Source organism: Nocardioides marmorisolisilvae (assembly GCF_031656915.1).
Taxonomy (GTDB): domain Bacteria; phylum Actinomycetota; class Actinomycetes; order Propionibacteriales; family Nocardioidaceae; genus Marmoricola; species Marmoricola terrisoli.
Window position 1 is genome coordinate 1,708,567 of the sequence record NZ_CP134227.1, and the last position, 57,299, is coordinate 1,765,865.

Annotated in this window: 51 protein-coding genes (2 of these 51 only partly in view); 20 read left to right on the forward strand and 31 right to left on the reverse strand. The window is 71.6% G+C overall.

Annotation, left to right across the window (positions count from 1 at the left end):
• Positions 1-38, forward strand: partial view of a hypothetical protein gene (locus Q9R13_RS08150; RefSeq protein ID WP_310964593.1) — the end only. The gene continues 193 nt to the left of window position 1, outside the view; only the last 38 of its 231 coding nucleotides appear in the window; its start codon lies off the left edge, out of view; its stop codon occupies positions 36-38.
• 8 nt (positions 39-46) lie between these two features.
• On the opposite strand, the gene miaB is transcribed toward Q9R13_RS08150, so the two are convergent.
• On the reverse strand, positions 47-1,546 hold the full coding sequence (miaB, locus tag Q9R13_RS08155) for a tRNA (N6-isopentenyl adenosine(37)-C2)-methylthiotransferase MiaB (RefSeq protein ID WP_310964595.1): 1,500 nt from the start codon (positions 1,544-1,546) through the stop codon (positions 47-49).
• Positions 1,547-1,763: 217 nt separating this feature from the next.
• On the opposite strand from miaB, the gene Q9R13_RS08160 reads away from it, so the two are divergent.
• Positions 1,764-1,985: a hypothetical protein gene (locus tag Q9R13_RS08160; protein ID WP_310964596.1), complete on the forward strand. Its 222-nt coding sequence runs from the start codon at positions 1,764-1,766 to the stop codon at positions 1,983-1,985.
• Positions 1,986-2,285: 300 nt separating this feature from the next.
• On the opposite strand, the gene Q9R13_RS08165 is transcribed toward Q9R13_RS08160, so the two are convergent.
• The 5 genes from Q9R13_RS08165 to Q9R13_RS08185 form a co-directional block, all read right to left on the reverse strand.
• Positions 2,286-3,365 (reverse strand): IS110 family RNA-guided transposase, encoded by a 1,080-nt coding sequence (locus Q9R13_RS08165; protein ID WP_310962367.1) that lies wholly within the window; start codon positions 3,363-3,365, stop codon positions 2,286-2,288.
• 141 nt (positions 3,366-3,506) lie between these two features.
• Positions 3,507-4,952 carry a polyprenol phosphomannose-dependent alpha 1,6 mannosyltransferase MptB gene (gene mptB, locus Q9R13_RS08170; RefSeq protein ID WP_310964597.1) on the reverse strand — a complete coding sequence of 482 codons (1,446 nt, stop codon included), beginning with the start codon at positions 4,950-4,952 and terminating at the stop codon, positions 3,507-3,509.
• Positions 4,953-5,114: 162 nt separating this feature from the next.
• The gene (locus Q9R13_RS08175; protein ID WP_310964598.1) at positions 5,115-5,735 is read right to left on the reverse strand and encodes a hypothetical protein; all 621 of its coding nucleotides are present in this window, start codon (positions 5,733-5,735) and stop codon (positions 5,115-5,117) included.
• Between the two features lie 80 nt (positions 5,736-5,815).
• The gene (locus Q9R13_RS08180; protein ID WP_310964599.1) at positions 5,816-6,304 is read right to left on the reverse strand and encodes a hotdog fold domain-containing protein; all 489 of its coding nucleotides are present in this window, start codon (positions 6,302-6,304) and stop codon (positions 5,816-5,818) included.
• Between the two features lie 10 nt (positions 6,305-6,314).
• Entirely contained in the window at positions 6,315-7,031 is a 717-nt protein-coding gene (locus Q9R13_RS08185; RefSeq protein ID WP_310964600.1) for a GNAT family N-acetyltransferase, read from the reverse strand.
• 60 nt (positions 7,032-7,091) lie between these two features.
• On the opposite strand from Q9R13_RS08185, the gene Q9R13_RS08190 reads away from it, so the two are divergent.
• Entirely contained in the window at positions 7,092-7,577 is a 486-nt protein-coding gene (locus Q9R13_RS08190; RefSeq protein WP_310964601.1) for a nuclear transport factor 2 family protein, read from the forward strand.
• A 9-nt stretch (positions 7,578-7,586) separates the two neighbouring features.
• Here the strand turns inward: Q9R13_RS08190 and Q9R13_RS08195 are convergent, their stop codons facing one another.
• From Q9R13_RS08195 to Q9R13_RS08225, 7 genes are all read right to left on the reverse strand, one after another.
• Positions 7,587-8,132 carry a regulatory protein RecX gene (locus Q9R13_RS08195; protein WP_310964602.1) on the reverse strand — a complete coding sequence of 182 codons (546 nt, stop codon included), beginning with the start codon at positions 8,130-8,132 and terminating at the stop codon, positions 7,587-7,589.
• Between the two features lie 42 nt (positions 8,133-8,174).
• Positions 8,175-9,245, reverse strand: a complete 1,071-nt coding sequence (recA, locus tag Q9R13_RS08200) for a recombinase RecA (protein WP_310964603.1) — start codon at positions 9,243-9,245, stop codon at positions 8,175-8,177.
• A 229-nt stretch (positions 9,246-9,474) separates the two neighbouring features.
• Positions 9,475-10,734, reverse strand: a complete 1,260-nt coding sequence (locus Q9R13_RS08205; protein ID WP_310964604.1) for an MFS transporter — start codon at positions 10,732-10,734, stop codon at positions 9,475-9,477.
• The gene (locus Q9R13_RS08210) at positions 10,727-11,272 is read right to left on the reverse strand and encodes an NUDIX hydrolase (protein ID WP_310964605.1); all 546 of its coding nucleotides are present in this window, start codon (positions 11,270-11,272) and stop codon (positions 10,727-10,729) included. The genes Q9R13_RS08205 and Q9R13_RS08210 overlap by 8 nt, the downstream gene beginning before the upstream one ends.
• Positions 11,269-11,463: a DUF3046 domain-containing protein gene (locus Q9R13_RS08215; RefSeq protein WP_310964606.1), complete on the reverse strand. Its 195-nt coding sequence runs from the start codon at positions 11,461-11,463 to the stop codon at positions 11,269-11,271. Before Q9R13_RS08215 ends, Q9R13_RS08210 begins: the two co-directional genes overlap by 4 nt.
• Entirely contained in the window at positions 11,460-12,083 is a 624-nt protein-coding gene (locus Q9R13_RS08220) for a class I SAM-dependent methyltransferase (protein ID WP_310964608.1), read from the reverse strand. The genes Q9R13_RS08215 and Q9R13_RS08220 overlap by 4 nt, the downstream gene beginning before the upstream one ends.
• Entirely contained in the window at positions 12,080-12,604 is a 525-nt protein-coding gene (locus tag Q9R13_RS08225) for a DinB family protein (RefSeq protein ID WP_310964609.1), read from the reverse strand. The genes Q9R13_RS08220 and Q9R13_RS08225 overlap by 4 nt, the downstream gene beginning before the upstream one ends.
• Positions 12,605-12,793: 189 nt before the next feature.
• On the opposite strand from Q9R13_RS08225, the gene Q9R13_RS08230 reads away from it, so the two are divergent.
• On the forward strand, positions 12,794-16,417 hold the full coding sequence (locus tag Q9R13_RS08230; RefSeq protein ID WP_310964611.1) for an Ig-like domain-containing protein: 3,624 nt from the start codon (positions 12,794-12,796) through the stop codon (positions 16,415-16,417).
• 41 nt (positions 16,418-16,458) lie between these two features.
• On the opposite strand, the gene Q9R13_RS08235 is transcribed toward Q9R13_RS08230, so the two are convergent.
• From Q9R13_RS08235 to hpnC, 11 genes are all read right to left on the reverse strand, one after another.
• A complete protein-coding gene (locus Q9R13_RS08235; RefSeq protein WP_310964612.1) occupies positions 16,459-17,262 on the reverse strand; it encodes an ABC transporter permease in 804 nt (267 codons plus the stop codon).
• Positions 17,259-18,074 (reverse strand): ABC transporter permease, encoded by an 816-nt coding sequence (locus Q9R13_RS08240; RefSeq protein ID WP_310964613.1) that lies wholly within the window; start codon positions 18,072-18,074, stop codon positions 17,259-17,261. Before Q9R13_RS08240 ends, Q9R13_RS08235 begins: the two co-directional genes overlap by 4 nt.
• Positions 18,074-19,036 carry an ABC transporter ATP-binding protein gene (locus Q9R13_RS08245; protein WP_310964614.1) on the reverse strand — a complete coding sequence of 321 codons (963 nt, stop codon included), beginning with the start codon at positions 19,034-19,036 and terminating at the stop codon, positions 18,074-18,076. Before Q9R13_RS08245 ends, Q9R13_RS08240 begins: the two co-directional genes overlap by 1 nt.
• Before the next feature lie 87 nt (positions 19,037-19,123).
• A complete protein-coding gene (locus Q9R13_RS08250) occupies positions 19,124-20,968 on the reverse strand; it encodes a 1-deoxy-D-xylulose-5-phosphate synthase (protein WP_310964615.1) in 1,845 nt (614 codons plus the stop codon).
• A gap of 5 nt (positions 20,969-20,973) precedes the next feature.
• Positions 20,974-21,978 (reverse strand): adenosyl-hopene transferase HpnH, encoded by a 1,005-nt coding sequence (gene hpnH / locus Q9R13_RS08255; RefSeq protein ID WP_310964616.1) that lies wholly within the window; start codon positions 21,976-21,978, stop codon positions 20,974-20,976.
• A complete protein-coding gene (gene ispH, locus Q9R13_RS08260) occupies positions 21,975-23,450 on the reverse strand; it encodes a 4-hydroxy-3-methylbut-2-enyl diphosphate reductase (RefSeq protein WP_310964618.1) in 1,476 nt (491 codons plus the stop codon). Before ispH ends, hpnH begins: the two co-directional genes overlap by 4 nt.
• Complete coding sequence (gene shc / locus Q9R13_RS08265) at positions 23,447-25,402, reverse strand: squalene--hopene cyclase (RefSeq protein WP_310964619.1); 1,956 nt, start codon at positions 25,400-25,402, stop codon at positions 23,447-23,449. Before shc ends, ispH begins: the two co-directional genes overlap by 4 nt.
• Positions 25,399-26,415, reverse strand: coding sequence for a polyprenyl synthetase family protein (locus tag Q9R13_RS08270; protein ID WP_310964620.1), 1,017 nt, complete (start codon positions 26,413-26,415; stop codon positions 25,399-25,401). Before Q9R13_RS08270 ends, shc begins: the two co-directional genes overlap by 4 nt.
• A complete protein-coding gene (gene hpnE / locus Q9R13_RS08275; protein WP_310964621.1) occupies positions 26,412-27,791 on the reverse strand; it encodes a hydroxysqualene dehydroxylase HpnE in 1,380 nt (459 codons plus the stop codon). Before hpnE ends, Q9R13_RS08270 begins: the two co-directional genes overlap by 4 nt.
• Positions 27,788-28,654, reverse strand: coding sequence for a presqualene diphosphate synthase HpnD (hpnD, locus tag Q9R13_RS08280; protein ID WP_310964622.1), 867 nt, complete (start codon positions 28,652-28,654; stop codon positions 27,788-27,790). The genes hpnE and hpnD overlap by 4 nt, the downstream gene beginning before the upstream one ends.
• Positions 28,651-29,550, reverse strand: coding sequence for a squalene synthase HpnC (hpnC, locus tag Q9R13_RS08285; protein ID WP_310964623.1), 900 nt, complete (start codon positions 29,548-29,550; stop codon positions 28,651-28,653). The genes hpnD and hpnC overlap by 4 nt, the downstream gene beginning before the upstream one ends.
• Positions 29,551-29,652: 102 nt before the next feature.
• Here hpnC and Q9R13_RS08290 point away from each other — a divergent pair, with 102 nt between their 5' ends.
• On the forward strand, positions 29,653-30,840 hold the full coding sequence (locus Q9R13_RS08290; protein ID WP_310964624.1) for a PucR family transcriptional regulator: 1,188 nt from the start codon (positions 29,653-29,655) through the stop codon (positions 30,838-30,840).
• On the opposite strand, the gene Q9R13_RS08295 is transcribed toward Q9R13_RS08290, so the two are convergent.
• From Q9R13_RS08295 to Q9R13_RS08310, 4 genes are all read right to left on the reverse strand, one after another.
• On the reverse strand, positions 30,784-32,793 hold the full coding sequence (locus Q9R13_RS08295) for a bifunctional phosphatase PAP2/O-acyltransferase family protein (RefSeq protein ID WP_310964625.1): 2,010 nt from the start codon (positions 32,791-32,793) through the stop codon (positions 30,784-30,786). The genes Q9R13_RS08290 and Q9R13_RS08295 overlap by 57 nt on opposite strands.
• An 84-nt stretch (positions 32,794-32,877) precedes the next feature.
• Positions 32,878-33,576, reverse strand: a complete 699-nt coding sequence (locus Q9R13_RS08300) for a VC0807 family protein (protein WP_310964626.1) — start codon at positions 33,574-33,576, stop codon at positions 32,878-32,880.
• A 9-nt stretch (positions 33,577-33,585) separates the two neighbouring features.
• Positions 33,586-34,494 carry a DMT family transporter gene (locus Q9R13_RS08305; protein ID WP_310964627.1) on the reverse strand — a complete coding sequence of 303 codons (909 nt, stop codon included), beginning with the start codon at positions 34,492-34,494 and terminating at the stop codon, positions 33,586-33,588.
• Positions 34,491-35,342 (reverse strand): SDR family NAD(P)-dependent oxidoreductase, encoded by an 852-nt coding sequence (locus tag Q9R13_RS08310; RefSeq protein WP_310964628.1) that lies wholly within the window; start codon positions 35,340-35,342, stop codon positions 34,491-34,493. Before Q9R13_RS08310 ends, Q9R13_RS08305 begins: the two co-directional genes overlap by 4 nt.
• Before the next feature lie 47 nt (positions 35,343-35,389).
• Between Q9R13_RS08310 and Q9R13_RS08315 the strand changes: the two genes are divergently transcribed.
• The 6 genes from Q9R13_RS08315 to Q9R13_RS08340 all read left to right on the forward strand — a co-directional run bounded on the left by Q9R13_RS08315 (position 35,390) and on the right by Q9R13_RS08340 (position 45,118).
• The gene (locus tag Q9R13_RS08315; protein WP_310964629.1) at positions 35,390-39,988 is read left to right on the forward strand and encodes an ATP-dependent helicase; all 4,599 of its coding nucleotides are present in this window, start codon (positions 35,390-35,392) and stop codon (positions 39,986-39,988) included.
• Positions 39,989-40,073: 85 nt separating this feature from the next.
• Entirely contained in the window at positions 40,074-41,285 is a 1,212-nt protein-coding gene (locus tag Q9R13_RS08320) for an MFS transporter (protein WP_310964630.1), read from the forward strand.
• A 154-nt stretch (positions 41,286-41,439) separates the two neighbouring features.
• Positions 41,440-42,795 carry an HNH endonuclease signature motif containing protein gene (locus Q9R13_RS08325; protein ID WP_310964631.1) on the forward strand — a complete coding sequence of 452 codons (1,356 nt, stop codon included), beginning with the start codon at positions 41,440-41,442 and terminating at the stop codon, positions 42,793-42,795.
• A 134-nt stretch (positions 42,796-42,929) separates the two neighbouring features.
• On the forward strand, positions 42,930-43,301 hold the full coding sequence (locus Q9R13_RS08330; protein ID WP_310964632.1) for a VOC family protein: 372 nt from the start codon (positions 42,930-42,932) through the stop codon (positions 43,299-43,301).
• A gap of 34 nt (positions 43,302-43,335) precedes the next feature.
• On the forward strand, positions 43,336-44,106 hold the full coding sequence (locus Q9R13_RS08335; protein ID WP_310964634.1) for a DNA-formamidopyrimidine glycosylase family protein: 771 nt from the start codon (positions 43,336-43,338) through the stop codon (positions 44,104-44,106).
• Positions 44,107-44,128: 22 nt separating this feature from the next.
• Positions 44,129-45,118 carry a hypothetical protein gene (locus Q9R13_RS08340; RefSeq protein ID WP_310964635.1) on the forward strand — a complete coding sequence of 330 codons (990 nt, stop codon included), beginning with the start codon at positions 44,129-44,131 and terminating at the stop codon, positions 45,116-45,118.
• A 128-nt stretch (positions 45,119-45,246) separates the two neighbouring features.
• On the opposite strand, the gene Q9R13_RS08345 is transcribed toward Q9R13_RS08340, so the two are convergent.
• Positions 45,247-45,900, reverse strand: coding sequence for a response regulator transcription factor (locus Q9R13_RS08345; protein WP_310964636.1), 654 nt, complete (start codon positions 45,898-45,900; stop codon positions 45,247-45,249).
• Positions 45,897-47,207, reverse strand: coding sequence for an ATP-binding protein (locus Q9R13_RS08350; RefSeq protein WP_310964637.1), 1,311 nt, complete (start codon positions 47,205-47,207; stop codon positions 45,897-45,899). The genes Q9R13_RS08345 and Q9R13_RS08350 overlap by 4 nt, the downstream gene beginning before the upstream one ends.
• A gap of 125 nt (positions 47,208-47,332) precedes the next feature.
• Between Q9R13_RS08350 and Q9R13_RS08355 the strand changes: the two genes are divergently transcribed.
• Genes Q9R13_RS08355 through Q9R13_RS08365 form a run of 3 tightly spaced genes read left to right on the forward strand, consistent with a single transcriptional unit; the run spans position 47,333 to position 49,151 of the window.
• Positions 47,333-48,529, forward strand: a complete 1,197-nt coding sequence (locus Q9R13_RS08355) for a PspC domain-containing protein (protein WP_310964638.1) — start codon at positions 47,333-47,335, stop codon at positions 48,527-48,529.
• A complete protein-coding gene (locus Q9R13_RS08360) occupies positions 48,529-48,918 on the forward strand; it encodes a hypothetical protein (protein WP_310964639.1) in 390 nt (129 codons plus the stop codon). The genes Q9R13_RS08355 and Q9R13_RS08360 overlap by 1 nt, the downstream gene beginning before the upstream one ends.
• Complete coding sequence (locus tag Q9R13_RS08365; RefSeq protein ID WP_310964640.1) at positions 48,915-49,151, forward strand: PspC domain-containing protein; 237 nt, start codon at positions 48,915-48,917, stop codon at positions 49,149-49,151. Before Q9R13_RS08360 ends, Q9R13_RS08365 begins: the two co-directional genes overlap by 4 nt.
• Here the strand turns inward: Q9R13_RS08365 and Q9R13_RS08370 are convergent.
• Positions 49,129-49,887 carry a MerR family transcriptional regulator gene (locus Q9R13_RS08370; RefSeq protein WP_310964641.1) on the reverse strand — a complete coding sequence of 253 codons (759 nt, stop codon included), beginning with the start codon at positions 49,885-49,887 and terminating at the stop codon, positions 49,129-49,131. The genes Q9R13_RS08365 and Q9R13_RS08370 overlap by 23 nt on opposite strands.
• 84 nt (positions 49,888-49,971) lie before the next feature.
• On the opposite strand from Q9R13_RS08370, the gene Q9R13_RS08375 reads away from it, so the two are divergent.
• The 6 genes from Q9R13_RS08375 to Q9R13_RS08400 all read left to right on the forward strand — a co-directional run.
• Positions 49,972-51,111 carry an acyl-CoA dehydrogenase family protein gene (locus Q9R13_RS08375; protein ID WP_310964642.1) on the forward strand — a complete coding sequence of 380 codons (1,140 nt, stop codon included), beginning with the start codon at positions 49,972-49,974 and terminating at the stop codon, positions 51,109-51,111.
• Between the two features lie 33 nt (positions 51,112-51,144).
• The gene (locus Q9R13_RS08380; protein ID WP_310964643.1) at positions 51,145-51,456 is read left to right on the forward strand and encodes an AMP-binding protein; all 312 of its coding nucleotides are present in this window, start codon (positions 51,145-51,147) and stop codon (positions 51,454-51,456) included.
• A complete protein-coding gene (locus Q9R13_RS08385) occupies positions 51,453-52,988 on the forward strand; it encodes an AMP-dependent synthetase/ligase (protein ID WP_310964644.1) in 1,536 nt (511 codons plus the stop codon). Before Q9R13_RS08380 ends, Q9R13_RS08385 begins: the two co-directional genes overlap by 4 nt.
• Positions 52,989-53,058: 70 nt before the next feature.
• Positions 53,059-53,601, forward strand: coding sequence for a YbaK/EbsC family protein (locus Q9R13_RS08390; protein ID WP_310964645.1), 543 nt, complete (start codon positions 53,059-53,061; stop codon positions 53,599-53,601).
• A 63-nt stretch (positions 53,602-53,664) separates the two neighbouring features.
• Positions 53,665-56,235 (forward strand): MMPL family transporter, encoded by a 2,571-nt coding sequence (locus tag Q9R13_RS08395; RefSeq protein WP_310964646.1) that lies wholly within the window; start codon positions 53,665-53,667, stop codon positions 56,233-56,235.
• A gap of 91 nt (positions 56,236-56,326) precedes the next feature.
• A protein-coding gene (locus Q9R13_RS08400; RefSeq protein WP_310964647.1) for an LLM class F420-dependent oxidoreductase crosses the window boundary here: on the forward strand, positions 56,327-57,299 show its 5' portion. It continues 68 nt past the right edge of the window; 973 of the gene's 1,041 nt are visible here — the first part of the coding sequence; it begins with the start codon at positions 56,327-56,329; its stop codon lies off the right edge, out of view.

Genomic DNA, 57,299 nt, shown 5'->3' on the forward strand with positions numbered 1-57,299 from the left:
ACGGTCACGGGGCGGACCCGACCAGCGAGCCCGCCTGATCCAGCCGTCAGCCGCAGCCCGACGCCTCCGGCAGGGGTGCAGGCACGCCGACCGCCGGCATCCCCAGCGCCACCCCCTGCGAGGGCACCCCCTCCGGTGTCTGACCCTGCCGAAGGGCCCATGCGTCCCCCGCCCGGGTACGGCGGACCGCGCGCACCGGTCCGTCGGCGACCAGGTGGTGCGGAGCGCCGTGGCTGACCTCGACCTCGACCACGTCACCGGGTCGCACATCGATCGTGCTGCCGTCGGCGGCGACGGGGGTGAAGTGCACCAGCCGGTTGTCGCGGGCGCGGCCGGACAGCCGGTGGGTGGCAGCGTCCTTGCGCCCCTCCCCCTCGGCGACCATCAGCTCCAGGGTCCTGCCCTCGAGCCGGCGGTTCTCGGCCCAGGAGATCTCGTTGACCAGCGCCACCAGCCGCTCATACCGCTCCTGGACGACCTCGGCCGGCACCTGGTCGGGCAGGTCGGCCGCCGGCGTACCGGGTCGCTTGGAGTACTGGAAGGTGAACGCGCCGGCGAACCGCGCCTGCCGCACCACCTTCATCGTCTCGAGGAAGTCCTCCTCGGTCTCGCCGGGGAAGCCGACGATGATGTCGGTGGTGATCGCCGCATCGGGCATCGCCGCCCGCACCCGGTCGATGATGCCCAGGAACTTCTCCTGGCGATAGGAGCGACGCATCTCCTTGAGCAGCCGTGACGAGCCCGACTGCAGCGGCATGTGCAGCTGCGGCATCACGTTGGGTGTCTGCGCCATCGCCTCGATGACGTCGTCGGTGAACGACGAGGGGTGCGGGCTGGTGAAACGCACCCGCTCCAGGCCCTCGATGTCGCCGCAGGCGCGCAGCAGCCTGCTGAACGCCTGCCGGTCGCCGAACTCCACCCCGTACGTGTTCACGTTCTGCCCGAGCAGGGTCACCTCGCTGACGCCCTCGGCGACGAGCGCCTCGATCTCCGCGAGGATCTCGCCCGGCCGCCGGTCCTTCTCCTTGCCCCGCAGTGCGGGCACGATGCAGAACGTGCAGCTGTTGTTGCAGCCGACGCTGATCGACACCCAGGCCGCGTAGGCCGACTCCCGCTTGGTCGGCAGCGTGCTCGGGAAGACCTCGAGGGACTCCAGGATCTCGATCTGCGCCTCGTCTGCGACCCGGGCCCGTTCGAGCAGCACCGGCAGCGACCCGATGTTGTGGGTGCCGAAGACCACGTCCACCCAGGGCGCCTTCGTCGTGATCGTGTCGCGGTCCTTCTGCGCCAGACAGCCACCCACCGCGATCTGCATGCCCGGCTGCTTCGCCTTGACCGGCGCCAGATGGCCGAGGTTGCCGTAGAGCCGGTTGTCGGCGTTCTCCCGGACCGCGCAGGTGTTGAACACGACCACGTCGGCCTGGTCGCCCTGCGCCACCGGGGCATAGCCGGCGTCCTCGAGCAGACCGGAGATCCGTTCGGAGTCGTGGACGTTCATCTGGCACCCGTAGGTGCGGACCTCGTAGGTACGGACAGCGCTGTTCATGACCGGACAAGGGTACGTGGTGCCGACGCCGGCGCTCGCCGGTCGGGGCCCGCCACACTAGGCAACACAACAGCCACGATGCACGCGGCGCACGGGTCAGGGGGCATATCGGGTACGCACCCGGGAGGAATGTGCCGCATGACGGACGCTGCGGGTCTCGTCGTTCTCACGGGCGTCGAGAAGAAGTACGGCGAGCTGCATGCGCTGAAGGACAGCAGTGTGTGGTCGCACTGAAGGACAGCTCACTGGGCAGGGTCGCTGGATCTCGCTCTACCTCAACGACTATCTGATGGTCTTCGGCCCGATCGCGCTGATCTATGTGGTGACGAACAACGGCGTCTCAGCACTGGCCACCTGGCTCGAGCCGCGGCTCGCCCGTCCTGGCCGTGCAGCGGCAAGCGCCGTCGAGGATGTCGAGGCAGTGCTTCCCCAGGGCTGATATGTGGGCCCTGTCTGTCAAGAGGGCAGGGTGAGGCGCCGCCGGCACTGGGTGTGCTGGCGGCGCCTCTCTTGGTCTGGGGCTGTGGTCGTCTTGTCGCAGCGTGTCGTTGTCGACGCGCGGTCGATGCTGATATGCGCGGGTTGGTTACCGCAGGACGGCGTGCGGCAGGAGTGGTCGGCTTCTCTGAGGTCGAGCGTCACGAGCTTTTTCGTGGCTCACAGCCCAATCGCGGACGGGGTTCTCCTCGCGCTGCTCGTCAAGACGGTTGACGGGCCAGGCCAAGTCTTCGTAGGCCGGCTACTCCAATATGGCTAGTGACCAGCACCAGCCGGCTAGCTCACGCGCGATCGCGGTGTTCGCGACGGTGTTCTTCTTGTGCCGGCGGGTGTAGCTGGCCCAGCGTTGGTTGAGTCGGGTGTTGCCCACGTGCGCGCGCACGCGTGCCGCTTCTGGGGCCTGTTCCCAGCGGGCTCGCAGGACCGCACCGACGGTGTAGCGGGGCTTGTGGTGCCAGGCGGCCTCGATCAGTAGCCGCCGGGCGTGGCTGTTGCCGGTCTTGGTGATCGAGCCCTGGCGGCGGGACTGGCCGCTGGAGTGCTCGGAAGGGACGAGTCCGAGGTAGGCGCCGATGCCGTTGGCGTTGAATCGCTGCCAGTCACCGAGCTCGACGGCGAGCGCGAATCCGGTCAAGGTCGAGATACCGCGCAGGCAGCACAGTCGACGTGTCACGTCGGTGAACTCGCTGTCTGCGGCGACCTGGGCGATCAGCTTGTCGAGGCGATCGCGGCGCGCGACGGCGAACTCGATGGCCTCGAGGTCGGCCTCGTAGGCGCATCGGGTGCCCAGCTCCTCGAAGCGGATCCGATGCAGCCACCCATGGTGCTTGGCCGACCAGGTCTGCCCGCCGTAGTAGACGTGTCCGTGGCGCAGCAACAGCTTCGAGACCCGGTGCCGGGCGCGCATCAGATCGCCGCGGACGTCCTCACGGGCCCTGACAAGGTCGCGTGCCGATTCTTGGGAGATCGTCGGCACCCGGACGCTGGTCACGTCGTCGTTGCGCAGCAGCTTGGCAAGTTGCAGCGCGTCACGGGCATCGGTCTTGACCCGATCACCAGCCGGACGAACGAGCTTGGACGGTGCCGCGACCTCGCACCGCAGCCCGGCCGCAGCCAGCGCTCGGGCCAATCCGAACCCCGTCGGTCCTGCCTCGTAGGTGACCGCGACCGGACCGGGCAGACGAGCCAGCCATTCCAGGACGATCTCGTTCGAGGGGATCAGCCGTTCCTTGAACAGCTCGCCGGTCGTGGTGTCGATCGCCGTCGCGACGACCGACCGTGCATGCACATCGAGTCCAACACTCGTACGCTCAGTGAACACCGGGGCCTCCTATGCCTGTGGATAGGTCGAGCAGGCCGCTCCTGCCCGATAACCCACGTTCATGCATGTGAGAGGCCCCGGCCCGCAACCCCCTCACGTCGAGGCGGTCACGTCATACCGTCTGACCCGCACGGGGCACCCTCACGACCGGACGAGACTCCGAGCGGGGTCGCCGGGCCGGTCGTCGCCCCGTCGCCGCCAGGCGGCCAGCGCCGCAGCCGGCGGGAGCAGGATCAGCGCCGACTGCACGGTCGTGTCCAGCCAGTCCACGTGCAGCGACGGGTCGGCGAGCGCACCAAGCCCGAGCACCGCTCCGGCGGTGACGGCCGCGGAGGCCTGCTCCCGGCTCAACCGCACGCAGGCGAGCAGCGGCAGACACCACAAGAAGTACCAGTACTGCAGCACGGGACTGAGCAAGGTCGCGGCCAGCATCACCAGCGCCGTACCCCGCAGCGCCGGGATCGTCTCGGTCCGTGTCCGCACCAGCGTGCCGATGATGACCGCCCCCAGGAGAGCGACCGCACCGATGCGGATGATGGTGGAGGGATGCAGGTCGGTCAGCACGACGTGCCCCAGGTGGCCGAGGCCGCGCAGGCCCTCGTCGAGCAGGTGGCCGGTGTAGACACTCGGCGCGAGAAGGGTCCGTTCGTGGGCCGGGACCGCTAGCCCGTGCACCCAGCCGAAGCCGAGCCCGGAGGCGATCCCGATCGCGACGACGGTGCCGGCTCCGAGGACACCGACCTCGACGGTCCGCCGGAGCCGCTGCGACAGCCGGGCCCCCGGATGCAGGGAGAGCAGCACCACGCCGAGCGCGACGAGGCCTCCCGGTGCCTTGACCGACGCGGCGACTCCGGCAAGCACAGCGGCCCAGGCCCAGTGCTCCCGGCGCGCGACAACGAGCGCGCAGAGCATCACCGCGGCCATCAGCAGGTCGTTGTGCAGTCCCCCGACACCGTGCGCGATCACCAGCGGGCTGGCCAGCACCAGCGCGGACGCGTCAGCCGGGTTGCGACCGCTTCGCGCCGCCAGCCTGGGCACCGCCCAGGCGAGCAGTCCGACCGCGCCCAAGGCGAGAAGCCGGTAGGCGATCAGCAGAACCCACGGGTCCGAGGTCAGCCGCGAGAACACCCCACCCCAGACCAGTGGCACCGGGCCGTAGGGCGAGACGGTGAACAGCCAGCCGTGCCAGACCGCCGAGCTCAACGGGCCGGGGAGCACCGCCGGCGGATAGATGTACGGCGACAGCCCGTGACCGTCGAGATAGCCGGTGGCCACGTAGCTCCAGCCGTCCCCGCTGAACAGCGGCGGCGCGCCCAGCAGTGGTATCACCCAGAGCGCGGTGACCTGCCGCACCCGACGTACGCCGTCGGGTCGGTCTGCGACGATCCTGCGCAGCCGCCACCACGACCAGGTCAGCAGCGCCAGACCCGCGAACGCGATTCCCATGCCCAGCGCGCGATGGACGGGCAGGCTGCGCAGCTGGTGCAGCACCGGGGTCTGCCGGACCCAGCTCGGGGTCGGCTCCGGTCCGTAGAGGAGGCCGCTGAAGAGGAGGAGGCCCGAGCCGGCGACCCCGTATGAAGCCACTCCTCGCACATCTTCACACTGGGCGGCCAACCTTTCGCCGTCCTGAGCGCTTCCCGAGGATGTGCGAAGCCCGCGGCCCGTGGCCCACCTCGCTCAGGAGCTGCTCGAGGTCACCAAGGGGTTCGGCCTCTCGGTCGTGCGCGGGTGGTTCGAGAAGTCGGCTTACCCCTTGTCGACGTCGGCCGCACGCTGCAGGATCTCGGCCTCGCTGCGCACGGCCTTGGTGGTGGCGGGATCCATCAGTGGCTCGGTTCCCGGCTGCTGGAGATCGGTCTCGGTGGTGTCGGGGTTGGTTGCTCGCCCCGCGCCGGTGGTGCCGACCGGCGTCTGCACCTCCACATCCTCGCCGAACAGCTCAGCCTCGGCGTCCGCCTGCCACCGGTCGATGTCGGGCTCGCCTCCGACCCGGCCGTGCGCCGAGCGTCGGGAGGTGGCTGCCGGCTCGTGCTCGGCAGGCTCGGCCAGGTTGGGTGGCGGCGGCTCCGGTGCGGGCTCGGGGATCGGCGGCATCGGCGTCGGGCCGGGTGTCGGGTCCGGGGACGGGTCCGGACCGGGTACCGGAGAGGGCCCCGGTGTCGGTGTCGGCGTCGGGGGCGGTGCAGGCGGAGAGGTGGTGGCGGAGGACCAGGTGGGCCGTCCGTCATCGCCGCCTGCAGCGATCCGCACTACGGAGTACGCCGCTCCCTTGACCAGGCCGGCGGCGTACGACGCGCTGGCGACCGGGTGCCGGACCGCGTCGTACCCGGTCCTCGTCAGATGTCCGATGATTCGCGTGACTGCCACGGCTGCTCCTTCCGTCGTCTGCCCCGCTGGTGCCCGGGGGCGACGCGGAGCAAACGGTGGTCAGGACCAGCTGTGGTCGCTCACGTCGCTCCGGGCTTATCGGTCACCCAGAGCCGGATCTCCCCCTCGATCACGGTGGCGCCGTCCTTGCGGACCCCGCGGACCCGCACCCGCAGGTCGCCGCCCGACTCGGACAGGGCGGCGCCGCCCCACTGCTCAGGGTCGGTCTCGGCGATGCAGGTGATGTCGGAGTCCGCCTTGGCGGTGTAGCTGACCTCCATCCCCTTCGGGATCCATCGCTTGTCGCTCGGGATCGACGCCTCGGCCAGCGCGCCCATCGCTGCTTCGAGCCCGTTGCACAGCGCGATCGCGTGCACGGTGCCGATGTGGTTCTGCACCCCGCGCCGCTTGCGGATCACCACTTCGGCGCGGTTCGGCTCGATCACGGTGAACAGTGGCCGGACCGACCAGAAGTACGGCGCCACCTGGCTGAACGCGAACGAGAACACCCGATCGCCCACCACCGGGATCCGGTGCGCCTTGGCGTAGAGGTCGAGGACTTTGCTCATGACAGGGACATTACTTGCCGGTAACCGATCTGCCCATGACCCGGGCCACATCGATCGAGTGCCCGATGACCGTGTCCTGCCGGCCGCCCGGCCGGGCGGGATCGTGCGGCTCGTCGAACCAGACCCCCTCCGTGGCGCCGACCTTGCGGAGCACCCGCAGCGAACGATGGTTGCGATGGTCCGGGGCGGCGAACAGCTCCCCGGCGTCCGAGTACGCCGGAGTCACGATGTCGCGCAGCAGCACCCACAGCAGGCTCGTTCCCAGGCCCCGCCCGGCATACGCCGGCTCGCCGATCAGGTAGTCGAATCCGATCGCGTCGGGTCGTCCACACACCAGCCCGTAGTCGGGGTAGTCGGCGATCCGGTAGTCCTGCGCGAAGCCGACCGACCTGCCGTTCACCTCCCAGATCCACAGTCGGGTCGGGTCCTGGCCGCTCAGGGCGGGCCCGTAGTGGGCAGCGACCTCATCGGGGCTGCGGTCGTCGTCCCACCATCGGGCGACGTGCGCGGCGTTGACCCAGCGGACGAGCGAGGGGAGGTCGCCCTCGGTCATCGGCCGTACCGCGAACCGATGTTGCTCGTCGACCCCGAACACCAGCGGATCCCCGGATAGGTCGACGGCCAGCACCGGGCCGGACACCTGACCGAGCCGGGCGGCGGCCCGATCGGCGGCGACCGCCCACGACACGTCCGGGCCGACGTCCGCCCGGCGAAGTTCGAACCTCACCCGACCATCTTGGCCAGGGATCGGCTCGCTGAACACCAGAACACGTTCTAGCATGTGCCGATGCAGCGAGCCGAGCTCCAGGACGCGTTCGACCATTACGTCGGCACCGTCGGGCAGATCGCTGCCTGCGGCGACTGGTCCGGGTTTGCGGACCTCTTCACCGAGGACGCGACCTACTGCGAGCACGCGTACGGCGACTTCCGGGGCCGTGAGCAGATCCGTCCGTGGATCGTGCGCACCATGACCACCTTCCCCGGCAACCAGATGGTCGCCTTCCCGCCGGCCTGGGCGGTGCTGGACCCCGACGGCCGACGGGTGGTCTGCGAGATCCGGAACCTGATGCGCGACCCCGGTGACGGGTCGGTGCACGAAGCGTCCAACATCACCATCCTCAGCTATGCCTGCGACGGGCTGTGGTCGCGCGAGGAGGACGTCTACAACCCGCAGAGGTTCGCCGACATGGTCCGTCGGTGGGCCGTGGTCGCCCGCGACCACGGCACCCTGGACGCCGCCGGCGCGGTGATGCTCGACGCACTCGGCGGCTGAGCGGGCCCGTCAGGGGGTGATGTGCTCCGGGTCGGCCAAATCGACATCGAGCTCCTCGCGCACCACCCGGTAGGCCACCGCCGAGGAGTGCCCCTTGCGAGCCAGCATCCCGACCAGGCGGCGCACAGCCTTCTCTCGATCGAGCGTCTGCACGGACCTGAGCTTGCGACGCACCTGCTCGCGAGCCGCCCCGACCTCGTCATCGTCGTCGACGTCGCCCAGCGCCTCGCCCATCACCTCGGCGTCGACGCCCTTGCGGCGCAGCTCCTGCGCCAGGGCTCGGCGGGCCAGGCCGCGTCCGGTCTGCCGCTGCTGGATCCAGTCACGGGCGAAGGCGGCGTCGTCGATCAGGCCGACCTCCTCGAACCTGTTCAGCAGCGGCTCGGCCACGTCGTCGGGCACGTTCTTCTGCGCGAGCTTCTTGGCCAGCTCGGCGCGGGTCCGGGCTCTGCCGGTGAGCTGGTCGAGCAGGATCTTGCGCGCCACCGACTCCTGGTCCGGCTCGGGCCCGAGGTCCCGGTCCGGAGCCGGCTCGGTCGAGCGTTCAGCGCCCATGGCTCCTCCTCCTGCGGGTCGCGACCCAGCGACCTGCCGGGACTAGAAGTCGATGCCCTCGGGGTCGATGGTGGGGTCGTCGGCGACGAACTCACCCGGAGCGTCCACGGTCGGGCCGATGCCGAGCTTCTCCAGGATCCGCTTCTCCAGCTCGTTGGCCAGGTCGGGGTTGTCCTTGAGGAAGCCTCGGGCGTTCTCCTTGCCCTGGCCCAGCTGGTCGCCTTCGTAGGTGTACCAGGCGCCAGCCTTGCGGACGAGCCCCGCCTCGACGCCGACGTCGATCAGGCCACCCTCACGGCTGATGCCCTTGCCGTACATGATGTCGAACTCAGCCTGCTTGAACGGCGGGGCGACCTTGTTCTTCACGACCTTGACCCGGGTCCGGTTGCCGACCATGTCGGTGCCGTCCTTGAGGGTCTCGATGCGGCGTACGTCGAGCCGCACCGAGGCGTAGAACTTCAGCGCCTTGCCGCCGGTGGTGGTCTCCGGCGAGCCGAACATCACGCCGATCTTCTCGCGGAGCTGGTTGATGAAGATCATCGTGGTGCCGGCCTGGCTGAGCGCGCCGGTCATCTTGCGCAGCGCCTGACTCATCAGCCGCGCCTGCAGGCCGACGTGGCTGTCGCCCATCTCGCCCTCGATCTCGGCGCGGGGCACCAGCGCGGCGACCGAGTCGATCACGATCAGGTCCAGCGCACCCGAGCGGGTCAGCATGTCGGCTATCTCGAGGGCCTGCTCGCCTGAGTCGGGCTGGGAGACCAGCAGCGCGTCGGTGTCGACGCCGAGGGCCTTGGCGTAGTCGGGGTCGAGCGCGTGCTCGGCGTCGATGAAGGCGACCAAGCCACCGGCGGCCTGGGCGTTGGCCACGGCGTGCAGCGCCACCGTGGTCTTGCCGCTGGACTCGGGGCCGTAGATCTCCACCACGCGTCCGCGCGGCAGGCCGCCGAGCCCGAGCGCGATGTCGAGCGAGATCGCTCCGGTCGGGATCACCTCGAGCGGCGCACGCACCTCGTCGCCCAGCCGCATCACCGAGCCCTTGCCGAACTGCTTCTCGATGTTCGCCAGCGCTGCGTCGAGCGCCTTCTCCTTGTTGCTCTCGGCTCCAGCGGCCATGATCTGCGTCCTCTCGTGCTGCGGCTTGTCGTCTGCTCCGACGCTAGGGGGCGGCGCCGACAGGTTCGTCCCACGAACCCGGATCTGTGGACAACGGCCGGTCGACCCCTACCTGTGGAGGACAACGGTAGTACGAACACCTGTTCGATCCACGCCCCGGCCCCGGCGTGTCGGACGAGGAATCAGCAGGACGGTTCGGACGCAGCCGCGGCCGACTCGACGCAAGCCCTCAGCGTGCCACCCCGAGCGCCTCGCGCCGGGCGACCAGCACGGCGGCAAGCACGCCCAGGCTGAGCAGCGCACCGAAGAGGTTCAGCGCCCCGAAGCCGAGCTCCTGCATCACCACGCCGGCCAGGGCCGCCGCGACGGCAGCCGCCCCGTTCATGCACAGGTCGGCGGCCCCCTGGACGTCGGTGCGCGCAGCCAGCGGGGTCGACTCGGTCAGCATCGCCGAGCCGGCCACGGTCGAGCAGGACCAGCCCACCCCGAGCAGCAGCAGGCCGATCCCGATCCGCCACGAGGCCCCCATCGGCGAGGTGCCACACAGCAGCATCGCCACCAGCAGGATGCCGGCGCCGGCCACCAGCACCAACGTACGCCCGAAGCGGTCGGCGGCCCAGCCGACCAGCGGGGAGAAGAAGTACATGCCCAGCACGTGCACGCTGACGACGATCCCGATGACCTCCAGCTGAGCGCCGCCGTGGTGCATGTGCAGCGGGGTCATCACCATCACCGCGACCATCACCGCGTGCCCCGCCGAGATCGCCAGGATCCCGGCGGCCACGCCCGGGTGCGTCGTGACGACCTCGCGGACCCGGCCCCACGAGGTGCCCGGCCGGACGACGTCGACCTGACCCGCGCGCTCCCGCGCCACGAGAAGGGGGTCCGGCCGCAGCGCGACCGCGACCACGACCACCGCGAGCAGCACCGCGACCACCGAGAACGCGAAGGGACCGGTGAGGCGGGGCAGTCCGAGGTCCACCGCGACCGTGCCTGAGGGACCGGTCAGATTGGGCCCGAGGACCGCGCCGACGCTGGTCGCCCACAGCACCACGGCGAGCGCCCGGGCGCGGGTCCTCGGGGTGGCCAGATCGGCGGCGGCGTATCGCGACTGGTAGTTCGAGGCGCTGTTCGCGCCCAGGAGGAGCCCGCCGAGCAAGAGCACCGGGAACGACCGGACCGCCCCGCCCAGCACACAGGCCGCCGCGCCGACGGCACCGACGAGGTAGCCGACCACCAGCCCGGTACGCCGGCCGTGGCGCCCCATCAGCGACGCGAGCAGGAAGGACGCGACTGCGGCGCCGAGCACCTGAGCGGTCTGCACCAGCCCGGCCAGCGCCTTCGATCCGGACACCTCCTCGGCCAGCACCGCCGCTACCGCGACGCCGATGGTGCTGCCGAGACCGCCCAGCGCCTGGCTGACCACCAGCACCCCCAGGGTCCGGCGCTGCACCGGGTCGGTGGCCCGTGGCGCCTCGGACTCAGCCACCGCCACCGACGCGCCCCAGCTGTGCGTAGTCGCCGACACCGCACTCGGCGAGCAGTCCGAGCAGTTGCCGTGTATCGGGAACGAACGCGCGCTCCGGGTCCGCGAGCAGCTCGGCCAGCTCGGCCAGGGTGCGCCAGCCTCCCTCGGCGACCTCCTCGGGCTGGTGCCGGACCGCACCGTTCCAGACCGCCTCGAAGACGTGCTCGAAGCAACGGGTCGTGCCGTCCTCATAGAGATGGCTGCCGAGGGGGTGGAGCGGGACGCCCGCGATGCCGAGCTCCTCGGCGAGCTCGCGACGGGCGGACTCCATCGGATCCTCGCCCGAGCGCAGCACACCGCCGGCAGCCGCATCCCAGTGCCCCGCGGCCCAGTCCTTGGTGTCCGTGCGCCGGTGCACGTAGATCCGGCCGGCGCGGTCCCGGACCAGCACGGCGGTGGCTGCGTGCCGCAGGTTGCGGGCGCGCACCTCGGCGCGGTCCGCCACTCCGACCACCGTGCCCACGGCATCGACCAGGGCGACCTGCTCGTCGGCGCTCACCGCTCGCCCGGCGGCAGCTCGAGGGCGGCCCACACCGCCCGCCACACCTGCTTGGCCGGCTCACCGGCCGCCAGGGCCTCGGCGACGGTGCGGCCCCCGAGCTCGGGAAGCACCTGCTGGCTGGCCCAGACCCGCGCGTAGGACGAGCCCAGGGCCTCCTCCATCCGGCGCCAGAACTCGGTGTGCCTCATCGATGCTCCGATCCGGTGGGCGCTGCGGTGGCGACCACGTCGAGCCAGCGGTCACGGGCGCTCTCGGTCTGGTTGACCACCTCGACGGTCCAGCCGGCTCCGGCGAGCACCTCGCGCAGCGGTTGCTCCCGCCAGTAGGTGAAGTGCCGGGGTGCGGCCACCTTGCCATGCGTCGACCAGGCCTCGCCGTCCCCCTCCTTCACACTGAGGAACAGCACGCCTCCCGGCCTCGTCACCGCCGCCAGCCTCGCCAGCACCGTGGCCAGGTCGTCGCGGGCGACATGCAGCAGCGCGGCATTGCTCCACACCGCGTCCCACGGACCGCCGAGGTCATCGACGAGCGGATCGACCACGTCGGCGTCGTGGCCGTCCGCGCGGAGCAGGTCGACGAAGGCCGGGGTGATGTCGGTGCGACGTACGACGAGGCCTGCCGCCTCCAGCGCGCACGCGTCCCGGCCGGGTCCGCTGCCGATCTCGAGCACCTCGGCGCCCTCCCCCACCCTGGCGACGAAGGCCGCGATGTCGAAGCGCACCTGGGTGGGCAGGCCCGGCGTCGCAGCAGCGTACGCCGCCGCAAAGGACTGGTAGGCCTCGACGGTGGCCCGGCGGGGGTCGGTCACCCGGTGCCGCCGACGTCCCAGAGGTGGTGCACGACGTCGTGCAGGTGGTAGCGACCGAGGGTGTCGACCGTGAACACCGAACCGTCGCTGCGTCGGCCGGTGCGCTGCCATGCGTCATCCGGCACGGCACCGTAGGCCGCCGCCGCCGCATCGGCCGCCGTGAGCAGGTCCACGAGGACTGCGTCGGCGGGCTGCTCGTCGTACCGCGCCGAGACCGCGGTCTCGTCCTGGTCCCAGTTCGCGAACGTCGGGTCCACCTGCTCGAGCATCAGCCGCACCCGCGCCGCGAAGAGCCGGTGCACGTCGCGGACATGGCAGGCGTACTCGAGGGGCGACCAGATGTTGTCCGCTGGCCGGACCGCGGCGTCGTCACCGGCCAACACCTCGCGCCACCCCGCAGCATTCGCCTGCAGCAGCCCGGGAAGGCGTCCGGGCGTCGCCCGGGCCGCGTCGAAGGCGCAGTCCGGGCACGGTCTGCTCAGTACCCAGGTCCAGTCCTTGGTGTCCGGTTCGATCGGCATGGAGGCAATCCTGTCAGCCGTCGGCGATGATCCGGACATCGACGCCGGCCGGGCGCACGCTCGAGCGCTGGATCGACGTGATGCCCGCGGACCATCGTGGACGATCGGGAGAAGTTCTCCGAAAGTCTGAACGGCCGGGCTCATCCGATGCTCTGATTCCCCCTGGGGGAGACGTCGAGAGGCACGCCCATGAAGCCCAGGACCCAGATCCGCCGAACCGTCACCGTCGTGACGGTCGTGGCCGTGCTGTGCGCCCTCGCCGGGCTCGCGGTGGCGAGACCCTGGCAAGGGTCCCCCCACCGACCCGCCCCCTTAGGGATCGGCAGCGACCCGGACGCTCCGGCGGGACACCCGATCGACGCGGACAAGTACCTCGCCGCCCGGTCGGCGTTCGCCCGGGCGCGGTTCGGCGATCCGTTGGCCGACGGGCACCGCGATCTGCGAGCGGTCGCGGTGCGCCAGCTGCACCGGGCCCAGGCGCAGCAGGCGGACGCCGGGAGCGCCGCCGGTCCCGGTCAGCCCGGGGCGGCCGGCGCGCCACAGAGCGCCACAGCGGCGGCGGCCGACGAGGCCTGGACCGCGATCGGACCGAACGGGCTTCCCAACGGCCAGACCATCGGCAACGAGGTTCCGGTCTCCGGACGCGCGACGTCCATCGCGGTCGACCCCACCAACGCGGACATCGTCTACATCGGCACCGCGAACGGCGGCGTCTTCCGGACGACGAACGGCGGCACGGACTGGGTGCCCATCCTCGACCAGGCACAGTCGTTGGCGATCGGCGCCCTGGCGCTCGCCCCGAGCGACCCCACCACCTTGTACGTCGGCACCGGCGAGGCCAGCGGATCGGGCGACTCCTACGCCGGCGTCGGGCTCTACCGGATCGCGAACGCCCGCACCACCGCAGAGGCAGTCGGGCCGATCAACCCCACGGTCACGTTCGGCGGCGCCCGCGTGCCCGCGTTCCGCGGATCCTCCATCTCACGCATCCTGGTCAGCGCGACCGATCCCGGAACCGTGGTGGTCACCTCCGGATACGGCTGGGTCGGCAATGGACACGCCGCCGACCCCCAACGGTGGGCCGAGGGGATCTTCCGCTCGACGAACGCCGACGCCGCGGCCGGAGACGTCTCGTTCACCCCGATGATGGTGCCCGGCCAGGGTCCCGAGCAGGGAGCCGACGTGGCAGCGCTTGCTCCCGACCTGGGCATCCTGCTCGTCTCGGTCACCGACCAGTCCGGCGACGGCAGCGGCGGGATCTGGCGGGTGACCGGCGCCTTCGGGACTCCGACCTGGACCAACGAGCTGCCGCTCGCCACCGGCGACCAGGCGCACCTCGCAGTCAATGGCGCCGTCGCCTATGCCTACAGCGCCGGAAGCACCCACGGTGATCTGCGCACCTCCACCGACGGCGGCCTCACCTGGACGACCTCGAGTGCCCCGATGGCGAAGGAAGTCTGCGGTGGGCAGTGCCGGTACGACAGCCCGGTCGCGGTCGATCCCGCCGACGCGCAGCACCTGCTGCTCGGCGGCTCAGCCGACAGCTACCCGAGCCACATCCTGGTCGAGTCCAGCGACGGCGGGATCACCTCCGACAACGGCACCCACACCACCCACCTGCACGCGGACAACCACGCGATCGCCTTCGCTCCGCACAGTCCCTCCGGTCAGACCGTGGTGTGGGATGCCACCGATGGCGGGGTCTTCAAGTCGGTCGACGGCGGTCTGAGCTGGACGAGCGAGAACACCCCCGGCCTGAACACCCTGCAGTTCGAGAGCCTTGCGGTCGCGCCGTACGACCCCGACATCACCATCGGGGGCACCCAGGACAACGGCACCGAGGAGCACACCGGACCGGATCCTTCCGCCTGGAGCCGGGTCGACTGGGGAGACGGCGGCTTCGCGCTGGTCGACTCCCATTCGACGGCCGCTTCGCAGACCTTCTACCACACCTACTTCAACGCGACCGGCAGCGTGATCGGGCTGGCCCGCTGGCGCAGCACCGACGGCTACCGGTTGGGTGAGGGCAACTGGTCCCTCCTCGGCTGCGGCGGCTCGTCCAACGGCATCTCCTGCTCGGACAACACACTCTTCTACGCACCGATGGCGCTCGGACCCGGCAGCCCGAACGACACCGTCTACTTCGGCACGGACCGGCTCTACCGCTCGACCGACCAGGGCTCGTCGATGAGCGTGGTCGGCAGCTCGGGCGCCATCGACGGAGCCCACGTGTCCGCGATCGCGATCGCGCCGACCGACGACAGCGAGCGGCTGGTCGGCCTCGATGACGGCTCGGTGTGGCTCTCGACCGGCACCGGCCCCCTGACGAAGCTGGCCGGCCCCTGGCCGACCACGCAGGGCGACCCCGCCGAGGGCACCTACATCTCCTCGCTCGCCATCGACCCGACCGATCCGCAACGGGCCTACGTGGTGCTGGGCGACTTCCTCCAGGGCGCCGACCTGCACGTGTGGTCCACCTCGGACCTGCTCTCGGCAGACCCCACGTGGACGGCGGGCACCGGGCTGCCCGACATCCCGGTCAACTCCGTGGTGATCGACCCACGGACCCCGGCCGACGTCTTCGTCGGCACCCAGATCGGCGTCTACGCCTCGGCCGACCACGGCGCAACCTGGCAGCCCTTCGGGACCGGTCTTCCGGTCGTCCCGGTGGTGCAGATGGCGGTGGCCTCCCCGGGCACCGCGGGCGAGGCACTCCGGGTCGCCACCCACGGCAGGGGCATCTGGCAACTGCCGCTCCCGGTGCTCAAGCATCTCGACTCGGTGACCGTCACACCGTCGAGCGCGACGATCGCCAAGGGCCAGGTCGAGCAGTACGACGCCGTCGCGAACTTCTCCGACGGATCGACGACCGACGTGACCGGCTCGGCCACCTGGTCCACAAGCGACACCTCAGTGGCCACCATCGGCGCCACCACCGGTCTGGCCCACGGTGTGGGGGTCGGCAGTGGGATCACCGTGACCGCGACGTACCAGAGCAAGTCTGGAACCGCCGGACTCACCGTCGACCCCCACCAGCTGACCACCATCACCGTCACCCCGCCGACCTCCACCATCGTCGCGGGCCGGCATGTCGCGCTCCGGGCAACCGGCGGGTACACCGACGGCCAGACCGCCGACGTCACTGACAGCGTGACCTGGAAGTCTGCCGAGCCGAGTGTCGCCACGGTGAGCACCTCCGGCACCGTGACCGGTGCGGCTGAGGGCGGCCCGGTGACGATCACCGCGGCCAGTGGGTCGGCGCACGGGTCCGCCCAAGTGACCGTGTCCCCGGCGACGTTGACCTCACTGACGGTCGCATCGACGCACGCCATCAGGCTGGTGGGCCAGAAGCAGCCCTTCGTCGCCACCGGTCACTACAGCGACGGCTCGACGAAGGTCCTCACCGCCACGGTGCAGTGGTCCACTAGCGCACCGCGGGTCGCGACCGTGGTGCCCAGCGGTACCGGCGCCGGCGTCACGACGGCGCGCTACCCCGGCCGCACCACGATCCGAGCAGTGCTCGGCAGCCTGTCCGGCTCGGCCCGTCTCGTGGTGCGCGCCCCCCGCCCCAAGGTGTCGTCCTTCTCACCGAGGCACGGGAAGGCAGGCACGAAGCTCACCGTGAAGGGCTCGTACTTCTACCCGGGCACCGCTCTCGTGGTCCGGATCGGCAAGATGAGGGCGACCCACGTCAAGGCGCTCTCCTCTCAGAGGCTGACCTGCAAGGTGCCCGCGCACGCGAAGTCGGCCCACGTCTTCGTCACCACCCAGGGCGGGACCGGCAAGAGCCGGACGAAGTTCAAGGTGCGCTGACCCGGCTCGGCAGACGCCGGGCCCGGCCAGCCCATTCAGGCTCAGGTGAGCAGCAGCGTGTCCAGCCGCCGCCGTACGACAGCGAGGCCGGCCAGGCCCATCAGCACCAGGTAGACCACGGAGAGACCCGACTCCCAGGAGAGCGACCCGGTCGTGAGCTCGCGCATCAGCACCACGCCACGGTAGAGCGGGGTCGCCTCGACCACCCACTGCACACCGGTCGGGAACGCCGACAGCGGGAAGAACGTGGCGGAGAAGAGGAACAGCGGGAGTGTGCCCAAGGTGATGTAGTCGAAGTCCTGCCACGACCGCATGTAGGTGGTCAGCGCCATCGCCGCACCACCGAACGCCATCGCCACCAACAGCGCCGCCGGCAGCGCGAGCACCGCCCACCACGAGTGCACCAGCCCCATCGCCACCATCACCAGCAGGAACGCCGCGGAGTAGACGCCTCCGCGCAGCAGCGACCAGACCAGCTCGCCGCGCGCGACGTCACGGGTGGTCAGCGGGGTGGCCAGCCACTGCTCGAAGAGCTTGTCGAACTTCAGGTGGTGATAGAAGTTGAAGGTCGCGTCGAAGAGCGCGCCGTTCATCGCCGACGCGGCCAGCATGCCTGGAGCGACGAACTCGGCGTAGGGCACCGGGTGGCCGCCGAACTCGAAGCCGTGTACCAGCTTGCCGACACCGATGCCGATCGAGAACAGGTAGAACACCGGCTCCAGGAACCCGGTGAGGAAGGCGATCCAGGAGCGCCGGAAGACGAGGTACTTGCGGTGCAGGATCCGGGTGGTGGTGAAGACGGCGCCTCCCGGCGTACCCCGCTCCAGCGCCGCGCTCCCGCTCATGTGACCAGCCGCTTCCTCAGCCGCTGCACCGCGAGCCAGCCGCCGCCGACGGCGAAGACCAGCAGGTAGGCCACGTGGTACGCCGCGGCGCCGGCGTCGAACCCACCCACGGTGAGCATCCGGGTCAGGTCGACGCCCTGCCACAGCGGGGTGACCCGGGCCAGCCATTCCAGCGCCGGACCGAGGTTGCTGATCGGGAAGAACGCGCCAGAGAAGAGGAACAGCGGGATCATCCCGATCCGGAACAGCAGGGTCAGGCCGTCCTCGGAGCGCAGCGAGCTGGTGAAGGCGAAGATCGGTGCGGCGAAGCCCATCCCGAGGAGCAGCTGGACGAGGAACGCACCGATCACCCCGCCGACGCTCGCATAGACCCCGAACGGCGCCAGCACCAGCAGGAACACCACGCTGACCGTCGCCACCCGGAACAGCACGAAGCCGAGCTGGCCCAGCACGATGTCGGAGACCTCGAGCGGCGTAGCCACCATGCTGAAGTAGACGCGATGCCACTTGACCATGTCCATCACCGGCCAGGTGACCTCGCCGAACACCGTGGTCATCGTCTGCGCGCAGACCATCCCGGGCGCGACGAACGCGAGGTAGGAGCTGGCTCCGTCGAGGCTCGTGGGCCCGGCGGTCACGAACTTGCCGAGCAGCACCCCCATCGCCAGTGCGTAGAGCAACGGGGTGATGAACGACGAGATCACCGTCCCGCGCCAGGTCCGCCGGTAGACCGTCGCCCAGTAGTCGAAGAGGTTGACCACGCGTGGTCCGCTGCGCGGCTGCGCGGGGGGTACGTCGGTGACCTCTGCCATCACTCCACCAGGGTCCGACCGGTCAGCCGCAAGAAGACGTCCTCCAGCGAGGACCGGCGTACCAGTGAGGTCGTCGGCTCGAGCCCGCGATCATGCACGGCGGCCACCGTCGCCTCACCGTCCGCGGTGTAGAGCAGCAGCCGATCGGGCAGCACCTCGACCCGCTCGGCGAGGTCGGTCACCTTGGCGGCGAGCCGCTCGTGCTCGTTCTCCGCGATCCCGGACCCTGTCGAAGGGAACCGGAGCTCGGCGACCTCCCGGGTGGAGTAGCGCCGGATCAGCTCGGTCGGCGAGCCCTCAGCCACGATCAGTCCCTTGTCCATCACCACCAGCCGGTCGCACAGCTGCTCGGCCTCGTCCATGTAATGCGTGGTGAGCACCAAGGTGACGCCTTGCTGCTTGAGCCGGAAGAGGCGGTCCCACACGACGTGCCGGGCCTGCGGGTCGAGGCCGGTCGTGGGCTCGTCGAGCAGCAGCACGTCCGGTCGGTTGATCAGGGAGCGGGCGATCGTCAGCCGGCGCTTCATCCCGCCGGAGAGGTCATCGACCTTGGAGGTCGCCTTCTCGCGCAGCTGCACGAAGTCGAGCAGCTCCTCGGCACGCCGGCGTACCTCGGCGCGCGGGATGCCGAAGAAACGACCATAGATATAGAGGTTGTCCCGGACGTTGAGCTCGGCGTCGAGCGTGTCCTCCTGCGGGCACACCCCGATCCGGGCCCGGATCTGGGAGCCGTGGGTGGCGGGATCCATCCCCAGGATGCGCAGCGTGCCACCGGACACCGGGGAGACCGCGGCCACCATCCGCATGGTCGAGGACTTGCCGGCGCCGTTGGGTCCGAGGAAGCCGAACGCCTCGCCGCGGCGTACGTCGACGTCGATGCCCCGCACCGCCTCGAAGACGCCCCCGTCACGGAGCGGGAACGACTTGCGCAACCCGGCGGCGTGGATCAGGGAGTCGGTCACCCGATCGACCCTAACCGGGACCGCCCTCGCACAGGAAAGTCATTGTTCACACACCGGCTCTGCTGTGTGAAGGTGACCGATGGGCCCTCAACCTGGGAAAGTCCGAGCCCCCACCACCGCTGCCTCGATGCCGTCGGCGTCCAGGCCGTGGTCGGCGAGCAGGTCGCCTCGGGAGCCGACCGGGACGAAGGACCGGTCCGGCAGGGCGAGGGTGCGCAGCCGGCCGGCGAAGGACGTGTCCCGCAGCGCCCGGGCCAGGGTGTCGCCGAAGCCCCCTGAGGGTGCGTTGTCCTCGATCGTGACGACCACCCGGTGCCGGGCCGCGGCGGCCACCAGCGAGGGATCGAGTGGGTGCAGCCAGCGCGGGTCGACGACGCTCACCGCACGCCCCTGTGCGGCCAGCCTGTCGGCCGCCTCGAGGGCCGGGACCGCCAGCGGACCGACCGGGAGCAGCAGCACGTCGGGATCGGCGACCGGCTCGGTGAGCAGCTCGGCGCTCCCCCACCGGTCGCGAGCGGCGATCGAGCCCGCGCTGCTGCCCCGCGGGAAGCGCAGCATGCTCGGGCCGTCGTACGCCACGCACTCGCCCAGCAGCTGCGCCAGCTGCTCGGCGTCGCGGGGGGCGGCCACCCGGGCACCGGGGACCAGGCCGAAGAGCGGCACGTCCCACATGCCGTGGTGCGACGGTCCGTCCGGACCGGTGATGCCGGCCCGGTCCAGCACGAACGTGACCGCAGCGCGGTGCAGTGCGGCGTCCATCAGCACCTGGTCGAAGGCGCGGTTGAGGAAGGTCGAGTAGATCGCGACGACGGGATGCATCCCCGCAGCAGCCAGCCCGGCGGCCGAGGCCACCGCGTGCTGCTCGGCGATGCCCACGTCGAAGACGCGCTCGGGGAAGTGCCGGGCGAACTTCCGCAGCCCGGTGGGCAGCAGCATCGCCGCGGTGATCGCCACGAGATCGGCGCGGTCGGCGCCGAGCGCGGCGAGCGCGTCGCCGAAGGCACTGGTCCAGCTGACGCCGGCGGACGCACCGGGCCCTGGCACAGCCCCGGAAGCGGGAGCGGGCGGCACGGTGTGCATCCGGTCCGCCTCGTCCTGCTCCGCAGGCCCGTAGCCCGCGCCCTTGCGGGTGACCACATGCACCAGCACGGGGTGCCGCAACACAGCGGCCGCGCGCAGCGCCGACTCGACCGCCGCGAGGTCGTGGCCGTCGACGGGGCCGACGTACGCCATCCCGAGGTCCTCGAACAGGTTGCCGGCAGCCGACCCGTCGCGCAGCCCGGCAAGGTGGACGGCGAGTCGTCCCGCGGTCGGACCGTAGGAGCGACCGTTGTCGTTGAGCACCACGATGACCGGCCGCTGCGGTGCGGCGGCGAGGTTGTTCAGGGCCTCCCACGCCATTCCGCCGGTCAGGGCGCCGTCGCCGATGACCGCGACCACGCGCCGGTCGCGTTGTGCCGTGACGTCGAAGGCCTTGGCGATCCCGTCGGCGTACGCCAAGGACGTCGAGGCGTGCGAGTTCTCGACCAGGTCGTGCACGCTCTCCCGCCGGGACGGATAGCCGGAGAGCCCTCCGGCCTGGCGCAGCGTCCCGAACGCGGAGGTCCGGCCGGTGAGCATCTTGTGCACGTAGGCCTGGTGCCCTGTGTCCCAGACCACCGCGTCGCGCGGCGAGCAGAACACCCGGTGCAGGGCGATGGTCAGCTCGACCACGCCCAGGTTGGGCCCGAGGTGGCCCCCGGCGGCACGGACGGCCCGGATCAGCTCGGCACGGATCTCGGCCGCCAGCCGGGGCAGCTCGGCTGCCGGCAGCCGGCGCAGGTCCTCGGGCCCATGGAGGTCCGCGAGGAGTCCCGGCCGTGCGACCGTCGGTGCGGTCGTGCGGTCGTCGACGGCCGTGTCATCGGTCGCGCTGTGCACGGTCGTGGTCATGCCGGTCACGACCCGACCGCGGCGCGGATCGACTCCTTCAGGGATCCCATCGTCGCCACCACCGCCGTCGGCTCGTAGCCGCAGTGCGCCATGCAGTTGGCGCAGCGCGGGTCCTTGCCTCGGCCGTAGCTGTCCCAGTCGGTGTCGTCGATCAGCTCCTGGTACGTCGACACATAGCCGTCGTCCATCAGGTAGCAGGGGCGCTGCCAGCCCTTCAGCGAGTACAGCGGGATCGCCCACGCCGTGCACGCGAAGTCCACCTTCCCCTCGAGGAAGTCGAGGTAGAGCGGCGAGTGGTTCAGCCGCCACTTCCCGCGGCGGCCGTCGGCGAACGCCTTGCGGAACAGCTCTCGGGTCTCCTCCGGCCCGAGCCAGTGCTCCTGGTCGGGCGCCTTCTCGTAGGCGAACCCGGGTGAGATCTGCATGTTGTCGACGTGCAGCTCATCGTTGAGGAAGTCGAGCACGTCGATGACGTCCTGCGGGGTGTCGGTGTCGAAGAACGTGGTGTTGGTCATCACGCGGAAGCCAGCGGCCTGTGCCTGCTTGATCGCGGCGACCGCCTCGTCGAAGACGCCGTCCTTGCACACGCTCGCATCGTGCCGCTCGCGCAGCCCGTCGATGTGCACCATCCACGCGAAGTTTCGGTGCGGCGTGAAGCGGTGCAGGTGCTTGGGCATCAGCACGGCGTTGGTGCACAAGAAGACGATCTTGTTGCGGTCGAGCAGCTGCCGGACGATCTCGTCGATCTCCTTGTGCATCAGCGGCTCGCCGCCCGCGATGGACACCATCGGCGCACCGCACTCCTCGACCGCGGCGACCGCCTGCTCGACGGGCATCCGCTGCTTGAGCCAGTCGTGGGTCTGCTGGATCTTGCCGCATCCCGCGCACTTGAGGTTGCAGGCGTAGAGCGGCTCGAGCTCGAGCAGGATCGGGAACTTCTCCCGCTTCCTGAGCTTCTGCTTCATCAGGTAGGCACCCAGCCGGATCGACTGGCGCATCGGCATGCTCATGCTGGAGTCACCTCTTTCGGTAGGGCGAACTGCACGTCTTCGGTGAGGCTCCCGACCTCGTGGACACTCGTCGGGCCGAGCCCGGACAGCGCGGTGACGAGCTGCTGGACCAGCGCGGGTGGCGCGGACGCGCCGGCGGTGATGCCGACCCGTCGTACGCCGTCGAGCCAGCCCAACTCGACGTCGCCGGCGTCGTCGACCAGGCGGGCACGGGTGCCCTCTGCCTCCGATACCTCGGCGAGCCGCTGGGAGTTCGAGGAGTTCTGCGAGCCGAGCACCAGCACCAGGTCGGACTCGCGCGCCACCTTGCGCACGGCCTGCTGGCGGTTGGTGGTGGCGTAGCAGATGTCGTCCTTGTGCGGTGCGGCCAGGACCGGGAACCGCGCGCGCAGCACCGCTGCGGTCTCGGCGGCCTCGTCGACCGCCAGCGTGGTCTGCATGACGTAGGCGACCCTCTCCGGGTCGGGCACCTGCACCCGCGCCGCCTCCTCGGGGTCGGCCACCACGATGACGTTGTCCGGTGCCTCCCCACGCGTGCCCACGACCTCCTCGTGGTCGTGGTGGCCGATCAGCAGCACGGTGTTGTCGTGCGCGGTGAACCGGCGTACCTCCTGGTGCACCTTGGAGACCAGCGGGCAGGTCGCGTCGATCACCTGCAGCCGGCGCCGCTCCGCGTCCCGGCGTACGTCGGGCGCGACGCCGTGCGCGGCCAGCACCACCACACTGCCCGGCGGGACCTCGTCTACCTCGCCGACGAAGATCGCCCCGCGGGCCTCGAGGTCCGCCACGACGTGCCGGTTGTGCACGATCTGGCGGCGGACATAGACCGGGCCGCCGAACTGGTCCAGCGCGCGCTCGACGATCTCGATCGCCCGCTCGACCCCGGCGCAGAACGAGCGGGGCCCGGCGAGCAGCAGGTCGCGTTCGCCCGTGGCGGCCGCCCAGCGGTCGATGATCGGAGCCGCCCGGCGCAGCGCGGCGAGCGCGGTGACGCCTCGCGCCGGCGTACCCATGCTGAGCAGCCGGTGCTGCGGCCCGTCCACGATGGCCCGCAGCACCACGGAGGTCCCGTCGTCGGAGACCAGCAGCCCGGACTCGGTGTCGACCGCGATCGCGCCGGTCGCCGCGAGCGCGGCGCGCTCGGCGGCGGACTCGACGACGTGGTCGGTGCTGACCAGCGGCCCCTGGTGGACGGGGAGCCCCTCGCGGCGCAGCTCTCCGGCCAGCAGCACCGACGCTGGGGTGGGCAGCACCCGCTCCCCGGCTCGGACCTCGCTGGCCACCACGAGGTCGCCTGGCCCGAGCCCGTCGACGAGGGCGCCGGCCACGCCGGCGACCAGGGTCGGCCCGGGGCGCGCCTCGCCGGCGGACCTGCCGGTGCGCACCACCTCGGCGTGCGGGAGGCGGTCCCCGCGCAGGCCGGCCAGCGCCAGCCACTCCGTGCGCAGCGGTGTGCAGACTGTGGCGGTCATGCGGGCCTCCTCTCGTCCCGGCCGCGGAACCGTTCGAGGTAGCGACCCAGCGCCCAGATGGGGAACACCAGCCGGTAGAGCCGGTAGGAGATGTAGAAGTCGCCCGGGAACCCCGTCCCGGTGTAGCGGTCCTCGTCCCAGCCGCCGTCCTCGCGCTGGGTCTCGACGAGGTGGCGCAGGCCGCGCGCGACCGCGTCGGAGTCCTCGTCGGCGGCGAGGAGCGCGAGCAGCGCCCAGGCGGTCTGGGAGGGCGTCGAGTCACCGCGGCCGATCCAGGTCGGGTCGCGATAGGACCGCAGGTCCTCGCCCCAGCCACCGTCGTCGTTCTGGTGGTCCTCCAGCCAGCGCACCGCGCGGCGGACCACCGGGTCGTCGGTGGGCATCCCGGCCGCGACCAGGGCCGGTACGGCGGCGCCCGTGCCGTAGACGTGGTTCGCGCCCCACCGGCCGAACCAGGAGCCGTCCTGCTCCTGGGCGTCCAGCAGCCACTGCACCCCGCGACGGCACGGCTCCTCCTCGGCGCGCCCCTCCGCGGCCAGCATCTCCACGACGTGTGCGGTGACGTCGGCCGAGGGCGGGTCGATCACTGCGCCGAAGTCGCAGAACGGCAGTTTCTCCGCCCAGGTCCGGGTGTTGTCGGCGTCGAACGCGCCCCAGCCGCCGTCACGCGACTGCATGCCGGTGAGCCAGGCGACGGACCGGTCCAGGGCGGCGCCGAGCCGCTTCGGCTCCGGGTGGTCGACCCGGCGCAGCGCGAGCACGATCTCGGCGGTGTCGTCGGTGTCGGGGTAGACGTCGTTGGCGAACTCGAACGCCCAGCCCGCGCTCGGCAGGTCGGGTCGGCGCACCTGCCAGTCGCCGTCGGCGGTGATCTGCTCGTCGAGCAGCCAGTCGGTCGCGCGCAGGACATCGGGATCGTCCGGGGCCACCCCCGCGTCGAGGAGGGCGGCGACGGCGAGGCCGGTGTCCCACACCGGGGACTGGCACGCCTCGAGCCAGCGGATCGGTCCGTCCTCGGTCTCCTCGTGGACCGTGAACCCGTCGAGCCCGGCCAGGCCGGCCCGCATCACCGGGTGGTCGAGGGAGTAGCCCATCAGGTGCAGCGCGATCAGCGAGTAGACCCAAGGCGGCTGGATGCCGCCCCAGCCGCCGTCAGCCTCCTGGCGGGCCACGATCCACTCGACCGCGCGGCGCATGGCCAGGTTGCGCAACGGCTTGACCGGCAGGCTGGTGTAGCCGTGCAGCAGCACGTCGAGCCGCTGGAACAGACCCGACCAGGACGGCAGTCGGTCCTTCGGGGGTCGCGGCGCGCCGGTGCGCAGGTCGGCCGCGTCGAAGGACACCGGGCGGACCGGCCGCAACGCGCTGACGATGGTCAGCGGCACGATCGTCTGGCGGGCCCAGCAGCCCCAGTCGTAGATGTTCAGCGGCGCCCACGACGGCAGGAAGATCAGCTCGGGGGGCAGGTCGGGGCAGTCGTGCCAGGACCAGAGTCCGAACAGGGACAGCCACATGTGGGTGAAGACCCGGCATCCCTCGAGGCCGCCGTTGGCACGCACGAACGCGGCCGCGCGCTGGAGGTGCTCGGCAGCCGGGTCGTCACCGGCCATCCGCAGCGCCACCCAGGCCTCCACGGTGGTGGACACGTCGCCGGGGCCGCCCGCGAACGTGCTCCACGAGCCATCGGCGGCCTGCTGCGAGCGGATCCAGCGCGCGGTCTGCTCGTCGCCGTCCGCGGTGGCTATGCCCAGGAAGTGCCGCAGCATCAGGTCCTCGGCGTCCATCGTCACATTGGTGGCCAGGTCCCCCTTCCACCAGCCCTCGTCATGCTGCAGTGCACGCAGCCGACCGACCGCGGCGTCGAGGCAGTGGCTTACGTCGGCGGCGGTCTCGGTGCGCGGCCCGGAGCCGGTCCGGCGCTGGGTCTCGAGGAAGGTGCTCACGCTGTTCACAGGTCACGCTCCACGATGAAGCGAGCGAGCTCGTCGAGCTGCGCCCGGGCGACGGGTTCGAGGGACAGGCCGTCGAGCGCGGCGCCCGCGACGGTGATTCGGCGGCGCGCCTCGTCACGGGCCCAGTCACGGCCGCCGGCCCGGTCCACCAGATCGGCCGCGCGGCGCAGCTCGGAGTCGTCGGGGTCTCGCGGGTCCGCCAGCCAGGCGGCCAGCTCACGGCCCGCGGCGCCGCCGTACTCAAGGGCGTGGACGACGGGCATCGTCTTCTTGCGCGACCTCAGGTCGGAGAAGACGGGCTTGCCGGTGCGCTCGGGCCAGCCCCAGATGCCGAGCAGGTCGTCGACGAGCTGGAAGGCGATCCCGAGCTCGTTGCCGAAGCAGCGGAACGCCTCGGTAGCGTCCGCTCCCGCCCCGGCGAGCACGGCGCCGAGCTCGGCGCTCACGCCGAGCAGCGCGCCGGTCTTGCCCGCGGCCATGTCGATGCACTCGGCGAGGCCGACGTCGTCACGCTGTTCGAAGGCCACGTCGAGGACCTGACCGCGGATCAGCTCGCGGGTGGCCACGGTCAGTGCCTTGTCGGCGGCCAGGGCGTACGGCGAGTCCGCCTCGTCGAGCACCTCGTGGGCCAGCGAGAGCATCGCGTCGCCGACCAGCACCGCGGTCGGGTCGCCCCAGATCGACCAGACGGTGCGCCGGTGCCGTCGCTCGGTGTCACGGTCCATCAGGTCGTCGTGGACCAGGGAGAAGTTGTGCACGAGCTCCACCGCGACCGCGCCCGGGACCACCTCCGCAGCGGAACCGCCCACGGCCTCGCTGGCCAGGAAGACCAGTCCCGGCCGGACCGCCTTGCCGGTGTCGGCCGCCAGCGGGCGGCCCTGCTCATCGCACCAGCCGAGGTGGTAGGAGGTCACCAGGCGGGTGTGCGGGTCGAGCCGGTCGACCGCCGTACGCAGAGCGGGGTCGAGCAGCCCACGCCCGCGTCCCAGTGCCTCCACCGCGATCGCACTCATCGCGCCACCGCCCTGGGTGTCGCTGCGCGAGGGAGGGAGCCGACACGTCCACGACCGGCGCTTCCACGAACCGATGCCACCGCAGCCTCGCCACTGCGCGCGGCGCCCTCCATGGTGGCGGGCCAGCCGGTGTCGGTCCACGCACCGGCGAGGTGCAGCCCGGGCAGCCGGGTGCGGGCAGGGGGACGCCAGCGTCCGCTGCCCGGGGCGGGGCGGAACGTGGCTCGTGGTTCACGGGTCACGAAGAACTCCTTCACCTGTGCGTCTGCGGATGCTGGGAGAAGCCGGCGGAGCGCCGGGAGGACGAGGTCGCGGATCTCGGCGACGGGGCGCTCGACGAGGGCGTCGGCCGCCGACAGCGACAGTGCGAGGTACTGCCCGTCGGCGAGGCCGGCCTGCGGTGTCCGGTCGAAGACCCACTGCAGCGGGCTGTCGACCGCGGCCACGAACGAGGTGTCCAGCACGGGACGGTCCAAGACGATGTGCACGTTGACGATCGGCGAGGCACCGAGCCGGCCGGACCAGCCGGGCTCGAGGTCGACCGCGCCGTCGGGCAGCAGCGCCTCGGTGGTACCGGGCGGAGTCGCCAGCACCACGTCGTCGTACGGCGCGGTGCTGTCGTCGGTGGTGACCAGCCAGCCCCCGTCGTCCGGATCGAGCGCGCGCACCCGCTCCCGGACACGTACGGCGGCGCCGGCGCCGGCCAGGGCGCGGGCCGCGGCATCGCCGTGCAGCTGCTGGAGGGGAACCCGGGACCAGCCGATGTCGGCGGCGTCGGCATGCTGCAACAGGCCGATCTGGAACACGGTGGCGGCCAGCGCGAGCGAGGCCTCGGCCGCCGGGGCGTTCAGGGTGGCCACCCCGATCAGGTCCCATACGGCCTCGACCGCGCGGTCCGACTGTCCGTGCCGGGCCAGCCAGTCACCGAAGGACCGGCCGTCGACCGAGGCGTCGGTGCGATCGACACGACCCAGCGCCAGGGCCGCGGTGATCACCCGAGCCCGCTCCCCCGGGGTCAGCCACCGGTAGCGGGCCAGGGCGGCCCCGAGGTGCAGCGGGGCGGGCAGCGCGGTGCGGCGCAGTCGTCCGACGCCGGTGTGCTCGCCGCTGCGCACCGGCACGTCGAGACGAGGCTGCAGGACGACCTGGTCGGCGACCCCGAGCCGCTCCAGCAGCGCGAGATAGGAGGTGCAGCAGCGCAGGAAGACGTGCTGACCGTTGTCGACCCACAGACCGTCGCGCTGGAAGGAGTGCGTCAGGCCCCCGAGCCGGGGACGGGCCTCGAACAGGGTGACGTCGTACCCGGCGTCCGCGCAGCCGAGGGCCGCGGTGATGCCGGCAAGCCCACCGCCAACGACCGCCAGGCGGCCCCTCATCCGCCGACTCCGGCGAGTGACGACAGCGCGACCCGGGCCTTCTCCCCGGCGCTCAACGAGAGTCGCCGGTCGTAGACAGCCACCGGGTTCGCCTCGATCCGGGTGAGCAGGTGGTGATAGATGCCGGCCATCGCACGGCAGGACGCCGCGCTGCGCCAGTCGAGGTACGGGACCAGGCGTAGGCCCAGCGAGTACCAGTCCTCGGCGCGGGCGGCGGCGTACCGCAGGTAGCCCGCGAGCCGGCCCTGCGGGTCGTCGAGGACGCCGGTGCCGTCCAGGGCGAGGTGGATGCCGAACCGCTCGAGCTCGTCGGCGGGCAGGTAGATCCTGCCGTTGCTCAGGTCCTCGCGGACGTCACGCAGGATGTTGGTCTGTTGCAGCGCGATGCCCAGCTGGTCGGCGTACGTCGACGCGGTGCCGTCGTCGTGGGCGCGCTCGCGGCCGAAGATCGACAGGCAGAGCCGACCGACCGACCCGGCGACCAGTCGGCAGTAGTGCACCAGTTCGTCGAAGTCGCCGATCCGGACCTGCCCGAGGTCGAGCTCGACGCCCTCGACCAGCTCCTCGAACGCCTCCATCGGGACGGGGTAGCGACGGGCTGCGTCGGCGACCGCCGCGTAGACGGGATCGGTGGAGTCGTCGAGCCGGCCGAGCTCCTTGCGCACGTCGGAGAGCGCCGCCTGCTTCGCGGCCACCGGCAGGTCTCCGTCGCCGATGTCGTCGATCCGGCGCGCCAGGGCGTAGAGCGCGCACAGGGCGTCCCGCTTGGCCGGCGGCAGCAGCCGGATGCCGTAGTAGAAGTTCTTCGCCTCGGACCGGGTGATCTCGACGGCCTCTCGATAGGCCTCGCTGGTGGTCGTCATCGGTGTGCCTCCCCGCTGTCGTCGGTGACGGTGGTGGCCAGCGCGCTGCGCGCGAGCAGGCCGACGAGCCGGGCCGCGGTGCCGGGGCGAGACGGGCGGGCCGCGGTGGCGAGCACGTCGCCGTGGGTACGCCGCAGGGCCGCCACCGTCGCGCGGCCACCGGCGACGAAGCCGGCGACGCATGGGCGGGCCCAACCGCGCAGCTCGCGGACCAGCGGGGCGCCCGACTCGAGCAACCGGGCGGCGCGCTCGATCTCGAACCGCATCATCGACGCCAGCTGGGGAGTCGCGGAGGGCAGGTCGAGGTCGGTCTCCGCGACGCCGTACCGGTCGAGATCCTCGCCGGGCAGGTAGATCCGGCCGGCACAACGGTCCTCGGCGACGTCCTGCCAGTGCTCGAGGAGCTGCAGCGCGGTGCACACCCGGTCGGACAGCTCGACGTTGGCGGCGGTGGCCGCGCCGAACACCTGGAGCACGATGCGGCCGACCGGGTCCGCGCTGAGCCGGCAGTAGTCCCGTAGCTCGTCGAGGCTGCGGTAGCGATTGACCCGCTGGTCCTGCAGGTTCGCCGCGATCAGGTCGCGGAACGGTTGCTGGTCGACGCCCCGGGCGACCACGGTGCGTTGCAGGTCGTCGAGGACCGGGTCGTCGATGCGGGCGCCGTCCCACGTGGCCGGCAGCCGAGCCTCGAGTGCGCGCAACTGGGCGACGCGGTCCCCGATCGCCGCATCGCCCAGCTCGTCCACGGTGCGCGCATAGGCGTAGACCGCGTGCAGCGCCTCACGGTGGCGCCGGGGCAGCACCGCCAGCGCGACCGGGAAGTTCTCCCCGCGCTCCCGCTCACGCAGGGCGCGGGCGATCCCAGGCACCGTGCTGGGAGCAACGTCGCTGGTCACCCTTCGATCGTGGATCCTCAAGGAATGCGAAGTCTGCGAACGGGAACCACAATCCCCTGGGCAGAAGTTGTCAGGTTCGTACAATGGGAGGCGGAGGGCGCCATGACTGTGACCAGCCAGGCCCGAGGTGAGCTCGAGACTGCACTGCTCGCCCGGCTGCCGAGGCTGCTCATCGACGTCCGGATCGGCCTGCAGGACCTCTGGCCGGACTACGCGGACTTCCTGGAGAGCGACCACGACGGCGTCGAGGAGGCCGCCGCCCTGTTCGTACGTCGGTTCCTCGAGATCTCCGAGCCCGACGACCCGGCCGCACGCCCGCGTCCCGGGGACGAGACGCTGCACCTGGTCTTCGAGCAGGTCGGTCGTCGCCAGCACCAGCTGGGCAACGACCTGACCCGGTTGCTCACCGCCTTCCAGGTCGGGTCGCGGGTCGCGTGGCGACATGTGTCGGCGGTGGCCCTGGATGCCGCCCTTCCCCCGGAGTCCCTGGCCTCGCTGGCCGATGCGGTGTTCGTCTTCGTCAACAAGCTGTCGATGGCCTCCGCGCGCGGCTACGTGCTCGAGCAGATCGATGACGCCCGCGCCAACGAGCGGAACCGCGAGGAGCTCGCTGCGCTGCTGCTGTCCGGCCGCGCCGGCCTGTCGGCGGTGCGGTCCGCGGCCACCCGCGCCGGCTGGCGTATCCCGGAGACCGCGGCCGTCGTGCTCATCGATCCGGACGACAGCGCCGCCCGCAAGGTCCTCGACCGGCTCGGCCCGGGCACGCTGCCGATCCGGACCAGCGAGCTCTACGGCGCGATCGTGCCGGATGCGTCGGGCCATGCGGGACGAGCCCAGCTGGTCCGCCAGCTCCAGGGTGCCGGCGCAGTGGTCGGCTCCGATGTACCGCTGCCGAAGCTCCCCCGCAGCACGGAGGTCGCCCAGGTGGCCTTCCGCCTCGTTCGGGCGGGCGTGCTGCACGGCGACCCGGTGTTCGCCGACGAACACCTCGACTCCATCATCGTATGGCGCGACGAGGGCCTCCTGAGGGCGCTACGGCGGCGCGCGCTGGCGCCGCTCGACGACCTCACCGAGGGCGCACGGGAGCGGCTGCTGGAGACGCTCAGCTGCTGGCTGCGGCTGCAGGGCGATCGGCACGCGATGGCCGAGGAGCTGAGCATCCATCCGCAGACGGTCCGCTACCGGCTCGGCCAGCTCCACGACCTGTTCGGCGAGCAGCTCGACGACCCGGTCTCACGCAGTCGGCTGTTCCTCGCCCTTCAGTGGTCGGATAACGGGACCGACGACTGACCCGTCCTCCGCCTCGGTGGGCTCGGCTGGTCCGGCGAGCTCGGCCAGCAGGGTGCGCATCCGCTCCGCCAGCGCGGCAGCGTCCAGCAGCGCCGGGTCGGTGGCCAGCCCGATCCCCAGCACGCCGGTCCAGCTGAGCGCCCCCATCGACAGCGCTGCGCCGGGGGCGAGCGGCAGGATCGGGTAGACGCGGTGCAGCGGTACGCCGACGAAGCTGAGCTGCGCCGTCGGCCCCGGGATGTTGGACACGACAGCGTGCAGGAACGCCGCTCCGTAGACGCTGCGGGCGAACCAGCCGGCCAGCGGCTCCGGAAGCAGCCGGAGACCGGTGGCCATCACGAAGCGGGACGCCAGCGCCCGCGTCGGGCGGCGTAGCCGTCCGGTCCGCCGGCTCACCTCCGCGACCAGGTCCGCCAGTGGTCGGTCGTCGACCGGCACCGGGACGATCACGGCGGCAGTGACGTTGCCCTCGACCGCCGACTCGGGAGTGCGCACCATCATCGGCACCGACAGCTTCAGCGTGCCGCGGGCGCGCGCCGCGGTCTGCGGAGCAGCGTCCTGGATGGCTCGCGCCGTGACCGCGATGAGCAGGTCGGTGATCCGTGCGTCGTGGGTCGTCGCGATCCGGCGTACGTCATCGAGCGGCAGGTCGACCACGCCGAAGTCCCGGCGTGCGGAGGGCTGCCCCAGAGCCCCGGCGCCACCATCGCCGGCGAGCTGGGCGAGCCCCACGGCCACGCCGGCCGCCTGCTGGAGCCGGCCCGGTCCGCGGCCGGTGGGCCCGTCCAGCGCGGTGGGCGGGGTGAACAGGCTGAAGGAGTGGCTGACGATGCCGAAGCCGTCACCGATCGCGTGGTGGGCGAGGTAGATCAGCGCAGAGGTGTCGGGGGCGATCTCACGCACCATCGCCACCCGCCACAGCGGCCGGTCGCGAGGCATCGGCTGCTCGGCGAAGTCCGCGACGGCGCGGTGGAGTCCCGCCATCCCGTCGGTCGAGGTCAGCTCCACGACGTGCCAGTCCAAGTCGATGTCCTCGGCCTCGACCCACCGCTGCCGGCGCCAGCGCGAGCGCTGCGCAAGCACCTTGCGGAACCGCGGCAGCCGGGCGAGTCCGTCGCGCACGGTGGCGCGGACGTCCTCGAGGGTGGGTACGGCGGCACCGGCGGACTCCAGGACGACCAGTCCGCCGGCGTGCTGGGCGGCCCCGGTTCCCTCGACATGCAGGAAGAACGCGTCCGGGGCGGGCACCACCTCGCCAGCGAGGCCGTGGCGCCAGTGGCCGTAGCGGACGCCGACCGCGACCGGCACCACAACCGCGACGGCATCCAGCAGGTAGTGGTTGGCGGTGGCCATCACCACGAAGAGGGTGAGCAGGACGTGGACGGCGCTGAGCAGCTGCACCCACCGGCTCGCGGTGATCCGGGCAAGCACCACGCTGACCCAGAGCGCCCAGCCGACATGCAGCGACGGCATCGCCGCGAGCTGGTTGGCGGCGTCGACGAGACCGGACCCCCACGAGCCGACCGTCTGGCCGCGGGTCACCGTGTCGACGAAGCCGAGGTCGTGCAGCATCCGTGGCGGCGCGGTCGGGAAGAACGCGAAGGTGGCGATCGCGATCAGGTTCATCACCACGAAGGAGTCACGGGTGGCCTTCCACAGGTCCGGTCGCCGGGCGATCACCCAGGCCATCAGCAGCAGCGCGCTGAGGATGTAGGTGTAGGCGTACTCGTAGTTGGCCAGCGTGGAGAGCAGCTGATGCGGGGCGAGCCAACCGTTCAGGGTGCGCTCGACGTCGATGTGCAGCCGTTGCTCGAGGTCGAAGATGTCCCGCCCGTGGCGGTGTGCGGCAGCACGCCGGGCGTCGGTGGACAGAGCGTCGACCCCGAGGTAGATGCCGAAGAGGACCAGCCCGATCACGAGCTGCCGCCACACCACCGGCCGTTCGGTGGCCACCTGATCACGATCCGGGGTCACACCACGGTCATAGCACAACGGCCGGCAGGAAGGCCCGGAGCGAAACGCGGTCCTGGTCAGGGCTCAGGCAGCAGGTGCCGCGGCTGGAGCGCCGAAGTGGAAGCGCACGCCGTCGATGCGACGCAGCCGCGACCAACCCCAGTAGGAGCACACACCGATCGACAGTGCGGTCAGCAGGCCGCTGAACACGCCCCGGGAGAAGATTCCCGCGGCCAGGCCGAAGTGCAGCACACCCAGGCTCATCCCCGCGTCGAGCAGACGCGAGACGCCCCACAGCAGCGACACCTGGACGAACATCTTGTGCACCCGGCGGTCGCTCACGAGTCGGCCGGGAAGGTTCACGAAGTCCTGCGCGAGGCGCATGGTGATCGGCCGGCCGATCAGTGCGCTGCCGATGAACAGCACCGCCATGAACATCGAACCGGCGACCGGCTGGAGCAGGTAGACGTAGACGCTGGACAGGGCCAGCGCGATCGACGTACGGCCGACCAGCATGGCGATCGCCAGCAGCAGGGTGCCGGGGATCCTGCGGACCGTGGCCATCCGGACCGCGACGGTCAACGCGCACCAGGCCAGCACCGCGATCAGGCCCACGAATCCGCCGACCGTGACCATGCAGGCGTACAGCAGCAGTGTGGGCACGATCACGGTCTCGAGGAGAAGTCGGAGTCCGCTGTAGAGGGTGGGCTTGATGTTGCCCAGCTCGATCACGTGGTCTGCCACCTCGGCCAAGCCGTGGTGGCCGGATCTGTCACTCTGCATCGGGCCACTTTACACGGTATTCGGCGCCTGGTCCTCACGACGACGCAACCACTCGGCGGCCGATGGGGAGTGCGCCAACCCGACCGCGCCCGCCGCCACCAGCAGGCCCGCGAAGGCCATCCCGAGCAGCGACCCGGCGTCGGTGGGCAGCGCCACCGGGAACGCCAGGACCCCGATCGCGTAGCTGGCCACCGGGTTGACCGTCTCCTTGACGCCCACCGCCCAGGGAAGCGGCCCGTTGGCGAACGCGCCCTGGCCGAGCACCAGACCCAGCAGGGTGGAGCAGGCCAGCGCGTAGCCCACCCAGTCGCGAGCGGTGTAGCCGATCCCGTGGTTGGCCAGGTCGTCGGTCGTCAGCTTGATGAAGACCGCGGTCATCGCGAAGCACAGTCCGGCGCAGCCGGCACTCACCACGACCACGACATTGGGCCCCAGCCTGGTCGAGATCGGCACCGCCACCACGATCGCGGCGAGCGCGCACACCGCCGCCAGCACGATCCGGCTGCGATCAGGGTTCCCGGCCAACGGCGTGGCGTGCACGACGACGAGCAGCACGACCAGGCCGGCGCAGATCGATCCGGCGGCGAGCCAGTCCTGCGGCCGTGGCCAGCCGCGGCGCTCGAGCGAGGACATCGGCAGCGCGAACATCAGCTGGGTCGCCAGCAGCGGCTGCACCGTCGCCACGGACCCGACGTGCAGCGCGAGCGCCTGGACGCCGAAGCCGGCCAGGTTGACCATCCAGCCCGCCAGCCACAGCCGGTTGCGGACCAGCGTCGACATCAGCGCCAGCATGCCGACGGCGACGGAGTGGCCCTGCCGGTGGGTGCTGCGCGCGGCTCGCTGCTGGTAGAAGGCCGAGAGCGCGAACAGGAAGGCCACCAGCAGACCCAGCAGGGTGGCCCCGACCTGGCTGCTCACGACCCCGCCCCGTACGAGGTGGCGCGCACCTGCTCGCCGTACCGCAGCGCGAGCCGGTGGTACGTCGCCGGGGCCAGAGCGCGCACCACGGACGCGACCCGCAGCCAGCCGGGCACCCAGGTCTCGGCATCGTCCTGCTCGACGGCACGCACGGCCCGAGCGGCAACCGCCTCGGCGCTCACCGGACGCGGCCGGGATCGGTCGTTGGCCCGGCCGCGGCGCTCGAAGAACGGGGTGTCCACGACACCCGGCAGCACCACCGAGACACCGACGCCGCTGCCGTCCATCTCCATCCGCAGACTTTGCGCGAACACATCCAGCCCCGCCTTCGTCGCGGCATAGACCGCCTCGCCGGCGACCGCGGTGCGGCCGGCCACCGAGCCGATGAGCTGTAGGTGCCCCGATCCGCGTCCGAGCATTCCCGGCAGCAGCGCTCGGGTCAACTGCATCGGCGCCACCAGGTCGAGGGCGACCAGACCGGAGACGTCGTCGTCGGTCATCGTGTCGAAGGGCGTGGACCGGCCCGCCCCGGCGCTCGCGACCAGCAGGTCGACCCGGCCGTGGACGGCGAGCGCGTCGGCAGCGAGCTGCTCGGCGGCGCCCGGCAGCGCCAGGTCCGCGAGCAGCGCCTCCCCGTGGGTACGACGAGCCACGTCGCCGGTGCGGGCCGGGTCCCTGCCATGCACGAGCACGGTCGCCCCGCGCTCGGCCAGCCGCTCGGCGACCGCCGTACCGATCCCCGAAGAGGCCCCGGTGACCAGGGCGACACAGCCGCGCACCCGCATCGACTGCCTCCCGTCGGTGAACAGACCGTTCTCCGGGGAGAACCAGTACCACAACCCGGGCATTCCATCGCATCCTTCGCACTGTCGGTGTCGTGGGCGAGGATGGTGCGGTGGACGACGCACTGGCCCGATTCGGGGCTCCCACGCGGGCCTGGTTCGAGGCTGCGTTCGCCCGGCCCACCTCCGCCCAGGCGGGTGCCTGGTCGACGATCGCCGCGGGCCGCCACGCGCTGGTCGTCGCCCCGACCGGCTCGGGCAAGACGCTGTCGGCCTTTCTCTGGTCGCTGGACCGGCTCTTCCACGAACAGGTCCCCGACGAGCGCTCACGACGATGCCGGGTCCTCTACGTCTCCCCGTTGAAGGCACTCGCCGTCGACGTCGAGCGGAACCTCAGGGCGCCTCTCACCGGCATCCGGCACACCGCCGCCCGACTCGGCCTCGAGCTCCCCGAGGTGACCGTGGGGGTGCGCTCGGGCGACACCACGCCGACGGAGCGCCGACGGCTGCAGACCAGACCGCCGGACATCTTGATCACCACGCCGGAGTCGCTGTTCCTGATGCTCACCTCGGCCGCGCGCGAGTCGCTGCGCGGAGTCGAGACGGTGATCCTCGACGAGGTGCACGCCGTGGCCGGCAGCAAGCGCGGCGCCCACCTCGCGGTCTCGCTGGAACGGCTCGACGCCCTGCTCGACCGGCCGGCACAGCGCATCGGCCTGTCCGCCACGGTCCGTCCGGTGGAGGCGGTCGCGCGGTTCCTCGGCGGGACCGCGCCGGTGGAGGCCGTGGCGCCGCCGGCCGAGAAGCGTTGGGATCTCTCGGTGGTGGTGCCGGTCGAGGACATGACCGAGCTCGACGCGGCCCCCGACGGGAGTGACTCCGAGCGGGCCGGCTCGATCTGGCCGCATGTCGAGGAGCGTGTGGTCGACCTCATCGAGCAGCACCGGTCGACGATCGTCTTCGCGAACTCCCGCCGCCTCGCCGAGCGCCTCACCGCCCGGCTCAACGAGGTGCACGCCGAGCGACTCGGCGAGCCGACCGAGCTGATCGGCTCCCCCGGGCCCCCGGCCCAGGTGATGGCACAGTCGGGTACCTCGCAGGGTGCCGCCGGCGTGCTCGCGCGTGCGCACCACGGCTCGGTCTCCAAGGAGCAGCGGGCGGTGATCGAGGACGACCTCAAGCGCGGCCGGCTGCCGTGCGTCGTCGCCACCAGCAGCCTCGAGCTCGGCATCGACATGGGCGCGGTCGACCTCGTCGTCCAGATCGAGTCACCGCCCTCGGTCGCGAGCGCGCTGCAACGCGTCGGTCGGGCCGGTCACCAGGTCGGCGAGACGTCCCGTGGGGTGCTGTTCCCCAAGCACCGCGGCGATCTGGTGCCCACGGCGGTCACGGTCGAGCGGATGCGCACCGGTGCGATCGAGGCCCTCCGGGTGCCGGCCAACCCCCTCGACGTGCTCGCCCAGCAGGTCGTCGCGGCGACCGCGATGGACACGTGGGCGGCCGACGACCTCTTCGCCGTACTGCGTCGCTCGGCACCGTTCGCGACACTGCCGCGCAGCGCCTTCGACGCCACCCTCGACCTGCTCGCCGGGCGCTACCCCAGCGACGAGTTCGCCGAGCTGCGGCCGCGGATCGTCTGGGACCGGGTCACCGGTGCGCTGTCCGCCCGGCCCGGCGCCCAACGGCTCGCGGTGACCAGCGGTGGCACCATCCCGGACCGCGGGCTGTTCGGGGTCTTCCTGGTCGGGAGCGACTCAACCGGACCCGGACCCGGTCGGCGGGTCGGCGAGCTCGACGAGGAGATGGTCTATGAATCCCGGGTGGGCGACGTGTTCACCCTCGGCACCACCAGCTGGCGCATCGAGGACATCACCCACGACCGCGTGATGGTCTCCCCGGCGCCCGGGCAGCCTGGCCGGCTCCCGTTCTGGACCGGGGACTCGCTCGGTCGACCCGCGGAGCTGGGCGAGGCGATCGGCGCATTCGTCCGCGAGGTCGCCGCCATGGACCGGCCAGCGGCGGTGGCCCGAGCCCGCTCCGCCGGGTTCGATGCGTGGGCCGCCGCCAACCTGGTCAGCCTGCTCGAGGAGCAGCGAGAGGCCACCAACCGGCTGCCCCACGACCGTCAGCTGGTCGTGGAACGCTTCCGTGACGAGCTCGGGGACTGGCGGCTGGTGGTGCACTCGCCCTACGGCACGCCCGTGCACGCGCCCTGGGCGCTGATGGTCAACGCCCGGCTGCGCGAGCGGTACGGCGTGGACGCCCAGGCGATGGCGGCCGACGACGGCATCGTGGTGCGGATCCCCGAGACCGACCAGGACCCGCCCGGCGCCGAGCTGATCGCCTTCGACCCCGACGAGGTCGAGCAGCTCGTCACCACCGAGGTGGGGGGCTCGGCGCTGTTCGCCTCCCGGTTCCGCGAGTGCGCCGCCCGGGCGCTGCTGCTCCCCCGGCGCGACCCGGGTCGCCGCTCGCCACTGTGGCAGCAGCGTCAACGCAGCGCGCAGCTGCTCGAGGTGGCCGCCCGCTACCCGAGCTTCCCGATCGTGCTGGAGACGGTCCGCGAGGTGCTCCAGGACGTGTATGACGTGCCGGCGCTCGTCACGCTGCAGCGACGGATCGCGGAGCGGCGGGTCAGCCTCGTCGACGTCGCGACCACCCGTCCGTCGCCGTTCGCCCAGTCGCTGCTGTTCGGGTACGTCGCGGCATTCATGTACGAGGGGGACTCGCCCCTGGCCGAGCGCCGGGCGGCCGCTCTCACCCTCGACCAGGGCCTGCTCGCCGAGCTGCTCGGTCGCGCCGAGCTACGCGAGCTGCTCGACCCGGCGGCGCTGGCCGAGGTCGAGGCGGAGCTGCAGCGGCTGCGACACCCCGGACTCGACGACCGCCGCGCCCGCGACGCGGAGGGTCTGGTCGACCTGCTCCGGCTGCTCGGGCCGCTGAGCACCGCCGAGACCGCCGAGCGGGCGACCTTCGACGTCGACGAGCCGTTGGAGCGCCTGGTGGAGTCGCGTCGCGTCGTCCGGGTGCGCATCGCGGGCGAGGAGCGCTGGGCGGTGGTCGAGGACGTCGCCCGGTTGCGCGACGGCCTGGGCGTACCTGTGCCGCCGGGCACTCCGGAGACCTTCACCGAGCCCGTCGAGGACCCCTTGGGCGACCTGGTCGGCCGGTTTGCCCGCACACACGGACCCTTCACGACGGCGGACGTCGCGGCACGCCTCGGGCTCGGGTCCGCGGTCGTCCACCAGACCCTGGTCCGGCTGGCAGCGCACGGGCGGGTCCTCGAGGGCGAGTTCCGCCCCACCGGGACCGGGTCGGAGTGGTGTGACGCCGAGGTGCTGCGCCGGCTGCGCCGCCGGTCGCTGGCCCGGCTGCGGCATGAGGTCGAGCCGGTCGAGCCGGCCACCCTCGGCCGGTTCCTGCCGGCCTGGCAGCACGTGGCAGCGGGCGCGTCGGCCGGCCGTGGGCTCCGTGGCGTCGACGGCGTTCTGGCGGTGGTCGAGCAGCTCGCCGGCTGCCCGGTGCCGGCCAGCGCCTGGGAGTCCCTGGTCCTACCGGCGCGGGTCGCCGACTACCAGCCGGCCTACCTCGACGAGCTGACCGCGACCGGGGAGGTGCTCTGGGCCGGGCACGGCTCGCTGCCCGGCTCCGATGGATGGGTGTCACTGCATCTGACGGACTCCGCGGATCTGACCCTGCCGGCACCCGACCCGGACGCCGATCTCAGCACCCTGCACCGGGCGGTGCTCGAGGCGCTGGACGGAGGTGGGGCGTTCTTCTTCCGCCAGCTGGAGGCCGCCGTACGCCGCAGCGACGCCTCGGGCGGAACCACCGACCCCGAGCTGTCGCAGGCCTTGTGGGACCTGGTCTGGTGGGGCCGGGTCGGCAACGACACGCTCGCCCCGCTGCGTGCGCTCACCCGGGGCGGCGGTGCGCACCGCGGTCGGCGCAGCCCGCCGCGCGCCCGGCTGGGCCGGCCCGGGCGGCCCGGGCGGACGCCGATGCCGGTCCGCGGTGGACCTCCCGAGGCCGCCGGGCGCTGGTTCCTGCTGCCCGAGGTCGAGCCCGACCCGACCCGACGCAGCCACGCAGCCGCGGAGTCGCTCCTCGAACGGCACGGCGTGGTGACCCGCGGCGCAGTGACCAGCGAACGCACCCCGGGAGGCTTCGCCGCGGCGTACAAGGTGCTCGCCGCCTTCGAGGACGCCGGACGGTGCCGACGCGGCTACTTCGTCGAGGGACTCGGCGCCGCCCAGTTCGGCTCCGCGGGTGCGATCGACCGGCTGCGCACCTTCACGCCGCCCGCGGCCGGCACCAAGGCGGTCGCGGTCACGCTGGCGGCCACCGACCCCGCGAACCCCTACGGCGCCGCACTCCCCTGGCCCGGGCGCACGGCGGGCCACCGTCCGGGCCGGAAGGCCGGCGCCCTCGTCGTGCTCGTCGACGGCGCCCTGGCGCTCTACGTCGAGCGTGGAGGGCGGTCGCTGCTCACCTTTGTCTCGACCGTTTCCGCACCGAGTGTGGAGGAGGACACCCTCGCGGTCGCGATCGATGCCCTCGGCACCGCCGTACGTCGCGGCGCGCTCGGCCGCCTCACCGTTGAGAAGGCGGACGGGTCGAGCGTCCTCGGTGAGTCCTCGGCGGCGCTGCGGCAGGCACTCGAGGACGCCGGTTTCGTGGTGACCCCGCGGGGGCTGCGGCTGCGCGGCTGATTTCGTGGTGACCCCGCGGGGGCTGCGGCTGAGCGGCCGAGTCGCGGCGCCCCGACGGGCACCGCTCGTGGCAGGCTGACGACTCGTGCACACCTACCGCGAGCTCTTCGGGATCCGGGAGTTCCGGGTGCTCTTCGGCCTGCGCGCGGTGGTCATCACCGGCGTCGTGGTCAGCAGCCTGGCGATCGGCACCGTGATCTATCGGGTGACCGGCTCGCCGCTGCTCACGTCGCTGGCGCTCTTCGGCGGCCCGTTGGTGCAGCTGCTCACGAGCCACTTCCTCCTGGCCGGCTCCGATCTGCTCCGGCCGCGCACCGCGATGGTGATCTCGGCGACGACGGCCGGGGGCACCGACCTGCTGCAGCTTCTGCCCGGCCTGACCTGGCCGATCCGCTTCGTCATCCTGGCGGCGGGCTACGTCGTGCTCGCGGCGACCTCCGGGACGGTGGTCGCCCTCCTTTCCGACATCGTTCCCCGCGAGGCCTTCGTGCTCGCTCGCTCCACCCTCAACATCACCGTCGGCGGGATGCAGATCGCCGGCAATGGGGTCGGCGCGATCCTGTTGATCTGGCTCAGCGGCCGCGACCTGTTCTGGATCAGCGGCACGGTCACCCTCGCCGGCGCGCTCGCGGCTCGGATCGGCCTGCGCGACCACCCGCCCCGCGCCAGCGGCAAGGTGGTTGCCCGGACCCGAGCGGTCAACCGGATGCTGCTGGGCTCGGCGGCCGTCCGGCCGATCTACCTGATGATCTGGATCCCGAACGGGCTGGTCGTCGGTTGCGAAGCGCTCTACATCCCGTACGCCGGGGGCCACGCCGGCTACCTCTTCGCCGCGACGGCGACGGGCATGCTCGCCGGCGATGTCGTCATCGGCCGTTTCCTGCCGGAGGACCGCCGCGACCGGCTGATCGTGCCGCTCCGCATCCTTCTCGCGCTGCCGTTCATCGCCTTCGCATGGCAGCCCGTGCTCGGCGTCGCCGCAGCCCTCGGGATGGTCGGAGCGTTCGGCTACCCGGCGTCCCTGCCCCTCCAGGAACGTCTGGTGAGCCACACCGCTGCGGACAGCCGCGGTCAGGTCTTCGGACTGGCCGGCACCGGCCTGATGGTCGGGCAGGCGCTGGGCGCCGCGATCGCGGGCGGTGTGGCGGACCTGCTCGGCGCCGGATCCACGGCGGCGGGTCGCACCATGACCGTGATGGCAGTGCTCTCGCTGCTGGCCACCGCCCTGATCGTGCCCGGCCTCCGCCGTACGACGCCCACCCCCGGCAGGTCAGTCGAACCCGATGTCGCCGACTGATCGCCCTGGCCGGGCAGGCCAACGTGCTCAGCCACGGGCGCCTTGATGGGCAGACCCGCACGTCCGCCATCCCCTTACAGGGTTCGGAAAAGTACTTGTCCACCTGCTCGTTCCCACGGTCGAAAGTGTCGGTGCGGCCGGTCAGAATGGAGGCATGTCAGTCGCACAGACAGCCGGATATTCGGGCGCTTCCCTCGGGTCGCACGCTCCGGAGCATGCGGTCCTCGACGCCGTGGCCGATGCACGGACTCGGTCCATGCGGGCCGCGGCGGAGGAGCTGACCTGCGTGCTGGCCTGGGCACACGCCCACCCCGGCACACCCGGCGACTGCGCCTCCTGGCAGCGGGCCCTGATCCCGCCGGACGAGGACGGCCTGGACCGGCTCGGTGGGCCGGGCACCCCGGCGGTCGCCGAGTTCGCCGTCGAACAGCTCGCCGCCCGGCTCGCGGTCTCGACCGGGTCGGCCATGGGCCTCGTCGCCGACGCCCTCGACCTGGCCCACCGGCACCCGGTCCTGTGGGGCTGCGTCCAGGCCGGCGCCTGTCCCGTCTGGACGGCGCGGCGGGTCGTGTCGGCCTGCCACGCCCTGCCTGCCGAGGCCGCTCTCTGGGTCGACGAGCGGACCGGCCACCTGGCCGGGACCCGGGCATGGCGCACCGTGGAGTCGACCATCTCCTACGCGATCGCGAAGTGGGACCCCGAGAAGACCCGCGCTGCCGAGGAACAGGCGAGGGACGGCCGGCGGCTGGACATCGACCTGCCCGGACAGGGCGGCAACGCCGCCGACCCCGACAAGGTCATCGCCGCCGCTCACATCCGCGGCAGTCTCTCGGTCATCGACGCGATCAAGTTCGAGGCGCTGGTCGCGGCCCAGGCCGCCGAGCTGGCCGCGACCGGGGACACCTCCAGCCTGGACATCCGCCGGGCCAAGGCCCTCGGTGTGATCGCCGACCAGCTGATCACGGGCGAGCTCACCTTCTGCTCTGCCGAGACCGGCGTCAGCAGCGCCACCCGACCGGCACCGAAGAGCTGCCTCCCGGCCACCCTCTACGTGCACGTCACCCTCGAAGACCTGCTCACCCACCTCGGTGGCACCGACCGGGTCGGGACCGTCGAGACGCTCGGGCCGGCCACCCTCCACCTGCTCGGCCAATGGCTCGGCGAGACTCGACTCAGCATCCGCCCGATCCTCGACCTCGGCCGCACCGACGCCGTCGATGTCCACGACCCGCCGGCCTGGATGCGCGAGCTCGTCACCCTCCGCGACGGCCATTGCGTGTTCACGCACTGTGGCCGCGACGCCCGGTCCTGCGACCTGGACCACATCGACCCCTACGTCGCGATGGACGAAGGGGGTCCGCCCGGCCAGACCCGGCCGGACCATCTTGCGCCGCTGTGTCGAAGACACCACCGGCTCAAGACCTTCACCCGCTGGCGCTACCACCGCCTCCCCGACGGCAGCTACCAATGGACCGACCCCCAGGGTCACCGCTCCGACGTGCCCCTCTGAACATCCGCCCACCGACCGACCCCGCGAGGACCAGGCCTCGCGGGGCCACCGGCACGCCCGGATCCTGGGTACTGGCAGGTCGCAGCAGGCTCAGGTCGCTACCGTGGCCGATCCGCCTTCCAAGGAGTCACCACATGGACATGCGCCTCGAGCTCGTACCGCTCCCGACGGCCGACGTGGACCGGAGCCTGGAGTTCTACGTCGACCGCGTCGGCTTCCGCCTCGACCACGACGTCCAGCCCGGCAACGGGTTGCGAGTGGTCCAACTGACGCCACCCGGGTCCGCATGCTCGATCGTGATCGGCGTGGGAATGAGTGACCCTGGCGCCCCGCGGGTCCAGAATCTGCATCTCGTGGTCGACGACCTCGCAGAGGTCCGCGACCACCTGTCGAACCACCACGTCACGGTGTCCGAGGTGAATGACATGGGTGGCGTCAAGTACGCGTACTTCAGCGATCCTGATGGAAACTCCTGGGCACTCCAGGAGCTTCCGCAGCGCAGCTGAGCAGTGCCTCGACAACTGGAACCGGGGAGGTGCGATGCCCGAGGGTGACACCGTCTGGCAGGCCGCGAAGCGGCTGCGCCGGCTCGACGACCAGATCTTGGTCCACACCGACTTCCGGCTGCCGAGCCTGGCCACCACCGACCTCGCAGGCAGCCGGGTGCTCACCACCCGGTCGCGTGGCAAGCACCTGCTGACCCGTCTCGACAGCGGGCTGTCGCTCCACAGCCACCTCAAGATGGAGGGCAGCTGGGCGGTCCATGACCGAGGTGCCCGCTGGCGCAAGCCGGCCCACACCGCCCGAGTGGTGCTGCAGACGGAGTCGTTGGAGGCCGTCGGCTCCCAGATCGTGCTCGACCTGCTCCCCTCCGACCGCGAGGACGAGTACGTCGGGCGCCTCGGCCCGGATCTGCTCGGCGACGACTGGGACCCGGATGAGGCGGTCCGCCGGCTGGCTGCGCAGCCCGCCGTACCTCTTGCCGACGCGCTGCTGGACCAGCGCAACCTCGCCGGGATCGGCAACGTGTACAAGTGCGAGCTCTGCTTCCTCACCGGCGTCGACCCGCACCGTCCGGTCGGCGAGGTGTCTGACCTGCAGCGGCTGGTCAGCCTCGCCCGCCGCGTGCTGCTGGCCAACCGCGACCGGGTCGACCGGGTCACCACCGGACGGACGCGCCGCGGCGAGAGGACCTGGGTCTATGGCCGACGGGGCCCGTGCCTGCGCTGCGGGACGCCCATCGAGTACGACGAGCTCGGGCCGCCCGGTGCCGAACGCGGCACCTGGTGGTGTCCTCGCTGCCAGAGGTGACCGGACGCGCCACAATCGTGGTGTGGACGTCGACGACCTGCCGGAGGCAGAGCGGCTGTGGTGGGTGTTCGCGACCAGCACCGCGCTGGCGCGCCTGCGCCGTGACCCGACCTGGTCCTACGACCCCGCCTTCCACCTGTTGGCCCACGACGCTTCCGGCGGCGTGCGGCTGCGGATGCAGCGCATCCACCACGGCCGGTGCGTGCTCTGGGGCACCTGGCCGGACGCGAGCCCCAGCCCGCTGTGGACCGGGGTGCCCGGCTGGGCGACCTCCGACGCCGTCCACGACTGGCTGCAGCGCGACGGGGCGTCGTTCCTGGCCTGGGAGCACCGTGGCGAGTGGGACACCGCGACCCCCGAGGTGGACCTGGCCGTCCCGCTGGCTCCCCTGCTCGACGCGCAGGTGCCCGAGGCCCTGCTGACCGCCGCCCGCGAGGGCCGGGTCGCACCCGACGACCTCGCCGGGCTCGCCGGGTTCTCCGACCCTGGCGGGACCGAGGCGGACCTGGGCGAGGCGGCGGCCGTGCTGAGCGCAGCCCGCGACGACGCACCGGCCCTGCAGGGGACGGTACGGCGCCTGCTGGCGACCGAGATCCGCACCCAGATGATCGCCGCGGTCGAACGGGACCGCGTGCTCCCCCAGCGACCGGTTCCGCTGGTCCGCTGGGCCCGGATCGCCACCCCGCCGCCCGACTTCCAGTACGCGGTCCACCAGCAGGACGGTCGACTGGTTCCGGCGCTGGGCAACTCGCCCCTGGCCGAGCAGCACCGGATCACCCTCGGCAACCTGCTGTCCCGGCTGCACCGTGAGGAGGCGAGCGCGGAGGGCGGCAGCTGGCTGTTCGCACGGGTCCGGTTCGACGGGGTGAACGTGCACTTCGACCGGGCGTTCGACAGCCGGCCGCAGTGGTACGAGGACGAGGGCCCGTCGCTGGACACCCTGTGGGCCGAGATGGCCGGGCGCGCCCCGGACTGGCGGCCACCCTGGGCGCGCCTGCTGCCCCGGAGCTGAACGACGATCTCGCCGAGTGGTCCCGTACTGCGCCCGAGACGTCCTGTATTGCACGTGAGTGGTCGCCAATGGCGCACTATGTGACCACTCGGTGGCAATGTGGGACCACTCGGCGGACGAGGTGACCGCTACAGCAGCCGTCGGTCCGAGGCCCATCGGGTCAGCTCGTGGCGCGAGGAGAGCTGGAGCTTGCGCAGCACCGACCCCATGTGGGTCTCCACGGTCTTGGTGGAGATGAACAGCTCGGCGGCCACCTCCTTGTAGGAGTAGCCGCGCGCGATCAGCCGCATCACCTCCCGCTCCCGCTCGGTGAGCCGATCGAGGTCCTCATCGACCTGGGCGACCTCGATCGTGCCTGCGAAGGCGTCCAGCACGAAACCGGCCAGCCGCGGCGAGAAGACCGCGTCGCCCGAGGCGACCCGGCCGATGGCGTCGATCAGCTCAGGACCGGTGATGGTCTTGGTGACGTAGCCGCGGGCGCCCGCGCGGATCGTGCCGATGACGTCCTCGGCCGCGTCCGACACCGACAGTGCGAGGAACTGGGTGGAGGCCGGCGTCGCGGGCGTCCGGAAAGCACCGACTCGTCGCATCACTTCCGCACCACCGCCGCCGGGCAGGTGCACATCGAGCAGCACCACCTCCGGATGGTGCTTCTGGACAGCGGCGACGGCCTCGTCGACGTCGGCAGCCTCGGCCAGAACGTCGACCGCCGTACCGATCTCGGCGCGTACGCCGGACCGGAACATCGCGTGGTCGTCCACGATCACCACGGTGTGCTTCACGTCCCTGACTCCTTCGACGGCTCGTCCCAGGGCATCGACAGCCTGATCTCGGTGCCCGCCCCGGGGTTGCTGCGCACCTCGGCCACACCGCCGTGCCGCTGCATCCGGTCGATGATGCTGTTGCGCACTCCGTGCCGATCCGGAGCGACGTCGGCCAACTCGAACCCATGGCCTCGGTCGCGGACGAACACCTCGATGCCGGTGGCCGCGACCTCGGCGTACACGTCGACCTTGCCGGCACCGCTGTGCTTGGCGGCGTTGAGCATCGCCTCCCGTGCGGCGAGCACCACGGGCCGGGCGGACTCCGGGAGCGGTCGGTCGCCGACGCTGACGACCTCGACGGGTACGCCGGTGCCGTCCTCGATCTCGGCCGCGGCCTGGCGCAGCGCGGCGACCAGGGTGGTCTCTCCGCCGTCCGGTGCGTCGTAGAGCCAGGACCGGAGGTCCCGCTCCTGGGCGCGCGCCAGCCTGGCGACCGTCGCCGGGTCCTCGGCGGACTTCTGGATCATCGCCAGGGTCTGCAGCACGGAGTCGTGCAGGTGTGCGGCGACGTCGGCGCGCTCCTGCGATCGGACCCGCTCGGCACGCTCTTCGGACAGGTCGTTGGTCAGCCGCAGCAGCCACGGCCCGACGATGAACGCGAGGCCGAGGATGCCCAGCAGCGCGGCGATCCCGACATTGAGCGCGGCGTTCCAGTCGCCGCTCCGAAGCGAGAAGGTCACGATCGCAGCCACCAGTAGCAGCGTCCCGGCGACGACCCGCAGCCAGGCGCCCCAGCCCCCGCCACCGACCAGGGCGGCCAGTGGAGAGATCCGGCCACTGTCCAGCCAGCGCTCCCGCTGCGCCTCGTCGGCCTGCCTCCAGAGCACCGCCACCCCGGCGACCGCCAACATCGCCGGCCAGATCACGAACGCGCGGCCGGTCAGCGCACTGACCAGGGCCAGCGCCCCGAGCGCGATCGCCCCCATCGCGACCATCGGCCCGTAGTCGACGAGCCGCCGCACCCGACGCGGTCGCTTGCCCTGTCGGGCGGCGGCGGCAAGCCCGGGCGCTGCATCCTCGAAGTGCGGCTGCTCGCGGAGCAGCATCCACAGACCGGCGTACACCAGGACGCCGAAGCCTCCGAACACCGCCGCGACCAGGAACGCGATCCGCACCCACTGCACCGGAACCCCGAGGTGCACGGCCAGCCCGGCGGCGACTCCGCCCAGCATGCCCTCGTCGGTGCGACGGTAGGCACGCCGCACCGGCGCGGACGCGCCGCGAGGCGCGGTGCCGGGCACGGTACGGCGGGCAGTGGTCTCCATGGTGCTCCCATGGTGGCATCCGGGGCGGGCCCGCCACATCGGGAACCTCCCCTGCCCCGGGACCGGGGCACGATCAGGGCTGTCCCCGATGGTGCGCGGGCTGCGGCGAGGTCAGGCTTGCTGCCATGAGTACGACACAGGACCAGGGCGGCACCCGCCAGGAGCCGGCGGACGACGGACCCCAGGTCAACCGCGAGCAGCTCCACGACCTCGACCGGCTGCGCCGTAGCAGCACCGACCGCTACATCGCCGGGGTCGCCGGCGGCATCGGCCGGCACTTCGGCATCGACCCCACGATCATCCGGGTCGTCCTCGCGGTGGCCTGCTTCTTCGGCGGCGCCGGGCTGATCCTCTACGCCGCGGTGTGGCTCCTCGTGCCCGAGGACGATCACGCCCGGGCGCCGATCCCGGTGGGCGGAGAGGCCCGCCGGGTGCTGCTGATCGCAGCCGCGGTGATCGCCGCGTTGGCCCTGGTCGGGAACAGCTGGGGCGGCTTCGGCTGGCACTTCGCCTGGCCGCTCGTCGTGATCGCGGTGATCCTCGCGGTCGTCGTCGGCGGCCACCGTCGTGTCGAGGAGCGCCGTGCCGACGCCGCCTCCGGGCCGGGTGCGACCACACCAGGACCGAGCGACACCACCATCGTTCCGCCGACGGCCTGGCGGCCCCCGCCGCCGTCGTACCGTCCGAAGCGACCCGAGCGCGTCGGCCTGGTGCTGTTCTGGCCCACCCTCGCGCTGATCGCCGTCGGGCTGGGCGCCCTGGGCATCTACGACATCGACCACCACGTGGCCACCGGAGCCTGGGCGGCGGTCCCGCTGGGGATCATCGGCGTGATGCTCGTGGTCGGTGCCTTCGTGGGACGCCCCGGTGGACTGATCCTGCTCGGCCTGCTGGCGCTGCCCGCGCTGGCGGTGACCACGGCGGTCGGCAGTGCGGGACACTGGGAGGCGCGCACCGTGCACTACGCCCCGGCCAGCGCGGCACAGGTCCAGGACGACTATCGGATCAGCAACGGCAGCCTGGTGGTCGACCTGAGCACGGTGTCCGACCCGACCGCCCTGGCAGGCCGGCAGCTGGACCTGCGGATGAACGCCGGAGAGATCCGGGTGGTGCTTCCGCCGGGGGTGCGGGCCAGCGTCGACGCCTCGCTCGGGTTCGCCGGCGACGTGCAGGTCGGCAGCCGGGAGCAGTCCGGCTTCGGCCCCGAGCTGCACCGGATCGTCCCCGGAGGCGGCGCGAGCGCCTCCGCGCCACTGATGACCCTCGACGTGCACGGGCACGTCGGCCACATCCAGATCGAGCGCTACCGAGGTGACCACTGATGACCGACATGACCAACCAGCGGCCTGAGTACGGCGACCCGCCGCGCCGTGGCACCAAGGTGACCCATCTGGTGATCGGCCTGATCTACCTCGGCATCGTGGCCAGCTGGGCGCTGGGACAGGGCGGGGTGATCGGCTGGGGTGACTCGGCGTACGTCTTCCCCGCGGTGCTCGTCGGCGCCGGTCTGCTGGGCCTGGTGGCCTCGCTGGCCGGCCGTGGCTCGCGCCGGGCACCCGCACCGGCCCCGGTGGATGCTCCTGCGCCCGAGCCGGACGCCCCCGCCCACCCCACCGCGGGGCCAGCGGCCACCGCGGCCACCGCGAGCACCGCGAGCACTCCAGACACCCAAGACACCCAAGACACCCAGGACACCGAGGAGATCCGATGACCGAGCAACCCGGCTACACCCGGCCCGAGCCCAGGCGACTGGTCCGGCTGCCCGACGACAAGATGGTGGGCGGGGTCTGCTCGGGCATCGCCTGGCACCTCGGCGTCGACCCGACGCTGATCCGGGTGCTGACCGCGGTGGCCGGCGTGTTCGGCTTCCCCGTCGTACCCCTGGTCTACCTGCTGCTGTGGGTGATCGTGCCCGAGGGCGTCAGGACGACAGCGACCGGCTGATCACCTGGTTGGCGGCGTGCTGGAACCCCGCGACGACGCCCTCGAGGGTGAGCTGGCGCAGCCGGGAGAACATCTGCTCGAAGCGAGCGGCCTCCTCCTCGCTGTGCTCGCTCTCCCGGAAGGGCGTCACGATCTTGTCGCGCAGAATGGCCGTGAGCTCGTCGGCGAGCTCGTCCATGTGCCGGCCGATCGCCGCCGACGCCTCCACGAAGGAGTCGACGGGGATGTGCAGGTCGAGGGTCTGGACCGCGGAGTCGAACGGCGCGAGCACCTGGTAGCCGGCGCCCTCACGACGAAGCCCCTGCACCTTCACCAACGTGTCCAGGTCCTCATCGGAGAGTCGGCGACCGGCGCGCTTCTCGACCTGGCGGCGGGTCAGCGTCTCCCGCTTCTCGCTCGTCCATGAGGTGAGCATCGCCCGTTGCACCGCGAGGTCCTCGATCGGCGCCTCCAGCGGGATCCGGCTCAGGTACTTCTCGATGGCCGACAGCGTGAAGCCGTGGTCCTGCAGGGCCCGGATGAGGTCGAGCCGCGCGCGGTGCTGCGGCCCGTAGTAGGCCATCCGGCCACGTCGCTCGGGTGGCGGCAGCAGGCCGAGGCCGGCGTAGTACCGCGTGGTGCGCACCGTCATGCCGGTGGCCGCCGCCAGCTCGTCGACAGTGAGCAGTGCCTCGCCGTCGTCGTCAACCGGCTGCACCGACATCGTCACCACTCCCTCCACGCCCGATCCTGTCACGTCCTTGACGGTAACAGTAGAACTGGCACACTCTTGGTGCAATCACCAGCGAGCCCCCGCTTCCGCCTGCCTGAAGGATGGACCATGCCTGACCTCTACACCGACGAGCACGAGGACTTCCGGAGGACCGCACGGACCTTCTTCGACAAGGAGGTCGTCCCCCACCACGACCAGTGGGAGAAGGACGGGATCGTCCCGCGCGAGCTCTGGCTCAAGGCCGGCGAGGCGGGCCTGCTGTGCTTCGACGTCCCCGAGGAGTACGGCGGCGCCGGCGTGAACGACTTCCGCTACAACGTCGTGCTCTCCGAGGAGCAGACCCGCAGCGGGTGCAGCGGGCCGGGCTTCTCGGTGCACAGCGACATCATCGTCCCCTACCTCTCCGCGATCGCGACCGAGGAGCAGAAGCGGCGCTGGCTGCCCGGCTGCGTCAGCGGCGAGATCATCACCGCGATCGCGATGACCGAGCCGGGCGCCGGCAGCGACCTGCAGGGCGTGCGCACCCGGGCGATCGACAAGGGCGACCACTACGTCGTCAACGGCGCGAAGACGTTCATCAGCAACGGCATCAACGCCGACCTGGTGATCGTGGTCGCCAAGACCGACCCCGACGCCGGGCACCAGGGCATCAGCCTGCTCGTCGTCGAGCGTGGCATGGAGGGATTCGAACGCGGACGCAACCTGGACAAGATCGGACTGCATGCCCAGGACACCGCGGAGCTGAGCTTCACCGACGTCGTCGTACCCAAGGAGAACCTGCTCGGCGAGGAGGGCCAGGGCTTCGTCTACCTGATGCAGAACCTTCCCCAGGAGCGGCTGATCATCGCCGCCCAGGCCGTCGCCGCGTGCGAGAGCGTGGTCGAGATGTGCCTGGACTACGTCAAGACCCGCGAGGCGTTCGGCCGACCGATCGGGAAGTTCCAGAACACCCGGTTCACCCTCGCGGAGATGGCGACCGAGGCGCGCGTCGCCCGGGCCTTCCTGGACGACTGCCTGGCCAAGCACCTCGAGGGCAGGCTCGACGCCGTCGACGCCTCGATGGCGAAGTGGTGGTGCACCGAGCTGCAGAACAAGCTGGTCAACACCGGCGTCCAGCTGCACGGCGGCTACGGCTACATGATGGAGTACCCGATCGCGAAGGCCTACCTGGACAGCCGGATCTCCACCATCTACGGCGGGACGACCGAGATCCAGAAGGAGATCATCGGTCGCTTCCTCGGACTGTGACGACCCCCAGCGGGCGCGTCAGGAGGAGCGGAGATGAGGGACGTACGCACCGAGCGTGACGAGATCGAGGAGGCCGTCGCCGGCCGGACGATCGCGACCGCCCTCGCCCGGACGGTGGCGGACCACGGCGGCGAGCCGGCGTTCTCCGACAAGGTCGGCATCGACGGGCCCGGATGGCGCACACTGACCTGGCAGCAGACGCGCGACCGTGGACTCGACGTCGCCGCGGCGCTGGTCGACCTCGGCGTGGCACCCGGCGATCGGGTGGCGATCATGGCCTCGAACCGGCTCGAGCATGTGCTGGCCGACATCGGGGCGATGCACGCCGGCGCGGTGGCGATGTGATCTACAACACCCTCTCCCCCAGCCAGGTGGAGTACGTCGCCACACACTCCTCTCCGCGTGTCGTGGTGCTCGAGACCGCCGACCACGCAGCCCGCTGGTCAGCGGCACTGGCGCAGGCCGATCCCGCGCCTGTCGTCGTGGTGATCGACCCGCAGGCGGCGCATGACGGTGCCGTCACGTGGGACGACCTGCTCGCCCGCGGACACGCCACCCGCGCCCAGCACGAGGCAGAGGTCGAACGACGCTGGCAGGCGATCGCCCCCGCCGACCCGGCCACGATCCTCTACACCTCGGGCACGACCGGGCCTCCCAAGGGCGTGGTGATCAGCCACCACAACGTCCTCTTCGAGGCCGAGAGCAGCAGCCGCACCTCGCTGGTCGAGGGCGAACGGGTCACGCTCTCCTACCTCCCCTACGCCCACATCGCCGAGCGCGTCCTGGGCCTCTACCTGCCGCAGATCGACGGCGGCCACGTGCACCTGGTCGGAGACCCGGCCCTGCTCGTCGGCGCCCTGGGCGAGGTGCGGCCGACGGCGTTCTTCGGCGTACCGCGCGTGTGGGAGAAGATCCAGACCGGGATCGCGGGCCTGCTGGCCATGGAGGCCGACGAGCACAAGAGGCAGGCCGTGGCCGAGGCGATGGCCATCGCCCGGGAGTACGTCGAGTCACAGCAGGTCGGCCACACCACGAGCACCGACCTCCGGGCCCGGTACGACGCCGCCGCCGACGTACTGACTCCGATGAAGGCGATGCTGGGGCTCGACCGGGTGGCCTGGGCGGGCAGCGCCTCGGCCCCGATGCCGCTGGAGACGGCGCGCTTCTTCGCCGGGCTCGGCTTCTGCATCTTCGACATCTACGGGATGACCGAGACGACGGGCTCGGTGACCGCCTGCGGTCCGGGCACCTTCCGCCTGGGCAGTGTCGGCCGCGCCCAGCCCGGTATCGAGATCGCCATCGCCGACGACGGCGAGATCCTCACCCGAGGCCCGGTCAACACCGCGGGCTACCACGACAACCCGGCTGCGACGGCGCAGCTCGTCGATGCCGAGGGCTGGGTGCACACCGGCGACATCGGCCGCCTCGACGAGGACGGCTTCCTCTACGTCGTGGACCGCAAGAAGGAGATGATCATCACCTCGCAGGGCAAGAACATCGCGCCCTCGAACATCGAGAACCTGCTCAAGGAGAGCCCGCTCGTCGGGCACGCCCTCGCGTACGGCGACGGCCGGCCGTACGTCGTGGCGATCCTCACCCTCGATCCCGACGTGGCACCGGTGCTGGCGGGAAGGCTGGGGCTGGCGGACACCTCGCTGGAGGCGCTCGCCCGCGACGCGACGATCCTCGGCATGGTCGGCCAAGCGGTGGACGGCGCCAACGAGCGACTCTCGCGTCCCGAGCAGGTGAAGAGGTGGCGGCTGCTGCCGGTCGAATGGACGGCGGAGTCCGCCGAGCTGACGCCCACCCTCAAGCTCAAGCGACGGGTCGTCCACGAGCAGTACGCCGACGTGATCGACCAGCTGTACGCCTCCTGACCGGACGACGCGGTCGGCCACCGGTCAACGGCTGACCGTGGTCGACCGCTCACCGGGGCACAATCGGGCCATGACCGCCCTGACCCTCGGCACGTTGACCACCGAGCCGGCACTGGATCGACCCGATCTGCTCGGCACGTCGGTGCGGGAGACGCTGGAGGGCTGGGCGCTGGCGGCCGAGGTGGGCGTGGTCGCGATCGATCCCGAGCTCGCCGACACCGCGGCCTGTGCGGCGGCGTACGACCTGCCGATGGACTCCGGGGCGAACTGCGTGGTCGTTGCGGGCAAGCGTGCCGGTGAGGAGCGGATCGCGGCCTGCATGGTGCGTGCGGACACCCGTGCGGACGTCAACAACGTCGTCAAGCGGATGCTCGACGTCCGCAAGTGCTCCTTCCTGCCGTTGGAGCGCGCGGTCGCGGAGACCGCGATGGAGTACGGCGGCATCACGCCGATCGGCCTGCCCGCGAACTGGCGGATCCTCGTCGACGAGCGGGTGACCGGCATCGACGTCGCCGTGATCGGCAGCGGCATCCGTGGCTCGAAGCTCCTCCTTCCCGGTCGGCTGCTCGGGGCGCTACCGGGGGCGGAGGTGGTCGCCGGCCTGGCCGGTTAGCGGGCGGACCGCTCGAGGAAATCTGGTCGACCCGGACGCACCGGGGCTGGTTGGCTGACCGGCATGGAGCCAGCGACAGCGAGGTTCGACCGGACGATCCGCACCGTGATGTGGATCGACGCGCTGCTCTCCCTGCTGGTGGCGCTGCTGAGCATCGTGGCGGTGCCGCTGCTGGCAGTCCTCGGCTTCCCCCACCGCGCGACGCTCGGCCTGGGGATCGCCGGCGACCTGCGCCGTCGTGCTCGCGGGCTGCGGCGCTGTGACCGCCGTCCTGCTGGCGCTGCGGATGCGCGACGGCGACTACGGGCTCCCGCCGGGACTGCGGCTCCCGTTGCCCTCGTGGATGCGGGCGGTGTCCGACCAGCCGGCTCAGGGCTCCGGCGCGGTGGCGAGCCAGGAGGAGTAGCCGCGAAGCCCGTCGTACGTCGACCAGATGCGACGGGCCCAGGGGTGGTGTCAGGGGAATTCCGGATGACGAACAGCGTTCGCCCCTGCTGGAATGTGCCCATGCACCGCCAGATCGCCGGCACGCTGACCGGCCCGCGCACCAAGTGGCTCGTCCTCGCTCTGTGGATCATCGCCGTGGCCGTGCTGGGCAGCTTCGCCGGGAAGCTCACCGGGGTCGAGGACAACCAGGCACAGTCCTGGCTTCCCGGGAACGCCGAGTCCACCCGGGCGCTGGCCAAGCTGGAGGCGTTCCAGGACAAGAACGACATCCCGACCACGCTCGTCTACGAGCGCGACGGCGGCCTGACCAGGTCCGACCTCGGCACGATCGCCCAGCAGGTCGACCGGGTGCAGCGACTCGACGGCGCCGTACCGGTCACCCGGCCCGACGGGACCCCGGTGCCTGCTGCCGCCCTGGTCCAGGTCTCCCGCGACGGCGAGGCGGCCCAGGCGACCGTGCACTTCAACTTCGGCAAGAACGGCTGGAACAAGCTGCCCGACGCCGCCGCAGAGATGCACCGGATCGCGACCATTCCCGGCGTCACCTTCCACCTGGCCGGCCCCGGCGGACAGGCGGCGGACTCGGCGCAGGCGTTCTCCGGGCTGGACGGCAAGCTGCTCGGCTTCACCGTGCTGGTCGTCATGGTGATCCTGCTGCTCACCTACCGCAGCCCGCTGCTCTGGCTGCTGCCCGTCGTCTCGGCCGGCGTCGCCCTCGTGCTGGCCCAGGCCGTGGTGTACTTCCTCGCCAAGGACGCCGGCATGACCGTGAACGGGCAGAGTCAGGGGATCCTCACGGTGCTCGTCTTCGGGGCCGGCACGGACTACGCGCTGCTCCTGGTGGCCCGCTACCGCGAGGAGCTGCACCGCCACCGCGACAAGCACGAGGCGATGGCGTTCGCGCTGCACCGCGCGGCGCCGGCCATCGTCGCCAGCGGTCTCACCGTGATCCTGGGGATGCTGTGCCTGATGGTCGCGGAGATGAACTCGACCGCGGGGATGGGACCGGTTCTCGCCGTCGGGATCGTGATCGCGCTGGCGGTGATGGTCACGCTGCTGCCCGCACTGCTGGTGATCGTGCCGCGTTGGGTCTTCTGGCCGGCGCGGCCGCAGTTCGGTACGCCGGAGCCGACCGCCTCCGGCTTCTGGGCACGGGTCGGCCGGCGGATCGCGGTCCGGCCGCGCACGGTCTGGGTCGGCACGGCGATCCTGCTCGCCATCGCCTGTCTGGGCATCGTCAAGCTGGACGCCCATGGACTGTCGACCCAGGACAGCTACACCAAGGAGTTCGACTCGATCAAGGGCCAGAACATCCTGGCCGCGCACCACCTTGCCGACAACTCCAACCCGGTCATGGTGGTCTCGAACGCCGACAAGGCAGCACAGGTCAGCGCGGCCATGACCGGCGTGAAGGGAGTGAACACCCCGACGAAGCCGGTGGTGAAGGACGGGGTCGCGTTCGCGCAGGCCACCCTCGTGGACGACCCGACGTCACCGGCGGCGTACGACGCGGTCCAGCGGCTGCGCGAGCGTGTGCACGCCGTACCAGGCGCGGACGCGCTGGTCGGTGGCGGTACGGCCATCAACGCCGACGTCGAGACCGCCTCCGCGCACGACACCCGCGCGATCATCCCGCTGGTGCTGGTGGTGGTGCTCCTCATCCTGATGACACTGCTGCGCGCCGCCCTCTCCCCGATCCTGCTGATCGGCACCGTGCTGCTGTCCTTCGGGGCGGCCCTCGGGCTCAGCTCGTTGATCTTCCACTACCTGCTGGGCTTCGCGGGCGCGGACGCGGGCTTCCCGCTCTTCGTGTTCGTGTTCCTGGTCGCCCTGGGCATCGACTACAACATCTTCTTGATGACCCGGGTCCGCGAGGAGGCCGCCACCAAGGGGACCCGGGAGGGGTCGTTGATCGCCCTCGCCTCGACCGGCGGCGTCATCACGTCAGCCGGGCTGGTGCTGGCCGCGACGTTCTCGGTGCTGGGCACGATGCCGCTGGTCGCCTTCGCCGAGATCGGGCTCGCGGTCGCGCTGGGCGTGCTCCTCGACACGATGATCGTGCGGTCGGTCCTGGTGACCGCGCTCAACCTCGACCTGGGCAGCGTCATCTGGTGGCCGAGCCGGCTCGATCGCGGCACCTCGGACGTCGCCCGTCTCGAGCAGGTCGCGGCGCGCACCCGCGACTGAGCCGCCCCGGTTGAACCGCGCGGCACACTGGGTGATGCTGCGGATCCTGACAGTAGTACTGTCACGGTATTCACGGCACGGAAGGAACCCGATGAAGCTGTCCACGATGCTGATGTACGACGGCAACCCGCGCGCGGCGGCCGACCAGGTGGCCGCACTGGAGAAGGCAGGCCTGGACACCGTCTGGGTCGCCGAGGCCTACGGGTTCGACTCGCCCACATTGATGGGCTATCTCGCCGCGAAGACCGAGACCGTCGAGATCGGCGCCGCGATCCTGAACATCTACTCCCGGACGCCGGGTGCCCTGCTGCAGACCGCGGCCGGCCTCGACAACGTCTCCGGCGGGCGCGCGCTCCTCGGGCTGGGCGCCTCCGGCCCACAGGTCATCGAGGGCTTCCACGGCGTCCCCTACGAGAAGCCGCTGACCAGGACCCGGGAGATCATCGACATCATCCGCGCCGGGATGCGTCGCGAGCCGCTCCGTGCGGACGGCACGTTCCAGCTCCCGCTGGACAAGGAGCACGGCGCCGTGACCGGCCTCGGCAAGCCGCTCAAGCTGCTCACCCGCCCCGAGCGGGACTCGGTCCCGATCTACCTCGCGGCGCTCGGGCAGAAGAACGTCGAGCTCGCCGCCGAGGTCGCGGACGGCTGGCTGCCCCACCTCTTCTACCCCGAGAAGTTCTCGACCGTGTGGGGCGACGCGATCAAGGCCGGTACGGCGAAGCGGGATGCCTCACTCGGCCCGATGAACATCGTGGCGGGCGGGATGGTGGCGATCGGTGAGGGTCCCGACACCAAGGCGCTGCTGGACTTCGCCCGCCCGCTCTTCGCGCTCTACGTCGGCGGCATGGGCGCGAAGGGCAAGAACTTCTACAACGACGTCGCGCGGGCCTACGGCTACGAGGATGCAGCCGAGAGGATCCAGGACCTCTACCTCTCCGGCAAGAAGGACGAGGCCGCGGCGCTGGTGCCGACCGAGTGGCTCGAGGCCGCCAACCTGGTCGGCCCGGCGTCGTACGTCCAGGAGCGCATCGCAGCCTTCAAGGAGGCGGGCGTGACCAGCC

What these genes read in the sequence shown, in the direction of transcription:
- recA (WP_310964603.1), bottom strand. Translation starts at nt 9,245, where the DNA reads ATGGCCGCTGGAGCCGAGAGCAACAAGGAGAAGGCGCTCGACGCAGCG.
- Q9R13_RS08270 (WP_310964620.1), bottom strand. Translation starts at nt 26,415, where the DNA reads ATGAGTGCGATCGCGGTGGAGGCACTGGGACGCGGGCGTGGGCTGCTC.
- hpnD (WP_310964622.1), bottom strand. Translation starts at nt 28,654, where the DNA reads ATGACGACCACCAGCGAGGCCTATCGAGAGGCCGTCGAGATCACCCGG.
- Q9R13_RS08330 (WP_310964632.1), top strand. Translation starts at nt 42,930, where the DNA reads ATGGACATGCGCCTCGAGCTCGTACCGCTCCCGACGGCCGACGTGGAC.
- Q9R13_RS08350 (WP_310964637.1), bottom strand. Translation starts at nt 47,207, where the DNA reads ATGGAGACCACTGCCCGCCGTACCGTGCCCGGCACCGCGCCTCGCGGC.
- Q9R13_RS08215 (WP_310964606.1), bottom strand. Translation starts at nt 11,463, where the DNA reads ATGAGGCACACCGAGTTCTGGCGCCGGATGGAGGAGGCCCTGGGCTCG.
- Q9R13_RS08300 (WP_310964626.1), bottom strand. Translation starts at nt 33,576, where the DNA reads ATGCAGAGTGACAGATCCGGCCACCACGGCTTGGCCGAGGTGGCAGAC.
- Q9R13_RS08365 (WP_310964640.1), top strand. Translation starts at nt 48,915, where the DNA reads ATGACCGAGCAACCCGGCTACACCCGGCCCGAGCCCAGGCGACTGGTC.
- Q9R13_RS08355 (WP_310964638.1), top strand. Translation starts at nt 47,333, where the DNA reads ATGAGTACGACACAGGACCAGGGCGGCACCCGCCAGGAGCCGGCGGAC.
- Q9R13_RS08325 (WP_310964631.1), top strand. Translation starts at nt 41,440, where the DNA reads ATGTCAGTCGCACAGACAGCCGGATATTCGGGCGCTTCCCTCGGGTCG.
- Q9R13_RS08390 (WP_310964645.1), top strand. Translation starts at nt 53,059, where the DNA reads ATGACCGCCCTGACCCTCGGCACGTTGACCACCGAGCCGGCACTGGAT.
- Q9R13_RS08195 (WP_310964602.1), bottom strand. Translation starts at nt 8,132, where the DNA reads ATGGGCGCTGAACGCTCGACCGAGCCGGCTCCGGACCGGGACCTCGGG.
- Q9R13_RS08360 (WP_310964639.1), top strand. Translation starts at nt 48,529, where the DNA reads ATGACCGACATGACCAACCAGCGGCCTGAGTACGGCGACCCGCCGCGC.
- Q9R13_RS08225 (WP_310964609.1), bottom strand. Translation starts at nt 12,604, where the DNA reads ATGCCGATCGAACCGGACACCAAGGACTGGACCTGGGTACTGAGCAGA.
- Q9R13_RS08230 (WP_310964611.1), top strand. Translation starts at nt 12,794, where the DNA reads ATGAAGCCCAGGACCCAGATCCGCCGAACCGTCACCGTCGTGACGGTC.
- hpnE (WP_310964621.1), bottom strand. Translation starts at nt 27,791, where the DNA reads ATGAGGGGCCGCCTGGCGGTCGTTGGCGGTGGGCTTGCCGGCATCACC.
- Q9R13_RS08380 (WP_310964643.1), top strand. Translation starts at nt 51,145, where the DNA reads ATGAGGGACGTACGCACCGAGCGTGACGAGATCGAGGAGGCCGTCGCC.
- Q9R13_RS08335 (WP_310964634.1), top strand. Translation starts at nt 43,336, where the DNA reads ATGCCCGAGGGTGACACCGTCTGGCAGGCCGCGAAGCGGCTGCGCCGG.
- miaB (WP_310964595.1), bottom strand. Translation starts at nt 1,546, where the DNA reads ATGAACAGCGCTGTCCGTACCTACGAGGTCCGCACCTACGGGTGCCAG.
- Q9R13_RS08235 (WP_310964612.1), bottom strand. Translation starts at nt 17,262, where the DNA reads ATGAGCGGGAGCGCGGCGCTGGAGCGGGGTACGCCGGGAGGCGCCGTC.
- Q9R13_RS08395 (WP_310964646.1), top strand. Translation starts at nt 53,665, where the DNA reads ATGGAGCCAGCGACAGCGAGGTTCGACCGGACGATCCGCACCGTGATG.
- ispH (WP_310964618.1), bottom strand. Translation starts at nt 23,450, where the DNA reads ATGACCGCCACAGTCTGCACACCGCTGCGCACGGAGTGGCTGGCGCTG.
- Q9R13_RS08190 (WP_310964601.1), top strand. Translation starts at nt 7,092, where the DNA reads ATGCAGCGAGCCGAGCTCCAGGACGCGTTCGACCATTACGTCGGCACC.
- Q9R13_RS08180 (WP_310964599.1), bottom strand. Translation starts at nt 6,304, where the DNA reads ATGAGCAAAGTCCTCGACCTCTACGCCAAGGCGCACCGGATCCCGGTG.
- Q9R13_RS08290 (WP_310964624.1), top strand. Translation starts at nt 29,653, where the DNA reads ATGACTGTGACCAGCCAGGCCCGAGGTGAGCTCGAGACTGCACTGCTC.
- Q9R13_RS08250 (WP_310964615.1), bottom strand. Translation starts at nt 20,968, where the DNA reads ATGACCACGACCGTGCACAGCGCGACCGATGACACGGCCGTCGACGAC.
- hpnH (WP_310964616.1), bottom strand. Translation starts at nt 21,978, where the DNA reads ATGAGCATGCCGATGCGCCAGTCGATCCGGCTGGGTGCCTACCTGATG.
- Q9R13_RS08240 (WP_310964613.1), bottom strand. Translation starts at nt 18,074, where the DNA reads ATGGCAGAGGTCACCGACGTACCCCCCGCGCAGCCGCGCAGCGGACCA.
- Q9R13_RS08375 (WP_310964642.1), top strand. Translation starts at nt 49,972, where the DNA reads ATGCCTGACCTCTACACCGACGAGCACGAGGACTTCCGGAGGACCGCA.
- Q9R13_RS08310 (WP_310964628.1), bottom strand. Translation starts at nt 35,342, where the DNA reads ATGCCCGGGTTGTGGTACTGGTTCTCCCCGGAGAACGGTCTGTTCACC.